At 45.3% G+C, this 57,671-nt stretch carries 42 protein-coding genes and 1 riboswitch (1 of these 43 running past the window's edge); of the genes, 10 read left to right on the top strand and 32 right to left on the bottom strand.

Features of this window, described 5'->3' with window-relative positions; genetic code table 11:
- Positions 1-488: the end of a magnesium transporter gene (mgtE, locus tag R7Q09_RS20415; RefSeq protein WP_005381121.1), read on the top strand. The gene continues 871 nt to the left of window position 1, outside the view; only the last 488 of its 1,359 coding nucleotides appear in the window; its start codon lies beyond the left edge, outside the window; it ends in the stop codon at positions 486-488.
- Positions 489-552: 64 nt separating this feature from the next.
- Here the strand turns inward: mgtE and pmbA are convergent, their stop codons facing one another.
- Positions 553-1,896 carry a metalloprotease PmbA gene (gene pmbA, locus R7Q09_RS20410; protein WP_238843935.1) on the bottom strand — a complete coding sequence of 448 codons (1,344 nt, stop codon included), beginning with the start codon at positions 1,894-1,896 and terminating at the stop codon, positions 553-555.
- Positions 1,897-2,006: 110 nt separating this feature from the next.
- Here pmbA and yjgA point away from each other — a divergent pair, with 110 nt between their 5' ends.
- Complete coding sequence (gene yjgA / locus R7Q09_RS20405; protein ID WP_005381124.1) at positions 2,007-2,534, top strand: ribosome biogenesis factor YjgA; 528 nt, start codon at positions 2,007-2,009, stop codon at positions 2,532-2,534.
- A gap of 89 nt (positions 2,535-2,623) precedes the next feature.
- Here yjgA and R7Q09_RS20400 read toward each other — a convergent pair whose 3' ends face one another.
- Together R7Q09_RS20400 and rluA are read right to left on the bottom strand one after the other, a co-directional pair.
- Complete coding sequence (locus R7Q09_RS20400; protein ID WP_151514342.1) at positions 2,624-3,586, bottom strand: D-2-hydroxyacid dehydrogenase; 963 nt, start codon at positions 3,584-3,586, stop codon at positions 2,624-2,626.
- Between the two features lie 103 nt (positions 3,587-3,689).
- Positions 3,690-4,442 carry a bifunctional tRNA pseudouridine(32) synthase/23S rRNA pseudouridine(746) synthase RluA gene (gene rluA / locus R7Q09_RS20395; protein WP_042523486.1) on the bottom strand — a complete coding sequence of 251 codons (753 nt, stop codon included), beginning with the start codon at positions 4,440-4,442 and terminating at the stop codon, positions 3,690-3,692.
- 342 nt (positions 4,443-4,784) lie between these two features.
- Here rluA and R7Q09_RS20390 point away from each other — a divergent pair, with 342 nt between their 5' ends.
- Complete coding sequence (locus R7Q09_RS20390; protein ID WP_005381130.1) at positions 4,785-6,050, top strand: NRAMP family divalent metal transporter; 1,266 nt, start codon at positions 4,785-4,787, stop codon at positions 6,048-6,050.
- A gap of 108 nt (positions 6,051-6,158) precedes the next feature.
- Here the strand turns inward: R7Q09_RS20390 and rapA are convergent, their stop codons facing one another.
- A complete protein-coding gene (gene rapA / locus R7Q09_RS20385; protein ID WP_005381132.1) occupies positions 6,159-9,068 on the bottom strand; it encodes an RNA polymerase-associated protein RapA in 2,910 nt (969 codons plus the stop codon).
- A gap of 561 nt (positions 9,069-9,629) precedes the next feature.
- Here rapA and R7Q09_RS20380 point away from each other — a divergent pair.
- Positions 9,630-11,006: a PhoH family protein gene (locus tag R7Q09_RS20380; protein WP_005381133.1), complete on the top strand. Its 1,377-nt coding sequence runs from the start codon at positions 9,630-9,632 to the stop codon at positions 11,004-11,006.
- 66 nt (positions 11,007-11,072) lie between these two features.
- Here R7Q09_RS20380 and tldD read toward each other — a convergent pair whose 3' ends face one another.
- The 26 genes from tldD to R7Q09_RS20250 form a co-directional block, all read right to left on the bottom strand.
- Positions 11,073-12,518, bottom strand: coding sequence for a metalloprotease TldD (gene tldD / locus R7Q09_RS20375; RefSeq protein ID WP_258473713.1), 1,446 nt, complete (start codon positions 12,516-12,518; stop codon positions 11,073-11,075).
- Positions 12,519-12,529: 11 nt separating this feature from the next.
- Positions 12,530-13,351, bottom strand: coding sequence for a carbon-nitrogen hydrolase family protein (locus tag R7Q09_RS20370; protein WP_318071111.1), 822 nt, complete (start codon positions 13,349-13,351; stop codon positions 12,530-12,532).
- A 34-nt stretch (positions 13,352-13,385) separates the two neighbouring features.
- Positions 13,386-17,267 carry a YhdP family protein gene (locus R7Q09_RS20365; RefSeq protein ID WP_318071112.1) on the bottom strand — a complete coding sequence of 1,294 codons (3,882 nt, stop codon included), beginning with the start codon at positions 17,265-17,267 and terminating at the stop codon, positions 13,386-13,388.
- Positions 17,268-17,279: 12 nt separating this feature from the next.
- Complete coding sequence (rng, locus tag R7Q09_RS20360; RefSeq protein WP_005381138.1) at positions 17,280-18,749, bottom strand: ribonuclease G; 1,470 nt, start codon at positions 18,747-18,749, stop codon at positions 17,280-17,282.
- Positions 18,750-18,767: 18 nt separating this feature from the next.
- Positions 18,768-19,337 (bottom strand): Maf family protein, encoded by a 570-nt coding sequence (locus R7Q09_RS20355; RefSeq protein WP_048626847.1) that lies wholly within the window; start codon positions 19,335-19,337, stop codon positions 18,768-18,770.
- Between the two features lie 4 nt (positions 19,338-19,341).
- Positions 19,342-19,830: a rod shape-determining protein MreD gene (mreD, locus tag R7Q09_RS20350; RefSeq protein ID WP_005381141.1), complete on the bottom strand. Its 489-nt coding sequence runs from the start codon at positions 19,828-19,830 to the stop codon at positions 19,342-19,344.
- Positions 19,820-20,716, bottom strand: a complete 897-nt coding sequence (gene mreC, locus R7Q09_RS20345) for a rod shape-determining protein MreC (protein ID WP_318071113.1) — start codon at positions 20,714-20,716, stop codon at positions 19,820-19,822. The genes mreD and mreC overlap by 11 nt, the downstream gene beginning before the upstream one ends.
- A 150-nt stretch (positions 20,717-20,866) precedes the next feature.
- Entirely contained in the window at positions 20,867-21,910 is a 1,044-nt protein-coding gene (locus tag R7Q09_RS20340) for a rod shape-determining protein (protein WP_005381144.1), read from the bottom strand.
- 151 nt (positions 21,911-22,061) lie between these two features.
- Entirely contained in the window at positions 22,062-25,955 is a 3,894-nt protein-coding gene (locus R7Q09_RS20335; protein WP_318071115.1) for a DUF6701 domain-containing protein, read from the bottom strand.
- Between the two features lie 6 nt (positions 25,956-25,961).
- The gene (locus R7Q09_RS20330) at positions 25,962-26,399 is read right to left on the bottom strand and encodes a hypothetical protein (RefSeq protein ID WP_017636194.1); all 438 of its coding nucleotides are present in this window, start codon (positions 26,397-26,399) and stop codon (positions 25,962-25,964) included.
- Positions 26,389-27,117, bottom strand: a complete 729-nt coding sequence (locus tag R7Q09_RS20325; protein WP_258624277.1) for a PilW family protein — start codon at positions 27,115-27,117, stop codon at positions 26,389-26,391. Before R7Q09_RS20325 ends, R7Q09_RS20330 begins: the two co-directional genes overlap by 11 nt.
- On the bottom strand, positions 27,117-27,713 hold the full coding sequence (locus R7Q09_RS20320) for a prepilin-type N-terminal cleavage/methylation domain-containing protein (RefSeq protein WP_318071116.1): 597 nt from the start codon (positions 27,711-27,713) through the stop codon (positions 27,117-27,119). Before R7Q09_RS20320 ends, R7Q09_RS20325 begins: the two co-directional genes overlap by 1 nt.
- Positions 27,710-28,258 carry a type II secretion system protein gene (locus tag R7Q09_RS20315; RefSeq protein ID WP_258654915.1) on the bottom strand — a complete coding sequence of 183 codons (549 nt, stop codon included), beginning with the start codon at positions 28,256-28,258 and terminating at the stop codon, positions 27,710-27,712. Before R7Q09_RS20315 ends, R7Q09_RS20320 begins: the two co-directional genes overlap by 4 nt.
- A 115-nt stretch (positions 28,259-28,373) precedes the next feature.
- Positions 28,374-28,607, bottom strand: a complete 234-nt coding sequence (locus R7Q09_RS20310) for a type II secretion system protein (RefSeq protein WP_005388453.1) — start codon at positions 28,605-28,607, stop codon at positions 28,374-28,376.
- 68 nt (positions 28,608-28,675) lie between these two features.
- Positions 28,676-29,173 (bottom strand): type II secretion system protein, encoded by a 498-nt coding sequence (locus tag R7Q09_RS20305; RefSeq protein ID WP_005481011.1) that lies wholly within the window; start codon positions 29,171-29,173, stop codon positions 28,676-28,678.
- Positions 29,174-29,464: 291 nt separating this feature from the next.
- Complete coding sequence (locus R7Q09_RS20300; RefSeq protein ID WP_054579426.1) at positions 29,465-29,926, bottom strand: hypothetical protein; 462 nt, start codon at positions 29,924-29,926, stop codon at positions 29,465-29,467.
- A 3-nt stretch (positions 29,927-29,929) separates the two neighbouring features.
- Complete coding sequence (locus R7Q09_RS20295) at positions 29,930-31,153, bottom strand: type II secretion system F family protein (protein ID WP_005381186.1); 1,224 nt, start codon at positions 31,151-31,153, stop codon at positions 29,930-29,932.
- Positions 31,154-31,161: 8 nt separating this feature from the next.
- Positions 31,162-32,886 (bottom strand): GspE/PulE family protein, encoded by a 1,725-nt coding sequence (locus R7Q09_RS20290; RefSeq protein ID WP_158159799.1) that lies wholly within the window; start codon positions 32,884-32,886, stop codon positions 31,162-31,164.
- Positions 32,883-33,977, bottom strand: coding sequence for a tetratricopeptide repeat protein (locus tag R7Q09_RS20285; RefSeq protein ID WP_213904078.1), 1,095 nt, complete (start codon positions 33,975-33,977; stop codon positions 32,883-32,885). Before R7Q09_RS20285 ends, R7Q09_RS20290 begins: the two co-directional genes overlap by 4 nt.
- A complete protein-coding gene (locus R7Q09_RS20280) occupies positions 33,974-34,819 on the bottom strand; it encodes an ExeA family protein (RefSeq protein ID WP_033907419.1) in 846 nt (281 codons plus the stop codon). Before R7Q09_RS20280 ends, R7Q09_RS20285 begins: the two co-directional genes overlap by 4 nt.
- 44 nt (positions 34,820-34,863) lie before the next feature.
- On the bottom strand, positions 34,864-36,504 hold the full coding sequence (mshL, locus tag R7Q09_RS20275) for a pilus (MSHA type) biogenesis protein MshL (protein WP_033907420.1): 1,641 nt from the start codon (positions 36,502-36,504) through the stop codon (positions 34,864-34,866).
- Positions 36,505-36,524: 20 nt separating this feature from the next.
- The gene (locus R7Q09_RS20270; RefSeq protein ID WP_005381196.1) at positions 36,525-36,857 is read right to left on the bottom strand and encodes a hypothetical protein; all 333 of its coding nucleotides are present in this window, start codon (positions 36,855-36,857) and stop codon (positions 36,525-36,527) included.
- Positions 36,850-37,500 carry a type II secretion system protein GspM gene (gene gspM, locus R7Q09_RS20265; RefSeq protein ID WP_005381197.1) on the bottom strand — a complete coding sequence of 217 codons (651 nt, stop codon included), beginning with the start codon at positions 37,498-37,500 and terminating at the stop codon, positions 36,850-36,852. The genes R7Q09_RS20270 and gspM overlap by 8 nt, the downstream gene beginning before the upstream one ends.
- On the bottom strand, positions 37,497-38,942 hold the full coding sequence (locus tag R7Q09_RS20260; protein ID WP_318071117.1) for an MSHA biogenesis protein MshI: 1,446 nt from the start codon (positions 38,940-38,942) through the stop codon (positions 37,497-37,499). Before R7Q09_RS20260 ends, gspM begins: the two co-directional genes overlap by 4 nt.
- Positions 38,943-38,953: 11 nt before the next feature.
- The gene (csrD, locus tag R7Q09_RS20255; protein ID WP_005381201.1) at positions 38,954-40,963 is read right to left on the bottom strand and encodes an RNase E specificity factor CsrD; all 2,010 of its coding nucleotides are present in this window, start codon (positions 40,961-40,963) and stop codon (positions 38,954-38,956) included.
- A 242-nt stretch (positions 40,964-41,205) separates the two neighbouring features.
- On the bottom strand, positions 41,206-41,751 hold the full coding sequence (locus tag R7Q09_RS20250) for a single-stranded DNA-binding protein (protein WP_054579428.1): 546 nt from the start codon (positions 41,749-41,751) through the stop codon (positions 41,206-41,208).
- 277 nt (positions 41,752-42,028) lie between these two features.
- On the opposite strand from R7Q09_RS20250, the gene R7Q09_RS20245 reads away from it, so the two are divergent.
- The 4 genes from R7Q09_RS20245 to R7Q09_RS20230 all read left to right on the top strand — a co-directional run bounded on the left by R7Q09_RS20245 (position 42,029) and on the right by R7Q09_RS20230 (position 48,526).
- The gene (locus R7Q09_RS20245) at positions 42,029-42,673 is read left to right on the top strand and encodes a LuxR C-terminal-related transcriptional regulator (RefSeq protein WP_005381237.1); all 645 of its coding nucleotides are present in this window, start codon (positions 42,029-42,031) and stop codon (positions 42,671-42,673) included.
- A 159-nt stretch (positions 42,674-42,832) separates the two neighbouring features.
- Complete coding sequence (gene galU / locus R7Q09_RS20240) at positions 42,833-43,705, top strand: UTP--glucose-1-phosphate uridylyltransferase GalU (protein WP_005381239.1); 873 nt, start codon at positions 42,833-42,835, stop codon at positions 43,703-43,705.
- 149 nt (positions 43,706-43,854) lie between these two features.
- On the top strand, positions 43,855-46,677 hold the full coding sequence (uvrA, locus tag R7Q09_RS20235) for an excinuclease ABC subunit UvrA (RefSeq protein ID WP_005381241.1): 2,823 nt from the start codon (positions 43,855-43,857) through the stop codon (positions 46,675-46,677).
- A 67-nt stretch (positions 46,678-46,744) separates the two neighbouring features.
- A complete protein-coding gene (locus R7Q09_RS20230) occupies positions 46,745-48,526 on the top strand; it encodes a PglL family O-oligosaccharyltransferase (RefSeq protein ID WP_047103670.1) in 1,782 nt (593 codons plus the stop codon).
- A 59-nt stretch (positions 48,527-48,585) separates the two neighbouring features.
- Here R7Q09_RS20230 and R7Q09_RS20225 read toward each other — a convergent pair whose 3' ends face one another.
- On the bottom strand, positions 48,586-49,707 hold the full coding sequence (locus tag R7Q09_RS20225; RefSeq protein ID WP_104975641.1) for a pyridoxal-phosphate-dependent aminotransferase family protein: 1,122 nt from the start codon (positions 49,705-49,707) through the stop codon (positions 48,586-48,588).
- 220 nt (positions 49,708-49,927) lie between these two features.
- Positions 49,928-50,106: riboswitch (Lysine riboswitch) on the top strand.
- A gap of 101 nt (positions 50,107-50,207) precedes the next feature.
- Between R7Q09_RS20225 and lysC the strand changes: the two genes are divergently transcribed.
- Positions 50,208-51,560 (top strand): lysine-sensitive aspartokinase 3, encoded by a 1,353-nt coding sequence (gene lysC, locus R7Q09_RS20220; RefSeq protein ID WP_318071118.1) that lies wholly within the window; start codon positions 50,208-50,210, stop codon positions 51,558-51,560.
- Positions 51,561-51,646: 86 nt separating this feature from the next.
- Here the strand turns inward: lysC and metH are convergent, their stop codons facing one another.
- Entirely contained in the window at positions 51,647-55,327 is a 3,681-nt protein-coding gene (gene metH / locus R7Q09_RS20215) for a methionine synthase (RefSeq protein ID WP_318071119.1), read from the bottom strand.
- Between the two features lie 191 nt (positions 55,328-55,518).
- On the opposite strand from metH, the gene R7Q09_RS20210 reads away from it, so the two are divergent.
- The gene (locus R7Q09_RS20210) at positions 55,519-56,850 is read left to right on the top strand and encodes a cation:proton antiporter (protein ID WP_053306797.1); all 1,332 of its coding nucleotides are present in this window, start codon (positions 55,519-55,521) and stop codon (positions 56,848-56,850) included.
- Positions 56,851-57,671 lie beyond the last annotated feature (821 nt).

The following is a 57,671-nucleotide window of genomic DNA, read 5'->3' as shown; positions in this document are numbered from 1 at the left end:
GGCTTGGCGCTAACGTATTAGCCGCCCTTGCTGCTGCTTCCGTTTCTAACATGTTTGAGGCCACATTAGATCAAATGGCGGCCATTGCGGTATTGATGACGATTGTTCCGTCCATGGGTGGTGTCGCTGGTAACCAAACCGTCGCACTAGTGATTCGTGGTCTTGCTCTTGGTCATATCGGTGACTCAAACAAACGCGAACTGTTAATGAAAGAAGCCTCGATCGGCTTACTCAACGGTATCATGTGGGCGCTGATTATTGGTGGTATTGTTGTTGCTTGGAAAGGTAACTGGATGCTCGGAGGAATCATTTCCGCCGCCATGCTGACCAACTTATTGGTCGCAGGTATTGCCGGAGTAACGATTCCAATCCTATTGAAAAAAATGAACATCGATCCCGCTTTAGCTGGTGGTATGGCATTAACAACGGTGACGGATGTGATTGGTTTATCTGTCTTCTTAGGGCTTGCCACAATACTGATTACCTAACAGAAAAAACGAAAAAGCCTGATGAACACATCAGGCTTTTTTGATTCTGAATTGCTAGAAAAGCTTATTCACCCGCCACTTTCATGCTATCCAGTAGGATAGAGCCCGTTTGGATTTGTGAGCGCGTTTCAATATCACTACCAACCGCCACAATCTTGGTGAACATGTCTTTTAGATTACCTGCGATGGTAATTTCTGATACTGGGTATTGGATTTCGCCATTCTCAACCCAGAAGCCTGCGGCACCGCGAGAGTAATCACCCGTTACCACGTTCACACCTTGTCCCATGACTTCTGTCACTAGAAGACCAGTACCGAGCTCTTTAAGCATTTGCTCGAAGTTTTGGCCTGTCGACTTCACGTACCAGTTATGAATCCCACCAGCGTGACCTGTCGGCGTCATCTTCATTTTACGTGCGGCATAACTGGTTAACAGATAAGTTGCTAGCACACCGTCGGTAATGATCTCACGGTCTTGAGTGTACACACCTTCACTATCGAATGGACTTGATGCCAAACCACGCAATACATGCGGACGTTCTGAGATATTGAACCATTCAGGAAGCACTTGTTTGCCTAGATGGTCAAGTAAGAAAGAAGATTTTCGGTACAGGTTACCACCGCTGATCGCCATAACGAGATGGCCAATCAAGCCTGTCGCAACATCAGCCGCAAACATGATTGGGTATTGACCTGTTTTTAGACGCTGCGCATCTAAGCGGTTAACCGTATTCTCTGCCGCCTTACGACCCACCGTTTCTGGGGTCCATAAGTCATCACGATGACGTGCCACGGTGTAGCTGTAATCACGTTCCATCTCGCCGTTTTGACCAACGCCAATTACACAACAGCTAGTACTATGGCGGCTAGACGCATAACTAGCTAATAAGCCATGGCTATTGCCATACACTTTCACGCCATAATGACTATCATAACTCGCGCCATCACTTTGCTTGATTGCTCTGTCATAACTTAGCGCTTCTTTCTCAGCGGCAATCGCCACATCGGCAGCATAGTCTGGATCGGGTGCGTCAGGGTGGAAAAGATCAAGCTCCGGGATCTCTTGCACCATGTATTCTTTTGCTGCAGGGCCTGCAAATGGGTCTTCAGATGTGTAATGTGCAATATCTAGCGCCGCTATAACGGTTTGCTCGATTGCCGCTTCACTTAAATCAGACGTGGAAGCACTGCCTTTGCGTTGACCTCGGTAAACGGTAATGCCCAGCGCACCATCGCTGTTGAACTCGACATTTTCTACTTCACCCATACGAGTTGAAACACTTAAACCAGTGCTTTTAGTAATTGCGACTTCGGCGGCGTCAGATTTTGCCGATGCAAGCTTTAAGGCTCTTGCGACGGCTTGCTCTAGCTCGGTACGTTGCTCAGCAACCTGCTGTTTAATATCCATTGTCTTTCACATCTTGTCTTTGATGAACAATAGGATAACAAGAATTTCGCTTTCTCCCCATGATTCTTGTTAAAATAGTCATAATATTAATCAAAACACAGGCAACTGAAATGGCACGTAAGAATCAAAAAGCGCCATGGGAACCAGAAGAAGAGATCATCTGGGTAAGTAAATCCGAGATGAAGCGAGACATGGAAGAACTGCAAAAGCTAGGTGAGGAGCTTGTCGGCCTCAAACCTTCAGTTCTAGAAAAGTTTCCATTGAGTGAAGATTTGCGAGAAGCAATTGCTGACGCGCAACGCTTTAAAAATGAAGCGCGTCGTCGCCAATTACAACGTATCGGTAAATTGATGCGTTACGAAGATCCAGAGCCAATCCAAGCCGCACTGGATAAAATTCGTAATAAGCACTCTCAATTAACGGCGGTATTCCACAAACTTGAAGCGTTGCGTGATCGCGTAGTGGAAGAAGGTGACAAAGCCATTGATGACGTAATGGAAATGTACCCAGAAGCGGATCGTCAGCGTCTACGCCAACTTGCTCGCCAAGCAGCGAAAGAGAAAAAAGCTGGGAAACCAGCAAAAGCGTACCGCGAAATCTTTCAGATCCTTAAAGGTCTAAACGAAGAAGAGTTTTAATTCGACGGCTCAAGCAATGAGCATTCGATTTAAACGCAAAAAGCAGACGTCAATGTCTGCTTTTTTTATCTTTGGTTTTACTGTCAGCGTTACACTAAGCGATTCACGCGGTCTCCGCGCTCGAAAGCGTTAATGTTCTCAATCAAGATTTCCGCTAAACGTTGGATAGATGAGTCGCTGCCCCATGCAACATGCGGTGTAAGTAACAAATTAGGTAAACTCATATTGGCAATCAGCGGATTGCTCTCATCAGCCGGTTCTTGTGTAAAAACATCAAAACCAGCCGCTGCAATTTCTTGCTGTTTTAAGGCATCCACCAGCGCGCTCTCATCCACCAAACCTCCACGCCCTGTATTAATCAAAATGGCGTTGGACTTCATTTGTTGCAACTCAGCTTGACCAATTAAATTCTGAGTACGATCGTTGAGCGGGCAATGCAAAGTCAGCGCATCGGAGCGTTTTAATACTTCCTCAAACGGCACATAACCTGGTCTACATTCTGCCGCCCCTTTACGCTCAGAAAACAACACGGTCATTCCTAACGCTTGAGCCAGATTCGCCGTCGCTTGCCCTAGTGCCCCACTACCAACAACACCTAACGTGCTACCACCAATATCCCCGATTGGGTGAGTAAAAAAACAAAACTGCTGGTTACGCTGCCACTCACCTGCGGCAATATCTTGGTGGTACCCAAATAAATTCCGTCTTAAAGCGAATAACATTGCCATCACGTGCTCGGGCACCGAACGCGTCGCGTAACCACGTACATTAGCAACCGCAATATCATGATTAGCACAGTAGTTCACATCGACGTTGTTAAAACCAGTTGCGGCAACCGCGATCATCCGTAATTTTGGTAGTTGCTCTAATACATGTTGGTCAAGCAGGACTTTATTGCTAATCACGATATCGGCATCTGCTAACCTTTCTATTACCTGCTCAGGCGCAGTTAGGTCGTACTCACGCCAGTGGTGCGGAAAGCCAGGTCGTGGGACCTCAATATGTTCTGGGATGGTCGCTCGGTCTAAAAATACGATGCTTGGCAAAGACATAACAACTCCTTGTTCACGGCTGAAAGACAGGATACATCAACCACAGTAACGAAATAGCCAAAAATAGCGAACTAGAAAGAACCGCTGTTGAGTGCAATTGGCATTAAGGGTGTGGCAACGTTTTATAATCAGGCAATGTACGCTCTGGCGAAAAATAGTTAAAGATCATCGCCTCGGCTTCAGAATAAAAGTCACAGGGTACAAAAATACTGCTCAGCTGATCCGTAGCTGGATGATAAAAACTTAGCTCCGCAGCGTGCAACTCTAAACGTTCTGAAAACTGATACGCCTCTTCGCTTGCATAAAACTCATCACCCACAATCGCATGACCAATCGCCATCAAATGCACGCGTAACTGATGCGATCGACCAGTAATGGGGAGTAACCGCACAACGGTTGTATGGGTGCCATCAGGGTGCACTTCACGCTTCACTACTTGGAATAAAGTTTGAGATGGTTTGCCGTCGTCAAAACATACTTTTTGTCGTGGACGATTTGGCCAATCACAAATTAATGGAAGATCAATATTCCCTTCTTGCGGCTCAACATGCCCCCAAACACGTGCGTAATACACCTTGTGAGTGAGGCGATATTGGAACTGCTTTTTTAATGCTCGCTCCGCGGGTTTGTTTTTCGCCAGCAACATCAACCCTGATGTCGACATATCCAAGCGATGCACAACTTGAATTTCTGGATGCAACTCTTTGAGGCGGCTCCACATGCTGTCGTAATGCTCTGCAAGGCGACCAGGGACAGACAGCAGCCCTGATGGCTTATTCACTGCCAGAATGTCGTCATCCTCAAAAACGATATCAACCCAAGGGTCGGTGGGAGGGGTATATTCAAGCATTGCCATGGGAGATCTCTACAAAATAAAAACGCCACGATTATATACCCAAATAGCACCCAGATGCAGGATTCTGAAGAAAAGTTCAACCCAATAAAACAAAGTCAATCCTTTAGCATAAAAACTAAAAATAGCACGTTGTAAATTTAGTTTGACAACAAGACGCATAACTGAATAGAGTGCTAGATGCACACAGCATGATATTCGCAAAGAATACTTAAAATAAATACACCAAAACACAGCATTTAAAAGACATTACCGTTGCGCAGTATAGGGCGTTCGCTCAGCTTGTCATGTACTGCGGTATGTATCTCTTTAGAAAGATACATAAGATAAAAAGGACAATAAGCAATGGACTCCGCCGTTATAGATAAACCCCAATCCAAACTTTCCTTATTTTTTCGTTCGCTAGGCCCCGGCATATTAATGGCATCTGCTGCGGTCGGTGGCTCTCACCTCGTGGCATCAACCAAGGCTGGTGCGATTTATGGTTGGCAATTGGCTGCACTGATTCTGCTCGTAAACCTGTTTAAATACCCTTTTTTCCGAGCGGGCGTACAGTACACCATGGGGACAGGGCTGACCTTGGTTGAGGGCTACGCGAAATTAGGTCGGCCTTATCTATGGCTATTTCTATTTCTGAGCGTGGTATCGGCCGTCATCAATACCGCCGCTTTGTTGATGTTTAGCGCTAGCTTGCTGGGCTACTTCATTCCGTTTTCACTATCAATGGCATCACTCAGCATCATTGTGATTGTCACCTGCCTGATCATATTATTTGCTGGCCATTACAAAGCGCTCGATACGCTATCTAAGGTGATCATGTCGGTGTTAACCATCGCGACTTTACTCGCTGTTTCTATCGCCTTTGGTAACCCTGTTGAGCAAGTAGCCAACTTCGAGCCGCCGTCACCTTGGTCTATTGCGGCTATTGGTTTTATCGTCGTGACAATGGGGTGGATGCCTGCACCGATAGAGATCTCCTGTTTAACCTCAGCGTGGCTAAAACGCCAATCAAGCCAGCAAGAAGTAACATACCGCTCTGCTCTATTTGACTTTAATGTCGGTTATATTGGCACGGCGTTTCTTGCCATTATCTTTGTATCGCTAGGCTCTTTGATGCTTTATGGTTCTGGCGTTGCGCTTGAAAGCTCTGGCGTTGGCTTCTCCCACCAATTGGTTGGCTTATATGCGGCAACGATTGGCGAATGGTCTCGTTACTTGATCGCGGTAATTGCGTTTTTCTGTATCTTTGGCAGCACGATTACCGTTATTGATGGCTATTCGCGCGTTATTTCGGATTCTCAACGCTTACTGCGCTCGCAACCAGACACTAACCCTAAAACCACTTCAGCGATCATGCTGGTAGTCTCCTTACTTGCATTGGGTATTGTGGTTTTCTGGGCTTCTGCGTTATTGCCTATGCTGAACTTTGCGATGATCCTCGCCTTTATGACCACGCCATTCTTTGCTCTGCTAAATTACACCTTAGTGAGCAAAACTGAGTTACCTGAGCCTTTGGCTGTTGGACCTAAACTAAAGTGGTTGTCGATTGCAGGCCTGATTTACTTGTTTGGCTTCTTGGCTGTATTTATCTGGTGGAAGTGGTTGATGTAAATGAGGTAGCTATCAGTGATTAATGCATTCCGCATAAAGAAACTAAACCGTAAATAAAGAAAAAGGTCTTCAACTGAAGACCTTTTTTAATGAGCAATAAATACTTACTTAGTTGTGGCTCACCACAATCAAACGCAGCGAGTCGAGCTGAACCTGAGCTTGGTTGATGTAACCAGTGAGCTCTTTAATTTGTGCGTCGATAGCTTCAATTTCTTCGTCACGAATATTTGGGTTCACCGCTTTCAGTGCTTGCAAACGCTCAAGTTCTGCATTCAAACTGTGCTGCATATCTTGATGAGCTTGTTTGCGTACTTCTTCAACCTTCTCTTCAATAAGAACATCACCGGCTTCAATTAAGCGGTGTACATCTTTCTGTACCGACGTAACCAACTTGCTACCTAAGTGACGGTTTACAGGGCTGAGCTGGCGGTTAAAGCTTTCAAACTCCACTTGAGCAGACAAATCATTACCACGCGAGTCCATCATTAAACGGATTGGCGTTTTCGGTAAGAAGCGCGCGATACCACTGCGTTTTGGCGCTTGCGCATCTACCGCGTAAATCAACTCAAGAAGAATAGTCCCGACTGGTAACGCTTTGTTTTTCAATAGAGATACCGCAGACGTCCCCACCCCTTCACTCATAAGAAGATCGATACCACCCTGGATCATTGGGTGTTCCCAACTGATAAAGTGCATATCTTCACGAGATAACGCTGTATCACGATCAAACGTGATCGTCGCTCCTTCGTATGGCAGACCTGGGTAGCTTGGCACCATCATGTGCTCAGATGGGGTCACAATCAGGGCGTTTTCACCTTTATCGTCTTGATTCAAGCCAATCGTGTCAAAAAGAGAAAGTGCGAAGGTGACCAGATTGGTATCGCCGTCGGTTGATTCAATTTTCTCAACGATTTGTTGTGCTTTTTCCCCGCCATTTGAATGCATTTCTAATAGGCGATCACGGCCTTGCTCCAATTGGGATTTCAGCTCTTTATTCATTTTTGCTGACGCTTCAATGATCTCATCTAGCGTGCTGGTATCACCAGAGGCAAGAATTTCAATCAGATCATCGGAGTACTTATCGTAAACAGCACGGCCTGTTGGGCAGGTTTCCGCAAAAGCGTTCAGGCCTTCATCGAACCAACGTGCTAGGATCGCTTGCGATGTGCCTTTCAGGTAAGGAACATGAATGTCGATATCGCGATTTTGACCGATACGGTCCAAACGACCAATACGTTGCTCAAGCAAGTCTGGGTTGAATGGCAAGTCGAACATGACAAGTTGGTTGGCAAACTGGAAGTTACGACCTTCAGAGCCGATTTCGCTACAGATAAGAACTTGTGCTCCACCTTCTTCTTGCGCAAAGTAAGCCGCCGCTTTGTCACGTTCAAGAATCGACATACCTTCGTGGAAAACGGTGGCGCGGATACCTTCACGCTCACGCAGTGCTTGTTCCAATTGCAGTGCGGTACTCGCACGAGAAGCAATCACGAGGATTTTCTCGCTGCGCTTCTCTTTTACTTTTTCAAGCAACCAATTCACACGCGAGTCAAACTGCCACCAGCTCGCGTCATCGCCTTCAAATTCTTGGAAAATTTCTTCCGGGTAAAGGTTCTTCATCGCACGTGCTTCAGAACTCATCTTACCGCCAATCATCCCAGCAACACGCATTGATGTAGTGTATTGCGGTGGAATATCCATTGGCATCAGATGCACGTTACGCTTAGGGAAGCCTTTGATGGCCGCGCGCGTGTTACGGAACAGAACACGCCCTGTACCATGACGATCCATCAAGTTATCGATCAGCTCTTGGCGTGCCGACGCTTTAGCTTCTTCGTCCGCTTCACTTTCGATAATGCGGAAAAGTGGTTCTACGTCTTGTTCAGACAATAACTCAGTGATCTGGTTTTTTGCTTCATTAGGTAGCTTTTCACCGGAAAAGAGTGAAGTAATCGCATCTGCTACGGGCGCGTATTGCTCTTCTTCCTCAACGAATGCTTCGTAATCATAGAAGCGGTCTGGGTCCAATAAACGCAGACGAGCAAAGTGACTCTCACGACCAAGCTGCTCTGGCGTTGCAGTCAGTAGCAACACACCTGGAGTACGTTCAGCCAAGCCTTCTACCACTTGGTATTCACGGCTCGGTTTATCTTGGCTCCATTCAAGGTGATGCGCTTCATCGACAACCAGTAGGTCCCATTCACCTTCCAGTGCTTGTTCAAAACGCTTGCGGCTCTTGCGTAGGAAATCCAAAGAACACAGCACATATTGCTGAGTATCAAATGGGTTTTCTGCATCCGCAAAAGCTTCGATACAGCGCTCTTCGTCAAAGATAGAGAAATGCAGATTGAAACGACGCATCATCTCAACCAGCCATTGATGCTGCAGTGTTTCAGGCACCACAATCAAAATGCGTTCGGCACGACCAGACAGAACTTGTTGGTGGATGATCATGCCCGCTTCGATGGTTTTACCCAAACCTACCTCATCCGCCAACAAGACGCGTGGCGCGTGACGACGGCCAACTTCGTGCGCGATGTAAAGCTGATGAGGGATCAAACCTGCACGCATACCACATAGGCCACGCATTGGGCTCTTATGCTGCTCAAACTGGTTGGTTAGCGCACGGTAACGCAGAACAAAGTTGTCCATACGGTCGATTTGACCGGCGTACAACTTATCTTGAGGTTTGTTAAAACGAATTTGGTTGCTAAGGAAAATCTCACGCAGAACAACAGCGGTTTCTTGCGTGTCTTCACGAGTACCGAAATAGGTGTAAAGACCTTCATCTTCCAGTACTTCTTCTACTTTTAGAGACCAACCTTCTTGGCAATCGATGACATCCCCAACATTAAAGGTGACTCGGGTAACAGGTGCATCGTTACGTGCGTAAACTCGGTTTTCCTCTGACGCTGCAAACATCAATGTCACAGTACGAGCATCCATTGCTACAACGGTACCTAAACCTAAATCGCTTTCCGTATCGCTAATCCAGCGCTGCCCCAAAGCAAATGTCATGAATTGACTACCTCGTTATTAGTTCTTGATTCGTATTTCTTGTTGGTCTACTCATGCCCGTGGGCATGGATAATAGTTTAGATCTGATTCTGGCTTCTGCTATGCCGATAGCATTCGTCATTTCAGTATGAACTGAGTATTTTTTAAGCCAGCTCAACATGATAAATCGGACGTAGCCTATACGCAGAAAAAGGTCGCTAATCTTACTTGAAGCTGTGATTTAGGTCACGCCGAAACCGCACCAAGCAGAAACTTTTTTTCCCAAACTCTAAATGCAATCAAATTGTAAAATACTCATGCCAATTATTAAGTTGTAGAACGTAAATATTACGTATACTTCTAATGAGGGGCGTTTAAAACCATTGCATATGATTTAAGCGCGTTAGTACACGATTAGGATCAACACGGGTTTGCAGTAAGTTGTCTTGCTACTCGGTTGCACACTAGCCGACATCAGCCCGACAACCTCTATTGCAAGCAATCAGAGTTAGGTCACTTCACACCTATTTGGAAACGACCTAACAACTCGCATGCAGAGCCGTACTACGGCAAGGAGACGCTATGGGCGATACCGATCGGAAACTGTTTGTACTCGATACCAACATTCTTCTTCATGAACCCTTTGCCATCTTCTCTTTCCAAGAACACGATGTCGTTATCCCCATGACCGTGTTGGAAGAACTCGACCGAATCAAAGACAGTAAGCGCGACGTTGCAAGAGATGCGCGCGTGGCTATTCGCACCTTGGAAGATTTGTTTAAAGAAGCAACGCCAGATGAAATCTCTGAAGGCATTCCTGTTTCTAAAGACAACCCCGACCAAGGTACCATTTCCATTTTGGCGGATTTTGAACTGCAGGAAACCGTCAAAGCCTTCGCCGACAAAGCCGGTGACAACCGTATTCTCAACGCGGTGCTTTATCTGCAAAATAAACGTGCACCACGTGAAGTGGTACTGATCACGAAAGACATCAACATGCGTCTGCGAGCCAAAGGGGCTGGTGTACGCTTTGTTGAGGACTATAGAACCGACCAACTGATTGACGACATTCAATACCTAACCAAAGGCTTTCAATTGCGTGAAGGTGATTTCTGGAGCGGTATTGAGGAAGTAGAAAGCTATGCACTGGGCGGAAAAACTTACCACAAACTCAGTCGCGAACCCTTCGACCCAACCTTTATCAACCAATACGTTATTGATGAAGACAGTGACTTTGCTGGTCGCGTAGAAACCATCAATGAAGACAAGCTAACGCTTCTCGACCTGAGCCGCGAACGTCTAATGCATCGTAAGGCTTGGGACATCACACCTAAAAATATCTACCAGGGAATGGCGTTAGATGCCTTACTCGATCCAGAAATTGACTTGGTGATTCTAACGGGTGCGGCGGGTAGTGGTAAGACATTACTGGCAATGGCAGCAGCATTGGAGCAAACCATTGAAAAAAGCATGTTCGATAAAATTATCGTAACACGTAACACGCCAGATATCGGTGAATCCATCGGCTTCTTACCCGGCTCCGAAGAGGAGAAAATGATGCCGTGGTTAGCGGCGGTGACCGATACCTTGGAAGCGCTACATAAACACGATCACTGCACTGAAGGCTCATTGAAGTACATCTGCGATAAAGCCAACATTCAATTTAAATCGATCAACTTTATGCGTGGCCGTTCAATTCAAAATGCGTTTGTACTGCTTGATGAGTGTCAAAACCTCACTGCATCACAAATCAAAACCATCATTACCCGCTGTGGTGAAGGAACCAAAATCGTCTGCTCCGGTAACTTGGCGCAGATTGACTCCCATTACCTCACCCCAGTGACCTCTGGTTTGACCTACATGGTTGAACGCTTCAAGAACTTTGAAGGCAGCGCGAATATTCACCTCAACGGCGTGGTTCGTAGCCGCTTGGCGGAATTTGCTGAAGAAAACCTGTAATTGACACCGACTCACAAAGCAAAAGAGCGCTCTAATGAGCGCTCTTTTTATAACGATTCAACTGAGTTACTCAGTGCCACCTACTGTCAGTGAGTCCAGTTTCAAGGTCGGCTGACCAACCCCAACTGGCACACTTTGACCTGCTTTACCACATACGCCAACGCCCTTGTCGATACTTAGGTCGTTACCGACCATAGAGACTTGCTGCATTGCTTCGATACCTGATCCAATCAACGTCGCACCTTTAACAGGGCGCGTAATTTTACCGTTTTCAATCAAGTATGCTTCGGATGCAGAGAACACAAACTTACCCGAAGTAATGTCCACCTGACCGCCACCAAAGTTTGGCGCATACAACCCTTTCTCGACCGTCGAGATTATTTCTTCTGGCGTATGTTCACCTGGTAGCATGTAGGTGTTGGTCATACGCGGCATTGGTAAATGTGCATAAGACTCACGACGACCGTTACCTGTTGGGTTCACACCCATTAACCGCGCGTTTAGCTTGTCTTGCATGTAACCTTTCAGCACACCATTTTCGATAAGCGTGTTGTACTGGCCGTTTACCCCTTCATCATCCACATTCAGTGAACCACGAAGGTCTTTTAACGTGCCATCATCGACGATGGTACACAGCGAAGACGTCACTTGTTGACCCATTCTGCCAGAGAAAACCGAAGATTCCTTCCGGTTAAAATCACCTTCTAGGCCATGACCTACCGCTTCGTGTAGCAACACGCCAGGCCAGCCAGAACCCAATACCACTGGCATCATGCCAGCTGGTGCTGCTTCTGCTTCAAGGTTGATTAACGCCATGCGAATCGCTTCGTCTGCGTAATGAAAAGCTTGTTTCACACCATTGCTTTCCGTTAAAAAGAAATCGTAACCGAAACGGCCGCCGCCACCAGCGCTACCGCGTTCACGTCGTTCACCTTTTTGTGCGAGCACGCTAATAGACAAACGCACCAAAGGACGAATATCGCCTGCATAAGTACCGTCTGTTGCCGCAACAAGCATCTGCTCATGCACACCGCTGATGCTGATCGAGACCTCTTTAATCAATGGTTCTTTAGTGCGGATGTAAGCATCTAGAGATTTGAGCAATTCTGTTTTTTGCTGCTTTTCCCATTCAGCTAGTGGATTCACAGCGGCGTAGTACGCTTGGTTTTCGGTGCGTTTAAACGCTTGGACTTTACCATTCTGCCCTTGCTGAGCAATACCGCGCGCCGCCATTGCACTCTGCTTCAGGCCTTCAGGCTGGATTTGATCAGAGTAGGCAAAGCCGGTTTTCTCGCCAGTTACTGCACGGACACCAACACCACAATCAATGTTAAAAGAGCCATCTTTGATGATGCTGTCTTCTAGAACCAGAGACTCATGCCAGCTGGACTGAAAGTAAATGTCCGCATAATCGATCTGGCGCGTCGCAATGCTGGCAAGCGTGTCAGCAATGTCTTGTTCTGTCAGACCATTTGGGGCAAGGAGTGCCTGTTCTATTTGGTTTGTGCTCATAGTTAGCTCTTTTATTTCCGTCTCAATTCATTTTGAAAGCGACTGTGTTGAGTCAGCGGCATATTCTGCCTTACTTGCTGGGTTTGTGACAAATCTATCTCTGCCACCAGCAACCCCATTTGGTCTTGAAGTTGTTTGTGAATGCGTCCCCAAGGGTCAATCACCATGGAATGCCCCCACGTTTTACGACCGCAAGGGTGTGTTCCCGTTTGTCCACTGGCTAAAATCCAACATTGCGTTTCAATTGCTCGAGCTCGCAGCAACACTTCCCAGTGAGCTTGCCCAGTAACCGCAGTAAACGCGGCGGGAACAACAATGACATCCGCCCCCGCTAAACGCAGTGCTTTGTACAATTCGGGGAAACGAACGTCGTAACAAATGCTCAATCCGACGCTGCCGATATCCGTTTCTGCCACCACAATTTGGTTGCCCGCGGTGAAAGTATCTGACTCTCGGTAGCTGCCATGGCCATCTTCTACATCGACATCAAACATATGCAGCTTGTCATAATGGGCAATGCATTTTCCGTGAGGAGGTAAAACGAGCGTCGTCGTTGTCACACCACGCGCGGTTTGAATCGGCATGCTACCAACGACAAGCGTCAGTTGATGACTCTTCGCGATATTGGCTAAACGCTCTTGAATAACACCGCTACCTAACGGCTCTGCATGTTGATGGTACTCTTCTCGACTGGCAAACAACACCGCATTTTCCGGTGTGAGCACCAGCTTCACTCCTTGATTGGCCGCCAAAGTACATTGCTGGTCAATAAAGTCCAAATTCGCCTGAATATCAGGCCCCGAAGTCATTTGAATGATGCCAACACGTTCCATGTGTTCTCTTCCTTCTACCACTTAGTCGGGCGATCTATTTAGCCTGCTCACGCAGTTTTTCTGGCAGCTTGTATTCGCCTTTACTACGTGAAATCTCTTTTACGGTTGGTGAATCTAACGGGCCTTTGACCTCGTAATTCACTTGGGTGAACACCTCTACAACAGGAGAAATCACCGTGGAAATCGCCAGCACGTACAGAGCGGTTTGAGGGGCTACCGCAAACGCCGTCAACATTGGTAACCCTGACGTAATATCCGGCGTAAACTTCACTTCCGCATCCACCATTCTGCTGGTCATGTTTGCAATACCACGAATTTGCATTTCCCCTGCTAACGCATCCATTACGATATCATTGGTGATAAACACACCGTCTTGGATTTTGCCCGTTCCCGTGATCGAGTTGAATGCCATGCCTTTATCGAATACATCGGTAAAGTCGAGCTGCATCTTACGGATGATAGAATCCAAGCTGAACAACCCTAACAAGCGTGCCGCACCACTAACTTCACTGATCACGCCTTTACCAAATTCCGTTGAGACGTTTCCTTGCAAGGTTTGTGTCTTCATTGACCAAGGTGCGCCGTCCCATTCCATATTGGCATTGATCTCAAATGGTGCTTGTTGAATGCCTGATGTAATACCAAAGCGCTCCATAAGATCGGTGTTGTTATCACCTTTCATTTTCATGGTTAAGTTGGAATGGCTACTCTCTTTCGTCAGGTCCCACCAACCACTCATATCAATGCGGTTTTTGCCGCTACTAAAGGTGATATTTTTCCACTCCAAGCGGTTCTCGCGACGCTGCAAATCAACATTCACTTTGCCCACTTTGTAGCCTTGCAGCCAAAAATCATCAATATTCAAAGTTAAGTTTGGCATCTCAGCGTGAAACTTGCGGTCAAAATTGGTAATCAAAGGTGCGTTTTGATCTTCACTCGCAAAGATTGAACTGCGCTCTTTGGTCATCTCTTCAAACCCTGGGATATACAGATGCAAGTGCTCTAAAGAGACCGATAGATCATAGGGTTTCAGATAGTTAGCTTTCCCTTTAACCTCTTGACTGTCCACATCGAGTTGCCAACTCAAATTTTTCTTGCTTGCTGAAAAATCCACATCATGAAACTCAATCCCACCGAGCTGTAAGTTTGGCGTTTCAACTTCAATGCGTGTCGGCAATGGAATGGTCGGCGTTTTCATGCTTGCCAAAACAGACGATGAAGGCTTGCTCTCAGAGACCTGCGCAAGCTCCGCCCATTGGTCTAAATTCAGTTCTTCGACACGCACCGAAGCATCGTACCCGACAATAGGACTAATCCGGAAGCCACCTTTGCCAACCATTAAATGAGTCGCAGTCAGAACCGGGACATCGCCAGCGATATCTATCTCAGTTTGATACTTCACATTTGGGATCTGTAGTCGTGCTGAAATACTCTCTTGGTTGCCGGATGCTTGCAGTTTCGCTTGCCCAGACTCACCAATTTTTTTCGCTAAAGGATAAGGATATTGACTAGCCAGACGATTTAGCTGCGCCAGCACTTCAAGCTGATAAGTGAAACCAACATCATTGAGTTGCAAGTCAATATCCATTTGCCACGGCGCATGGCCAGAAACAAGGTTTAACCAACGCTCACCGACATAGGGTTTGAGCGGCTCGACATCCCAATCTCCTAGTGTATTAATTGTCACGTTGTAGCCTTGCTCCGCACTCTCTCCATGGAAATCAAGAGAGATAGGCTGTTGTAATAATTCGGCCGACAAACCCGATGTGGTAACCACATCATTGTCGAAGGTGATACGTCCTGTGGCGTTTTCAAGCGTCATTGGCGGCGCTTCAATATCAACACGATTTTCTGTTAAATCGGCATAACCCCAAGCGCGAGAGTCTTTCTCAAAATCAAACGGTATGTTGAGTTGAAACTCAGAGTAAACGGGCCCACTCACTTGCAGCGCTGTCAATGCGGCACCGACTGAATCCACTAATGGCGTCGCCATCATGTAGTCACGGACTTCATTACCCGGCGCGCTTGCTTTCGCTTCAATCTCGATGTGTCCACCTTCTGCCAACTCAGGGATTCGCCCAGTGATACGCTTGGCATGAACGCCATTTAGTGTGGCTGATTTTGAATCCAAATACATGGCATCATTTTCAAACAGCAAGTCTAGCTGCAAATCCGTGATGGTTGGCCATGCCGTATCAAAGCTAAATTTCGCGTCTTTTAATCCAACCCAAGCTTGGAACATGCCATTATGTTCTTTGTAAGGAAAATCACCTAACTCGCCATACCACAACAATTTCGCTGTGTTCACTTTACCGCCCTGAATCGCGGTCGAAAGATAGTCGGTCAAGTCTTGTCCAAGTGCCAGAGTCGGTAGATAGCGCCATGTCTCACCCGCGTTGTAGAGATCCGCTTCGGCATAGAACGATAAAAATGGGCTTTGTTCTTTTGGAAAATCAAGACGGAATGCCCCCAAGACTTGAAGATCAGGCGTTGCTGCCGTCACTTTATCCGCCCACAAACGCCAACCCGCATCATCTTGCTGCCAGATAATATCGACTTCACCTTGTTTGATATTCAGCGGAGCTTGGAATACATCGCCGTACGGAAAGACATCATCAATGACGGTGACTTTTGCTTTAGCTTGATTCACATCCCCCGATACGCTGCCCTGTACGTGATGAAACCCGGGTAGGAGCTCCCATTGTGTCATCGCGAGTTCATCCAGTTCAGCCGAGTAGCGTAAGGTGTCTAAACCACCGTTCATTGACAATCGGACATCTTCGACCCGACCTTTCGGTGCTAGTTTGTTAATAAGGTCACTGGTCGACTCTGACTCTGGAGCCAGCTTGATGAGCGGAATGAGTGCTTCTATGTCGAGTTGAGAGAGATTAAGCATCCAGCCGTTTGGTTGCCAATCAAACGCGACGTCTAGCTCTGGCCAAGGGGTATTATCGGTTCTGATCTGAAGTGAGTGACCATTTACTTTCCAGCCTTGTTTATCTGGTCGAAGATTGAAAATTCCAGACTCAATAAACAGCTCATGATGTCCATCTTCATTCCACACCAACTCGGAAGGCAGTAATTCAACATAAGCATCATGCGGTTGGCTATGTTTGAGCGTTAGCCAAGTATTTAAGCTGACTTTACCCGACTCTGCTCCTGACTCTTCTTGCATGTAAGTGGTCAGCCAAGGTGTGACCGAGACATCTTGAGCACTCACATAAAACTCACCAGATACATCACGCAACGAGCCATGATCTTTAAAGTTAGCGCTTACCAACAATGAATTCAGACGAACATCGGCAATGCTAACCGTGCCTTCGGCTACGTGACGTTTCCCTTGATTGCTCCAACGAAGCTGCTCAATATCTAAACGGCGAGTTTCACCTGACACAGACTTATACCAAATCCGTGAATCGCTAATAGTGAAGTCTTCGAACTGACGTAAAAGAAGTGAGTCGAGTTGGTCAATGAGTTTCACTTCGCTCTTATCCACTTCAGGCTTCGGTTCTTGACGATGAGAAGTCGGCAGAATGTCTACCGTGTGAATGTCTAAAGCGAGGTTATGAATGGTAAGGTCTGCAACTACAGGTTTAAGTTGAAAAAGAGATTGAATAAGGTCGAACTCAATTTGGACTTCTTCAACAGCGAAGCGTGCATCTTGCACGTTTGGTAGATTTGCCTCTAAACCCAGTAACGCAATTGAGGGATGATTATTGCGCCACGTCCCTGCGACATTAGCAATAGAAACGTCAAAACCTGTGCCTTGTTTGACCCAGGTTTTGATCTCATCTTGGAAATGGTTAAGTTGCGGCAGTGTGACGCGAAGCGTGGTTACTAATATGGCTAATAACACCAATACAGTAACTAAACTCCACGCACAAAAACGCCCAAAACGGTTAACACCAGAATTCACAAATGTTCCAAATTACATCATTACGACGTCAAACTGTTCCTGAATGTACAGGGGTTCAGCCTGAACTCGCACTTGCTTGCCAATAAATACTTCGAGCTCTGCCAACGCATGAGACTCATCGCCCAATAGCGCTTCAGCAACAAACGGCGATGCGTACACGACAAAATTATCGGCGTCGTAAGCACGGTTCACACGAGTAATCTCGCGTAATATCTCAAAGCATACGGTTTCGACCGTTTTCACGCTGCCACGGCCTTCACAAGTAGGACAGCCAGAACACAAGATATGTTCAATACTTTCTCGTGTGCGCTTGCGCGTCATTTCAACTAAGCCAAGCTGGGTAAAGCCGTTGATGTTGGTTTTTACTCGGTCTTTCGCCAGCGCCGTTTCCAGTGAGGTAAGTACTCGCTGACGATGCTCTTCGGATGCCATATCGATAAAATCAATAATGATGATACCGCCGAGGTTACGTAAACGTAGCTGACGCGCAATAGCTTGCGTTGCCTCTATATTGGTATTGAAGATAGTCTCTTCGAGATTACGACGACCAACAAATGCACCCGTGTTGATGTCGATGGTGGTCATGGCTTCGGTTTGATCGATGATCAAATAGCCGCCCGATTTTAGCTCGACCTTGCGCTCTAAAGAACGCTGAATTTCGTTTTCGGTGTCGTACATGTCAAAGATTGGCTTGTCACCTTCGTAAAGCTCAAGCTTATCTGTTAACTCCGGTACATACTCAGAAGTGAATTCTTTCAGGTTCTCGTATTCAAGGCGGGAGTCGACCATGATCTTATCGAGCTCTGTGCCAACAAAGTCACGCAGAATGCGTTGAGCTAAGCCGAGTTCACCGTAAAGTGTTGAACGCGTTTTGTATTTTGAGCGACGCTCCATGACTTTTAGCCACAAACGCTTTAGAAATGCCGCATCTTGAGATAGCTCTTTTTCATCAGCGCCTTCTGCCGCGGTACGAATGATAAAACCACCGTGCTCATCACAGTAATGGTTCACCACTTTTTTCAGACGCTCGCGCTCTTTCTCACTCTCAATACGCTGCGAGACACCAACATGGCTGGCCCCCGGCATAAAGACAAGATAACGTGAAGGTAATGTGATGTCAGTCGTTAAACGCGCGCCTTTCGTGCCGAGCGGATCTTTGACCACTTGTACAACAATGTCTTGTCCCTGTCGTACCAGCTCAGAGATATCACGGACTTGAAACTGCTGTTTTTCGTTCTCTGCCACACATTCGGTATGCGGGACAATATCTGACGCATGTAAAAACGCCGCTTTATCTAAACCGATATCGACGAAAGCCGCTTGCATACCTGGCAGTACTCGGCTGACTTTGCCTTTGTATATATTGCCCACAATGCCGCGACGCGATTCGCGCTCGATATGTATTTCTTGTAGTACTCCACCTTCAATCATGGCCACACGAGTTTCACTCGGGGTCACGTTAAGCAGCAATTCTGCACTCATGTGCACACCTCAAAACAATTATAAAAATTCTTGAATTAGCTGATCGGTTTCGAACAAAGGTAAGCCTACTACAGCGTGATAACTGCCTTCGATTCGGGTGACAAATCGCCCTCCGAGTCCCTGAATACCATAACTTCCAGCTTTATCGCATGGCTCTCCTGACTGCCAATATTGTTCGATTTCTTCGTGAGTCAGTTGCTTGAACCACACGTCAGTGGTGACGACCACTGAATGTTGTTGTTCCGATGATACGACGCTCACCGCAGTCATCACTTGATGACGACGACCGGATAAGTCAGTAAGCATACGCTTTGAATCTTCAAAACTTTTTGGTTTTTCTAGCACACGGTCATCACATACTACGACCGTATCAGAGCCCAATACAACGGAATCAGGCTTAGCTAATGCTAAGCCTGCCTGAGCTTTTTCCAAAGAAAGACGCAGCACGTACTCTCGTGCCTGCTCATGAGCCTGTTTAGCTTCCTCAATATCAGGCAATACGATCTCAAAATCATAACCTAGTTGAGCAAGCAGCTCTTTTCTTCTCGGAGAACCCGAAGCGAGAACGAGAGATAAGCTTTTCTTCACCGCTTTACCTTACGTGCCATGCACGACGAACTCGTCGCATTAATAAAAACATCCATGGCCAAAGTATACAGTTTATTGCCGCCGTCCACAGAGATAATGGATTAAATACTACGTCCTGGTTCAAATATTCCCCACAGAATATCAAAACTTCCAATAACGCAGTAAAAAAGGCAATTAAAATCGACTGTTGCCACAATGCCATGTTGCGAATCAACAGGAAATTCAGCGCCACAAGGTAGATAACGATCGACATCATCATGCCACGAATTCCAAGCGTTGAGCCGATCAAGATATCCCACAATAAGCCCAACACTAGCGCAGTTCCGACGTTCACTCGGTGCGGTAGTGCCAACACCCAATAACACGTGACAAGGAACAACCATGACGGACGTAACACATCTAACACACCTGGCCATGGAATGGTTTGCAGTACCAGCGCAACGAAGAAACTGACGCCAATCACCATTCGGCTACTCAATACATTATTGGCCATCGGTTACCTCTTGTTCTTGCTCTAACCCTTCATCTACATTGGACCGCAGTACTTTGTGTTGACGGTCTTCATTCGGCCAAATCAGCAGTAGGTAGCGTAAGCGATCAAACTCCACAACCGGCTCAGCCTTGATTGAAGCGAACTCTTGACGCGTATCGTGATCCACATTGGTAACCGTCGCGACTGGATATCCCTCAGGGTAAATGCCACCTAAACCGGATGTCACCAATAAATCACCAACCTGAATATCTGTGCTGGTTGGAATGTGCTCCAGTTGGATTTCATCCATTTCACCATTGCCCGATGCGATCACTCGGATATCATTGCGGATCACCTGGACAGGAATTGCATTTTTCGCGTCCGTTAGCAGCAGAACACGTGCGTTGTGCGCTGCGACAAACGTAACCTGACCGACGATGCCTTTCTCGTTGATAACAGGCTGACCAACGTAAACACCATCAATACGGCCTTTATCGATCACCACTTGATGACGATAAGGTGAAGTATCCACCGCCATTACTTCTGTCACGACTTTCTTTTCATCACGGACAAATGAAGATCCTAGCAACTTACGTAGGCGTTGGTTTTCTTCTTTATATTGGTCGAGCAAGATAAGCTCGCTTTTCAGGCGTAGCACTTCTCGCTTTAAGCTGCGATTGCCTTCAACCAATGCCTGATGAGAATTAAAACGTTCAAATACGCCATCGAACATACTACGAGGCAAATTCGCTGTGTACTGAATCGGTGCAACCATACTGTTTAGTAGGTATCGAACGTTGGAAAACGTATCTAGACGACTATCGGCCAGCATTAAGCTCGCCGACACGATGACAGCAAAAAACAGACGTAATTGCAGAGACGGACCTCTGCCGAAAATCGGTTTCATCTTGTTTTTGACCTGATTGCTTCCATGATTATTGAGCCTTACTTGGCAACCTAAAAATACTTAACTAAATACTTTTAGGTATGGAGCATGTTTGAATTACAGAGAGAGCAGAAATGAAGGTGAAGCCCGACATGAGCTTCACCTAAACCTTTATTCTTCAGAGAACAGATCGCCACCGTGCATGTCGATCATTTCTAGAGCTTTACCGCCACCACGCGCAACACACGTTAGTGGATCTTCCGCGATAACCACAGGAATACCAGTTTCTTCCATTAGTAGACGGTCTAGGTCTTTAAGTAGTGCACCACCACCTGTTAGTACCATACCGTTTTCAGAAATGTCTGAAGCAAGCTCTGGTGGACACTGTTCTAGTGCAACCATGACTGCTGATACGATGCCAGATAGCGGCTCTTGAAGCGCTTCTAGGATCTCGTTTGAGTTCAAACTAAAGCTTCGTGGCACACCCTCTGCAAGGTTACGACCGCGAACTTCAATCTCTTGAACTTCATCACCAGGGTAAGCAGAACCGATTTCGTGTTTGATCTTTTCAGCCGTTGCTTCACCAATCAAGCTGCCGTAGTTACGACGTACGTAGTTGATCACAGCTTCATCAAAGCGGTCACCACCGATACGTACAGACGATGAGTAAACCACACCGTTTAGAGAGATAACGGCAACTTCAGTTGTACCACCACCGATATCGACCACCATTGAACCTGTCGGCTCAGATACGCGTAAACCAGCACCAATTGCCGCCGCCATTGGCTCGTCGATTAGGTAAACTTCACGCGCACCAGCACCAAGTGCTGATTCACGAATTGCGCGACGCTCAACTTGGGTAGAACCACAAGGAACACAAACAAGAACACGTGGGCTTGGCTTTAGGATGCTGTTATCGTGCACTTGCTTGATAAAGTGCTGAAGCATTTTTTCGGTTACGTAGAAGTCAGCGATTACGCCGTCTTTCATTGGGCGAATAGCGGAAATGTTGCCAGGTGTACGACCAAGCATCTGTTTTGCTGCGTGACCGACTGCAGCAACGCTTTTTGCAGAACCTACACGATCTTGACGAATAGCAACTACAGAAGGTTCATCAAGGACAATTCCTTGCCCTTTTACGTAAATTAGAGTGTTGGCTGTACCTAAATCGATAGATAGATCGTTAGAAAACATGCCACGAAGTTTCTTAAACATACTCTTCGCTCATCCTGCAAAAATATAGAAGACAAAAATTGCTCTAAATGTACCAATGCCTCGCTGTCACAGCAAGGTATTGGTACACAAACATGAGCAGAAAGCCTCAATTTCTTGCAGTTTCCTAACTTAAGGGCAAAAACCTAAGTTGTTACTGTCCGGTTAACCCTGGCTCACCACGGTAAATCACGCGATCGTTACCTCGATGGATACCAAAGGTGACGACGGAGGATGGGTTTTCTTCGGAGCCATCATTGTCCCAATCATATTTGAGCCATGGTAAACCATTTTCAGAGTCATCAAGATCTAACCAAACGCGTGTTTTCTGACGGTATGGTTCTGCTTGAGTTGCGGTGACAGAACGAGAAGAACCAGAAGCAACTTCTCCACCAGCTCCTAACGTGACTGCTTTGGGAGTGGCTCCAGCACCTGTTGGCCAAATATGCGTTTCAGCGGCAGTGACACCTTTCACATCGGTTTGATTGTCATTAGGGTTGGCGATAAAGCGGCTACCATTCCAGTACTCAACTCGAAGTGGCACATGCAATGTCGAACCTTGGTTACCACCTACATCATCTAGGTCAACACGACCAAAGCGGATGTCGGGTTGCCTAACTAAGCGGGAGTTGAAATCTCCGTCAGTAATGTACTCAACAGGGTCAGCATTGTTGGTATATATCAAACCTATCTCTGATTTGGCAGTACCAGTCACAGAGTTAAATGGTCCATCAGGGTAGCTACCACCAAGATCTTTGTTCCAACAAGCACTGCCGATACACTGACCACTATTACCGACTGAGAAGTCTCCGATACTTTTATCAGATTCGTTACTCCAGTCTCCTGCGCCAAAATCAGGCGCATCGAATCGATCAGAGTAATGGTCAATATCGTCTAGGTTGAACTCCGCTTTTGTAACAAAGTCTGCATAGTTCTTAATCGCAGATTTGTTAGCATTCAATGCCTCCACGCTAAACTCGACCCCATCAAAAGGCTGATTCATATAAGCAAAACTTTGTGAACCAGGGTAATTCCAATCGCTGGCGATGACTTGGAAGTATTTAGGATAGAAACGACCAACGGTGACGTCATATTCATCTAATTTCTCTCCCAAATACGTTGCTTTAGTTTTAAGGTTTAAAGCGCCAACTTCATCCCAAACGTATTCAACTGTTTTACCCGATTTAGCTTCTTCAGAGCTAAAGTCTAAACTTGAACCTTTACTTGGATCTAAGTTGGCGATATCACCACCCGATGGGTACAAGACAGAAAACTCAGCATCAAGTGGCGCAGCCGTATTTGAATCAGAGAAATAGTTTTGTGTCAGAGTGTATTCACAAACATTGGTAGCATTACCACGTGAGTCGCTATGAACGACTGGTTTGTAAGTCACATTAAAGCTTTCAGCAGAGGCAATAAAGCCATCGCCAGTAGCTTGTGTCGTAGGGTTAGTTTTTCCACCATTTTTAGCCACAATATTACATGCGGCAATTTTCCAAGGTCGAGACTTAACGCTGAATGAGCCATTGAGAGTCACTGACTCTTGCTCACCTTTCTCTTCATCCGGAGCTATTGGACACTCATCTGAGTACTGAGGGTCACACGTGAAATTCGCATCTTCGAGTTTGATTGTGTACAAGCCCGAATCCATTAGCTTAAAGGTATCTGATGTCTTACCTTGCTCTGAGCCAATAAATTTAGGCTCATATGTTAATAAGCTCTTGTCACTACGCCCGTCAGCTGGTGTTTCGATTTCCAGTTGAACACTTGGTGAGCCCATGTAACTTTTCACTACCGTTTGCTGGCCATCGCTACAAGCTAATACTCTTGTGTCTATTTGATAATTTTTACCAGCTACGACTGTTTGGTCATCTACATCAAACTTGAATGGTACAAATTTAAAGGTAGATGTCTGCGTTTTTGATGGGTCATTGTCCACCGTAACCTTTAACGTATATTCGTCATTAAGCTCAAGACCATTTTGATCTGTAACGGTAACCTGCAGCTTCAACTTACCGAGTTTCGAAAACACATTGCTTGTAGTAAAGCTTGGGTAAGTGCCTGTACCAGTGCTATCAGCGACTTCTACAGAGAACTTATCGGCATCAGGATAAACCTGCACAGTAACCCCTGTACTTTCCGCATAGCCATCATTCTTGGTTTCTATTTCAAAGCTAGGTTGCTCTGTCCCGCACATCAGCGCATATTGTGTTGCTGGTGATAGCGTTACTTCATAGTTGTCAGAAGGCTTAAAACAGTGGTTATCGGTCGCTATAATTTGTGAGCTGTTGTTCATCTGAATTCGTCTTGCAGTGATCGCACCATTTACAATCGTTGAGTTGCTCAGGTAAACATCTTTTTCACTATACAGTAGACCTGTAAAAACTGCGTTTTGACTAAGTACAACCTGCCCATCACTTGAACCATGTACAAGCACAACTAACTCAGCGTCTCCCACTTCACCAAAGTGGCTATCGTTATTACTTATCGATAGGCTTTTTGTATGGATAGTAACTTTCTCTCCATCAGGTATTTCAATGACTCCTGAATTGTTTAAGTTGATACTCCCCACCCAATAAGTACCTGTTTTAAAAGTTACCTTGCCTTTACCTACAGTTAGGGTGCCAATCACCTCATTATTCCTAAACTCACGCTCATCTTGCCATATATTCACATTAGTTAAGTTCGGGTCATCAGGAGACCGAAAACTTTCAAGCTCCTGTTTTTTCACTCTCAAACCTGAGTCACCCAGACAGCTTTGGCCATCACAGTTAGCTTGGTTATGCATCGTAATATCTGCTGGGCGAAAACCAACGTAACGCTTACCGTTACTTAATTGCGCGCCAGAAATTTTGGCAGTATTACTCATCTCAAGCTTGGCATTATTATTTGAATCCCATGTTTGAGCTGGCGAAGGGAAAAGTTCACAAACCCCATCAACTGGAGGTTTATCGAAAAGGAAGTAGGAGAATGGTTCGACAACATGACCACGTTCCGAGTCTCTCTGCATATCTTCTTCATTGATAAGGGCTACACCTGTCTTTGTCACTGAGCAGCGACGTAGCCAACCACCATTGTTACCATTACGCGTTCTTTTAGACGCAAGTAATACAGGTGCAGACTTAAAGCCAGAAACAGGAAAATTACTCACTTGTAAGCAACCCTCTGTAATTGGTTTAATGACGTTGTCGTCCAATGCTCCCAACGTATTTCGTGTAGAGCCATCCCCTAACCAGAACTTACGACCATTCACAAAGCCTTGCCCGAGACCAGCAACAAAAGCTACGTCCTCAGATTTAGCTAGCACAGCATTCTTCGTAACTTCTGAACGATCTAAAATCAATGAGAAGCCTTGCACTGTAGGATTAAGTGCAATTGAACTCAGCCACAAAGGTTGCCCATTAATGTAGTTATTCTTAGTTTGTAATTGAACTAAGACGCCAGGGGCAGACGCAAAAGAAGTATTTAGACCAAAGTCCCTAAATAGCACATTTTTACTTTTGTAGGTTGTACCGCCAATATTCGAATAAGTAAGGTCGGAGCTTACCTTACCCGCAACAATCATGGCATCCCCATCAAACTTGATAACACCAGGTTCGATAACGAGGTAGTCTATGTCTTCCATGGGAGCATCAACGAAAGTCACCCTCTCACCTTGATTATTGTTGTCCGTGCATCGCCACTTCCCGTTATTGTTTTGCTTCAATCGCTTACATGCCGCGCTATGTGGCGGAAACAACTGCTTTACTGTGGCCTGAGTTTTGGACTTTGACCATATACGTAAATTTGAAGGATACTCCGTCCTCTTATCCGCGAAGTTAGACATTGACGCATCAATCGTCGACATCACAAAGACAAGCGGCTCTTCATCGTAGGTGTTCTGAAACTCGATATCACATGTAACACCACGCTCATTATTCAATACCTTACAATTTTCAGCAGGGATGGTGCCAAATTCAAACTGAGGGTTGTTATTTACTGCAGCAAAACTGATTGACGAAAAAAGGAAAAGAGCTACCGTAAGTAACAATGTTATTATTTTTTTCATTGTATTTTACTCCCTTACCCAAACTTCTTGCTGACGTTGAACTTTAGACACTCCAGAACCACAAACAGCCACACTTTTAACCACATATAGCTCCACTTCTTTACCAGGAAAGTCACCTGGTAGCTTACCTGCCTTCTGACATTCAATCGTTGTCACTTTGCATGCCTGATCGAACAAGCCGCTGTCGGGCTTAACGCTTTTAGCCTTAATATCATCGCAACGAGTTTCAACAGCAGCGGAACCACCTAAAGGGAAAAACTGAGTTAACACCCAGTCATTACTCGATTGGGCAGTAAACCATGCCTTTGCACCCAAAAACTCACGCGTTAAACCACTTTGATTAGACCAAGTCACTTTCATTAGTGATGCAGCCAAATAACCCATTACGATAATGACAAAGAGCGTCACAATTAACACATGGCCTTTTTGCTTATTATGGAACATTCAGCACCTGCACATCTTGTTGGTACACACTACTTTCACCGGACTGTTCAAACGCGAACCTCAGATGCACAAGCCCGCCTCGGTGAAGCGATGTATCATCATATTTGAAATAGCTCTGAGATTGGTCATCAACATAAATAAGATTGTCGGCAATTATTTCGCCGTTACGCTGTATCTGTGTGCCTACAAAGCAATATTTCACTGACTTAGATGGATCATAGAGATAGTGTCGATTAGAAACGGAGCGACTGGTTACTAAACTAGCGCCATCAATAATCTTATATGCTTTATCCGAATCTGGAGAAAGCGCTCCAACATCAACACTATGAGTGGATGAGGTTAAATCACTTAGCCGTGTTGGGTTAATCACCATTTTCAAGCCATTATCAAATTCGGGAGCATTAGTACCAAAAAAACCAACCACAAACTGTATATCATTTCCAGAAATCGCATAAAAACCAGAATGCTCTATCGGCATAAACATCAGGCAGTTTTTTTCACTCTCATCAATAAAAAAGCTATTCGGCACCGCATGACGAATTTCTCGAGATATTTTCTCAATAACGAACTGAGCCTGAGTTTGTAGTCTCTGCCTATCAATAGTATCAGCATAGCCCTTTGCTCCTAACTGCAAATAACCAGCAATTCCGAGCATGATAAAACTACCAACCACAATAGTGATGACCATTTCTATTAAAGTGAAACCACGATTTTTCATTAGTAGTTTCCCCTTATCGCAGACAGTGTTAAAGGCTGTGTTTGTCCGGCGTAAATAGTCATAGTGACTCGTTTATACGCCGTGATATCTTCCAGTGAAGGATTATTTACACCCGTACCGTCTGATTCAACGTATTGCACTTTCACTTCTACTCGAAAGTTCTTGTAATCATTTGCCATAGACGTACCAAGAACGTTACTCAGCTCATATAAGGGCGAAGAGTTACATTTAGCCTTTGTGCTTTTCGTATACCAGCAACCGATATAGTCATCGACATCATTGAAATCACTAGGCGTTGTTTCCAAGGAACCGTCTAGTTTTTTATCCGCACCTAATTTATTTACGTCAGTGCAGCTCACTCCATTCTCACCACACCGAACAGTGCCACCATCAAAGTCGCTGTTTTCATCGAAGCCTCGCGCCAATATCTGAGACATGAAACCTTGGCCTAATGCGGCCGCGCGGGTTTGATAATGAGGGATGGCGGAATCTCGAATTTGAGGGACAAGAAAAGAAGTAAACGCCACCATCGCAATGCCCATTAAAACAATCGCGATGATCATTTCTATTAACGTCATGCCACTAGATTTCTTCATGAGCATGTGCCTTTTGAAACATAACCTTGAGTATTAATTTCAACTTGGCAGCGGCTTCGACCATGCTTATCTTCAATCAGGATTGAAACCCCACCACTCGCGGAGTTTATTGGATTACCCAATAAATCAAACTCGATTGGATTAGTTGCAGCATTGGTCAGTGAAAACTTTGCGGATTTATCAACAACCATGTCACTACGAGTGTCTCTTTCCTTACTAGCCAGGCCGCATGCAGCACTAGACCCTATGCAAGAGCTTGTAATCGACAAACAAAAGTTAGTGTAGCTAGAGTCCTCTCCAGCTTTATAGCTACTAGGTAGGCACCTTTCAGGATAAGACTTATTTGGGATGCTGATATTCGACTGCATACGATTCACCTGCACTTGGCGAATCACAGAAATCACACGTTCTTGTAATGCATATGCAGAGAAACTGCCAGAGCCCATAAAACGGCTGGCTGCAAAAAGTGAAAGGATAGAGAGGAGAACAATCACGAGGATTAACTCCATTAACGTGAACCCTAATGCAGAGCTGCGAATTTTCATAACCCAACCTTAGGCTTAGAACAAGCGAGATAAGTATACGATGAAATTATGAGATTAATGATAGGTTTATAATTTTTCGATTCGAAGTGTGAACAGACAAACAAATCACCAATGTCTAGTTATTTTGCCCCTTTGAACGACCAATTTCTTCTTCAATTCGATCGTAAGTTTCTTTATTGCTCAGCGTTTCAGAAACGTGCTCAGCGGTTTGCTTGGTTTGCTCCCACTTGGCTTCATAAGTTTCTGGTTCAAAGCTGATAAATCTTGGTAATACCACATAACCGATCACACCCAAGATAATCAGCACAACCACAAACTCTATTGCACTAAGACCCGATGATTTACGCATATGAACTATTCCAAGATTAATCAAAATAAAGAGATAAAGGCCAGACTAGCTGGCCTTTATAACACCGATTAACAACCAGTATCTGTTACAGCAGTTGTAGAAACTGCTGCAGAAGTTGCTTCAGTATAAGTCACGTAACAGTTACCTGCTTTTACCTTAGCTGCAGTGTTGCCTGCGTCTAAACCTTTTTTAAGGTCACCACTAATAAACGTAGCAACAAGTTTATTAGGAGTCGTACCCTCTAAAGCTAGAGCCCAATCTTCATCCAAACCAGTTACTGCATTGTTAAGACCGTTATCTGCTGCTACTGGGTAACCGTAACCAACTAAAACATCCTCAACTTTAACGTCACTTGCTGGAGCTTTCGTCTCGATACCCTCAATTGCTGATTTACCGAAAACAATACCAGAAGCACCATCAATCGCACCTTTTAGGCCTTGAAGCGCAGATTCACGAGCATCTGATTGTAGGTTAAGGAAACGTGGTGCTGCAGTTACCGCTAGAATACCTAGGATTACAATTACCACTACCAATTCGATAAGGGTGAAACCACCTTGTCTTTTCATTGTTTACTCTCTCTATGTAAGCATGCAGTACAACTGCAAAGTTTCGTTTAGGTCACGCGACCATTTTGGATATTGTCAAAACGGTTTGGGGCAGCAACCTTCACTAAAACTGACCGTGAAGTGGATACTGTATCTACCGCTTGAGCAGAATGACGATTCGCCATTATTCAGTTCATGCTGCAATGAGAAAAACACATTATTGTTTACCCACTATTACAGCCTGTTACTTATGGTTATGATTGCATTATACCGACTTTCATTACCAATTATAGTGCTTAGGTGTCAAAAAAATCACTCCGCCGATATTTCGACGTCTATTTTCAGTTGATTAGCAGTTGAGATAACTACAATCGACTGACCATTTTCATAAGTGTATTGACAGACATAACGATCAGTTTTGATGGCTCCACTGATATCTATTAACTTGTTGGTCATTATTTTACGTTGGGGGTAATGCACCGCTAGCCAATAACCACAATCTAATACACCTTGCTGAGTAAAGGGAGACACTAACCCGCCCTCAGTCATAGTAAGGTTTAAGCCATCCATCAGCATATGTTCTGGCTCGCCTTGTACTAGCCAAGCTTGACGATAACGCTGAACACTATCTTGCATCCAAACTCTCGCTAACTTCGCTCCAGTTACTTGTGCTTGCTCGGTCACAGGACGTAATTTGACCGCCAAACCCACCGCCATAATCGTAGCAATAACCCCAAATACAATAAGCGTTGCTCGGCTTTGATTTTCAACCACCTATTAGCCGCCTTTGATGATGTCGAGCATTCCCCACATTGGTAGGAAGATACCCAATGCCAGCACCATGACCATGCCTGCTACAATCACCAAAAGTAATGGTTCTATTCTTGCGGTCAGTGTTTTTAGATCGTAATCAACTTCTCGATCGTAAAAATCCGACACTTCCAGCAGCAACTCATCAATACGACCAGTTTCTTCCCCTACTGCAATCATCTGAATCACCAATGGGGTGAATATTTTACTGTTGATGGCCGTCACTGAAATGGTGCTACCCGCTTCAATCGCGGACTTCATCTCAAGAATTCGGTTTTCTAAAAAACGGTTCCCTAAGGCTTCCCCGGCCAAAGCCAAAGACTGGTTAAGTGGCACCCCTGATTTCAGCATCAACGAAAAGGTTCTGGCAAAACGAGAAAGCTGCGCACGATTAACGATATCGCCTACAATTGGCAGCCGAAGCCGAAACTTATCGAACTTCTCCCGACCATCAGCCGTCGCCACCCACGCTCTGAACACCGTAAACGCGCCAATCATTGCCACAACCAGCAACACCCAATAATTAACAAAGAAATTAGAAGTCGCGATCAAAATACGCGTCGGCAATGGTAGCTCAACACCAAAGCGCGTAAACATCGATGCAAACTCAGGGATCACCAAGATATTCAATACAAACATGGCGATGGTGATAAAGATAATGACAAACGTTGGATAACGCATCGCCGCTTTAATGCGTTTGCGAGTCTCAAGTTCCTGTTCGTAGTAATTCGCCAGTTGCAATAGCGCTTGGTCAAGCCGACCCGTATTCTCACCGACGTTGATCATAGAAACGAACAGTGGGCTGAATACTTTACTGTGTTGCTGCATCGCAGAAGACAAACCTCGGCCATTACTCAGTTCAGAAACGACATCTTCTAGCGCCTCTTTGAGCTGTTTGTTTTCGCAATTTTGCAACAAGCCACGCATAGAGCGCAGCAAAGGTACGCCAGCTTTAGTCAAACTAAACAACTGGCGAGAGAAAAGAATAATTACTTCCAACGGAATAGCAGGCACAAACAGCTTAGATAAGCTCACTTGGCTTTTTGCCGACTCTTTCTCTAAACGTACATTGAGCGGGATGACCCCTTTGTTCATCAATGCTTCCGCCGCAGCTTCTGAGTTCACTGCTTCGATTTTGCCGTTAGTGGATGAGCCGTCTAGCGTGCGGCCTTGATAACGAAAAGTTGGCATTCACTTACCTATATGAAAATGGGATCAGTCTTACCAGAAGCATCACCCTCACCTAGGGTCATCACTTCGTCCAAACTGACGGTGCCTTGTAGCGCCAGTTCCATTGCAGAAGCAAGCAGTGGCTTATAGTTTTCTGAGCGGCGCGCGGCTTGCGCAAAGCCAACCGCATCATTGGCGCGCAATTTATCCATCATCTCTTGCTCAAGTTCGAGCATTTCAAACACACCGATTCGGCCTCGATAACCAGTCAAGTTACAGTTTTGGCAACCTGCGCCTTTATAAAAAATGGTGCTAACTTGATTTGGGAAACGCCCAGCTAACCACTGCTGGCGAGACTCATCTAAGTGGTCTTCTGTTTTACAATCTGGGCAAACTCGGCGCACAAGACGCTGCGCCACCACGGCTCTGACTGCACTAGCAACCAAGTAACCCGGCGCACCCATATCGATCATACGTAACGCACTGTCGACAGCATCGTTGGTGTGAAGAGTGCTCAATACTAAGTGACCCGTTAGTGCAGCTCGCAGACCAATTTCTACCGTCTCTTGATCACGCATCTCACCAACAAGAATGATGTCTGGGTCTTGACGTAAAAAGGTTCTCAGAACACGCGAGAAAGTTAGATCGATCTTACTGTTAACCTGTACCTGAGTGATGCGAGGCAGACGATATTCAACCGGGTCCTCTGCTGTAATGATCTTTTTCCCAGGTTCGTTGAGCTCACTCAATGCGCCGTAAAGCGTGGTGGTTTTACCGGAACCTGTCGGCCCGGTAACCAAAATCATGCCATGCGGACGCGCCAACTGTCGACGTAAGCGAGCAAGCAAGTCTGGCGGCAAGCCCGACTCTTCTAACGGACGCAAACCAGCGGACTGGTTAAGCAGACGCATTACTACAGATTCTCCGTACTGCGTTGGTAACGTCGACATACGAATATCAATTGATTGGCCACGAACTTTGATATTGAATCGGCCATCTTGTGGCAAGCGCTTTTCAGAAATATCTAGGTGTGCCATCAACTTCAGTCGAAGAACCAAAGCCGATGCAATGTTCACTTCATTTAAGAGCGTTTCATGCAATACGCCATCAATACGCTGGCGCAAACGCAATACTTGATCGTCTGGCTCAATATGAATATCCGAAGCTCCAACCTGTACCGCATCTTCAAACATGGAATTAACCAGCTTTACAACGGTAACCTCTTCACTGTCGGCCTCATCAATACCGTAATCAAAGCTTTGTACATCTTTATGCTCTTCATGCAGCTGTTCAGCAAAGGAGGCGATCTCTTTAGTACGGCGGTAATAACGGTCAAAGCTTGAAATAAGCTGACGCTCTGAAGCAACAATGAACTCAAGGTTGTATTGACCTAACAAGTTCATCAATGATTCTTGAGTGAACAAGTCCGCAGGGTCGCTCATAGCAACGCGCAGGGTGTCCCCATTTCGAGCAACGACCATCGCACGTAAGCGACGTGCGTGTACCTCAGGTAGAATCTGCACGGCTTCGGCATCCACAGGCGCACGACCAAGATCGATCAGTGGCAAACCAAGCTGCTGAGACAAGAAGTCCAACATTTGCTTTTCGGTAATAAAGCCAAGGTCAATTAACGCATCCCCTAGCTTCTGCCCGGTACTGCGTTGTGCGTTTAGTGCTTGCTGGATTTGTTCTTCAGAGACGATACCTTCCTCAACCAGAAGATCGCCCAAGCGTTTTCTCAACTGAATTTTCATTGTGCGCTCTCCAACTCTTTCAAGATGCTCAAACGGTCACGGATAAATGCTTGCGATTGATTCGAAATGCCAACTTTACCCAGAGCTTGGTTGTAAGAGTGAATCGCGGCAGTAAAAGCCAGGGCGCGCTCTTGTTGAATAGCCAAACCTAACCACCAGCGCGCGTTTTCCGGCTCACGCTGAGTTAGGAGTTGATAGCTCTCAAGCGCAATGTCATTTTGCTTGTGTTTTTGTGCCAATGCCGCACGCATCGCCAAGTAATCTCGACTTGGTACTGGAGGCAAATGAACAAGCGGGCTCAGCGCCGCTTCAGGTTGATTAGCTTTCACTAACAACTTAGACAAGGCCAAGCGGAGTACTTGGTTGTTCGTATCTAGGTTGATGCCTTCTTGAATAATCTCATATGCTTTACGCGTGTCACCTTTACCAAAGTACAACGCTGATAACTTTTGACGCGTGTCTGCATTCATTGGCTCATAACGCAACGCCTCGGCATAAGCCGACAACGCTGTTTGCATATCGTTAGCATCGAGTGCCTTTTCCGCTCGGCTAACCGCTTTAAGAGATAATTGGCGGTGAGTAAGCTCAACCTGCTCAATACGCATTGAGCTGTTTTCTGATGTCGTGCGGGTTACGTGATCGTATTGCTCCTCGCTCGGCATCGTTGCTAACTGCGCGAGTAAAACTTCATCTTCAGAGGCGATATTTATCTCAGATCTTAGCGTGAACCTATCAGTCTCTTGCATGTGAGGCTGTTGCGCTACCGGCTGTGTGGCTGGTTTGGTGTAAACCACTTGAGTTGTATCGGGCGTCATTTTACTCGTTGGCGAGTGAGTGCGCTCCGATGAAACAATTGGTGAGACATTCACAGACGACAGTGGCATAGCGTCGGTTTGAAACTGTGATAGCTCGCCTGAAGGGACAGGACCGCGAGAGACCGCCCAACTGCCAACCGCAAGGCTTAACGAAAAACCGGCGACAAGCCAAAGCCAAGGTTTACTGCGTGAGACACTTGGAATCTCCGCACGAGTAAGCTCTGACGGCGATGTTTTTTCAGCAAGTTCTGATAATGCTTTATTGATGGCACTCAAGGTTGACTCCATCCCCAAAATACGGGTGTTTTAAACTTAGGTTTACGGGCATCAAACGTATCGTGCATAGCGGCGTAAACGTGATGATTTTTCAATAGTGTGCAACGCTCATTAAATGCAGCAAGCAACGACTTGTGGCTAATTTGGTTTATCAAGCGCGGAATCCCCATGGATGAACGCCAAATCGCTTTTTTCTGTTCAATAGAAAAAATGTGCGCCCCATTGCCTGCTTTATCTAAACGATTATTGATGTAAGCTACGCCTTCATCGATAGAGAGAGGACGTAACTGGCAGCTAAACGTAATGCGTTGACGAAACTGCCTTAGCTCATGGTTAGCCAATCTTTCATCCAACTCAGGTTGTCCGAATAACACCAATTGAATGAGCTTATCTTGTTCCGTTTCTAGGTTGCCAAATAGACGCAATGTTTCTAAAGCTTGTGGGGAAAGAGCTTGCGCTTCATCAACGATCAAGACGGTTTTCTTTCCCAAGGCATGTACTTGAATCAAGTGCTCTTGAATGAGGGAAACGATGCGCAGCGGATCATCGTTCTCGATACCTAACTCTCTGGCGACAGCAAACTGCAACTGTTCCCCATTCAACACTGGATTGGGTAAGTAAATAAGCTCAACTTCAGATTCAATCTGCTCGATCAGCTTACGGCATACCATGGTTTTTCCAGTGCCGACTTCTCCCGTCACCTTAATCACCCCTTCTCCCATTTGCACGGCAGCTAGGATGGTTTGGATCGCCTCATAGTGAGGGACTAACCCCAAGAACATTTCGGTATTTGGGGTTAACGAAAAAGGCTGAACTCGGAACCCAAAGTGTGACAAGTACATACTCGAATCACAAACCTATTGAAAAACAGAACCTTTCCCAGCGCTTATTGCGCATCTGGGAACCACTCTTGCAGCAGATCACGAGAGCGCTCTAGCTCTTTCTGCCAAGAGTTCACGCCAACTACGGTCGGTTTTAGCAAGATGACCAATTCTGTTTTCTCAGTTACGTTATTCACGTTGCGGAACAAGTGCCCCAGTGCTGGTACATCGCCCAAAAATGGGACTTTAGAAACAAGCTCACGATTTTGCTGTTTCATCAACCCGCCGATAACCACAACATCGCCATCTTTAGCACGAATAACCGAGTCTGATTCACGAATAGAGCTTTTCGCTAATGGCAGTTGGATGTTTTGGAAATCTCCGCCCAAGTTCAATTGCTTCACTTCTTCCGTGACTTCAATAACTGCGGGGTGAACATGCAGGAACACATTGCCTTTGTTATCAATTTGCGGAGTCACATCGAGGGAAATACCCGAGAAGAATGGCGTCAGTTCCACTTCAGGAACTGCATTTGAGTTTTCACCGTTGCCTGCATTACTCGATAGCTCGGTAACAAAGTACTCATCGGTACCGACCTTGATGACAGATTTTTGGTTGTTGGCAGCGGTAATACGAGGGCTCGAAAGGACGTTCAAGTCACCTTGCGTAGACATAAAGCTCAACACGGCATTGAAGTTACCATCCGAAATAGTCACGTTGGTTTGACCGCCCAAGAGCGTGCCAATCGCATCCAATGGTGGTAATGCCGATGCAGGGCGGTTGACTACGATACTACCCGAGTTACCAATTGACGCCGATAAGTTTGACCAGTTGATGCCTTGTTGGTAGCCATCATTCAACGTCACTTCTAGGATTTTAGCTTCAAGAATGACCTGGCGCTGCATGCGCTCCTGCGATACACCTAAGAACTCGCGTACTTCGCGAATATCATCTGGAAATGCTCGAACCGTAATAACTCCCGCTTGTGGCGTTACAACCACACTTTGCCCTTTGCCTGAACCAATTAGATTCGCAACAGCTTGCTGCAGCATAGGCCAGAAGTCACTTTCAGTGATGGTTTCAATGCGTGTACCACCCGTAGATGTGGTCGAGCTATCGTTGTTGTTTCCATTGTTAGAGTCTGACGAGTCAGAACTGTCTGAGCTACCACCAGAATTAGACGTACCAGCCGAGGTTACAGAGCCCGTAACAATGCTGGTTAATGAGCGACCAGAACGCTTGAACTGCAGGTAATCGACTGGAATGGTCACCGTACGCATACCTGCTGGGTAGATTTGAATAACTTTGCCAGACTTCACCACGTCATAGCCATACATATTCTGTACGACATTCAGAACTTCATCCAATGTCACATCAGACAAGTTGACAGTGATATTACCTTGTACCGATGGGTGAATCGCCACGCTGTACTCTGTGCCTTTCACCAACGAAGCGAAAAAGCTTCTTGCATCGACCGCATTCGCTTGAATACGAAAACGCTTCGAGGTGCCTTGCTCTGATGCAACGTTCGAGTCTAAATTTGGCATCAAGTCTGCCTCAACAGAAGAAGGGATTTCTTCCAATGTGCGGCTGTTCGCTTGATTGATCGATTCATTGAGCGCTTCTTTAACTTCCACTGGATTCCGATGACCCATTGAACATCCCATTAAAGAAGCAATCGTTATTCCTACAACTAATTTGCGCATATCTGATCGGGCTCTGGTTATTATTGTTTTACGTTTAAATCAAAAAGCTCTAGGTCCCACTGACGGTTACCACGCTTTAAAGTTACAAATTCACTATTAATGCTCGCGACGCGATAACCCTTAAATAGCTCGCCTTTTTCGACAAGTTTGTTATCCATAATCGCGATACAATCAGTACTTGGCTTACACACAATACTGTTGAGCTTAGGCAGTCGGTACCGTTTAACTTTTGGTTTCGCTGACGTTTCAACCGCTGGTTTTTCCCAACCAAGTGGGGCCGTTGGGTCTTGGTTTGCCCAAGCGGTTCCTGCCGCTGCCATAACAAGCAATGAGATGATGAGTTTGTTAACCACCAATAAACTCCTCTCTAGATCCTAGTGTGTAGACTTCTAACACAAGCTTCGCTTTCGGGTACTCTTCGACTTTATAACTAAAGCTGCGCCAGTAATAACTCGCAGGAAGACTCTCCAATTTATTCAGATAATTAGCAATAGAAAAATAGTCACCAGTCAGTTCCATACGAACAGGATGCACGTAGTAACCAGAGTATTGCGATGCTTCTTTATCTTCCGTTATTGGCTCAGATGGCAAGGTTTGCAGAGACAAAAGGTGAATGCCACTTTGCTGCTCCAACACATTTTCAAGCAGCTCAGCCATTTGCGAAGGTGTAATAAGATGCTCGATGATCTCCGCTAATTGCATCGAAAGATGCTGACTCTCAGCTAACAGATTAGATATCGCGCGATCAATCTCAGCATTTGGATCTTTCTTAAGTTGCGCCTGAATACGTAGCGTATCGATTTCAATCTTTTGATTGGCTTGCTTTAAATTACTTAGTTGCCTCTCATTACTGATGATCTCGTTAAGCTTTGGCTCCAATACCAGCGTAAAGAGCAACATGATCACGACAACTAAACCGCACAATGCAGTGAGCACTTTTTCACGCGTACTCATTTCGCCAAAGCGCCCTTCTAATGAGAGCCAGAATTCGTTCATTTCTCTTTATCCTCGCGCGTTTTTAGTTCAAACGTCACAATATCCTTATCATTTCGACCTATTTTGACGCCGTCAAACGTTCGACCAACCAAGCTAATTTCGTTTTTAAATTGGCTGACCCAATTTGGCACTGAGCTCGGTTTTTTCGCTAGCCCCTTCAGGTCTAAGGTATGGGTATTGATTCGAATTTCGGACAAAGAAATTTCTTGGTTTCCTAGCTTCGCTAATGATTGCATCACGCCAGAGTAACCCGTGCGTTGCGAGTCATCGTATTTCCCGACAGCTTTAAGCGAGTCTCGCTTCGCCTTGACTTCACGCTCTAAGCGGGCTTTAGCTGCCAGCTTATTATTGTCAGGTTGATGTTTACGTAGCTTGACTTGATAACGTTCAAGCTCTGACTTCATGATATCGCCTTTACTTTTTACAATAGCAATCTCATCTTCCAAACCGCTGCTCTGCCAAGTGACATAACCGTAAGAAAATAGAATTGCAGCCGCCGCAACGCCCCAAGATAACGCGATATTTTTTAGCGTCAGGAGCTCTTTTTTCGGCTTTAAGTAATCGGGATATAAGTTGACGCGTCGAGTATTTGAAGTAGCCGCAGTGTCAGCCAAAACATGTCCTGATAGCTCATGTTCTGGTGGTAATAACGGTGAAACCTTAGTACTTAAACGGTAGTTCAGAGCCTGAACAAGCTCGCTCTCATCCTCTTCATCACAGCACACTTTCAATTGATGTAATTGCACGTGGCGTAACTGAGATGAAAGATAGTCAATCGAACGTTGCAGTTCTAACGACAGACTGTCCATCTGTAAATCGCTAGACGGAACCCCCGTTAACGGTGGCGTCACACTGCGAATAGAGCGGTGGAACGCAATAGTATTTTCGACAAAAGCGCTTATACGGAAATGACCACGCACACTGCGTTGTAATAATAGGAAGTTTCCTAGTTCACCAGCAGTCTCTCCCCAAATATCGTCTTCAGGAAGAATGGCTTCTAATGGTAACTGGGCTCGACTGGCCAGTAACACAATCTTATCCAATATTTTTCGCGATAAGACGTATGCTTGCACTTTGGTTGAATTCGGTAACTCGACCGCATCGGCAATAATGTCGATAGCACGCTCAGAGATCAGTTCTTTCAACAAAAACGGTAATGCGGCTGGCCATTCTTGACGCGGCATGACCGGTTTGTCGATTTGGTACATCTGGTAATAGTTATGAGAAAGAACAACCGTTAATGAATCATACGCACTCGCTGCAACGCTCAATGCTTGCTCAACGGCTTTTTCCCAATTGGACTCAGAAATATCAAATTGGTATGGACGACTACTTTTGATTGAAGATGATAAATAAACGGCGTCTGGCTGAATAACCAAAAAGCAGGAGCGACCACCACTAGATGATCGCTTAAGCTTGTCGAATAGTGCTTTGAAATCCATGATTATTATCTTTATTTTTTCCGCCAGCGATTTCGTCTTCCCAATTTAACTTGGGATTCTGATTGAGAATTCGGCAACGCTTGGGGACGAGGAAGAAACTGCTGCTCCGCAGAAAAGTAACGCCCTTGCCCACCATAAACCCCGAGCTCAATTAATGTGTTGAGCTCGTTCTGATTCTCAATTCCCACTGCTATAATTTTAGTTTTACTGTTTGCCGCCGCACCTAGCATACTGCGGACAAATAGCTGGTTTTCATGTCGTTGGTCGATTTTTGCTACTAAACTGCGATGAAGTTTAAGGTAACGAATGTCCACTTCTTTTAAATAGTGAGTGCTAACGATGGTACGCCCAGCCTGCCCAACCATTAAGTGGCACCCTAAACCGGCCAGCATTTTAGCGACTGGTCGCATAAAGTCTAAGTGTCTTACAAATTGTGCTTCAACAAACTCAAAACTGAGACACTTTCTCTGCTCACGTGACAACTGTAAGAGTTCATCACGAAACCATTTAAAGTACTCTCGGTTAGAAAATGGCGTTACATTCAAATTGAGCGCATACGATCTTGAGTTATCAAAATTATCCTTAAACTCTCTTAAGAATTTATTAATAACCGACTTATCCATTTGCGCTTCATAACCAACCTGTCTGATCGCAGAAATGAACCGAGACGCTTTAACAATCCCATTCTCAGGATCGCGAATCCGACATGTTAACTCTTCATATAATGATTTTTTATGCGTCGCGTCACTTATTGGGTGCACAGATTGTGCGTAGAGTATCACACTTTCAGGTGTAAGTGCTGTGTCAAATAACGTTCTCCACCTCACACTTCCGCGAGCTTCTTCATCGTGGTTCCATTTTTTGAAGCGACTCCAATTATTGTTATTTTGTAGTTGCGCACTACGCAAAGCAGTCTCGGCTTCATCAATGATTTGGCTGTGTCGCTCACCTTCTTTATAAGTGGTGATGCCAATATGGCACCAGTTGTCTGGATCAAGTGGCTCTGGCGGCATTAACTTTTCTAACTGGCGAATGCATTGCGAGGCGAGGTTAGCCACATCTTTCGCACTTTGGTGCGGTAGAAAAAGCGCAAAATCAGCATCGTAATAACGGGAAAATACAACATCTGGGTATCGTTGAACTAAATTGGACAATAAACTCCCAACTTCAACAATAAACTCATCCGTAATTTGCTTATCTTGCTCTTCTTCAACCAGTTTCCAGTCTTGAATACGCACTAGCAACACGGCGCCGCGAGCCCCACTTTCTAGTAACGCCGATTCCAACTTGCTATCAAATAACACTCGGTTAGCGGTACCGGTTAGCTTATCAAGGAAGGTTTGAGTTCGAATAAAGGTATCAAATCGGCTTCGCTCTTGACGCGCATCTTGTAACTCTTCGATTAATACATCGAGCGCTTCACTGGCGGTGTAAGGCCATTCTTTTTTGTCACCTTTGGCATACTGCTCTACCCTACCAGCCAGGATCATTCTGCCTCGCTCTTCGAGCATTTCGGAGCCTTCTAATTGTTCCTTAAGCCATGCCACGCCGCGCATTAAGCAGAAGATGATCAATATAACGGCAAGCGTGATCGACCAAAGCGCCTGCATTGAGTAGCTGTAACCTAAGTAAGGGGGAATTGCTTTAAAGTGAATCGTGTAATCTTGATTGTGAGTCAGCTGGTACTCAGCCTCAAACAAGACTGACGCTTCCATTTGATGAGAAGTATCTTTGAAGCGATAAACAACGGCGTTGTTGGTCGACAACGTCATTTCGACAATATTGGAAGCCTGCAGCATCTTCGGCATCCAGCGCTGCATAGAATAAGCGGCGTCAGGATCTTCCATCTCCTTGTCGACCACCTCTACGATCCCTTCTAAATAATGGGTGAGATATTCCTGCCCAAGACGTTTAAAAGAGAGGGTGCCACCGACAAACAAGATAAACATGGCGCAGATAACGATCATGGTGACAAAGGCCACCAGCCGTGTGCTTAACTTAAGAGTTGGGGTATACCTCATGAATACCAAATTCCTTTTTTATTCATCATATACCTTATTGAAATATTTATACTTGATAAGAGTTCATCAAACAATCGGATTAGTCTGATAGTGAGAGGCTGGAGCATAAAGAAAATCACACTCATTGATAAGTTTTATTGTTACGCCTAACCTTGCCAAGATAAGCCTGTGAGATCATTAGATTGCGACAATAAAAAAGGCCGCGATATTCGCGGCCTTTTCGATTCAAGCATAAGCAGAATTTAGAACGGGATATCGTCGTCAAAATCCATTGGTGGCTCATTGTACTGCTGCTGTGATTGCTGCGGAGCCTGTTGTTGTGGTTGCTGTTGCTGTTGCTGAGGCGCATTGTACTGCTGCTGAGCTGGCTGTTGAGGCTGACCCCATCCACCTTGCTGCTGCTGTTGACCGCCCATAGGTGCGCCGCCACCTTGAGCACGACCGCCAAGCATTTGCATCACACCATTGAAGCCTTGAACAACGACTTCAGTTGAGTAGCGATCTTGACCACTTTGATCTTGCCATTTGCGAGTTTGCAGTTGCCCTTCAATGTAAACTTGAGAGCCTTTACGCAAATACTCACCTGCTACTTCCGCAAGTTTGCCGAACAACACAACACGGTGCCATTCCGTTTTTTCGCGCTGTTCGCCAGTCGCTTTATCACGCCATGAATCAGAAGTCGCAATAGTAATGTTTGCTACTGCACCGCCATTCGGCATGTAACGAATTTCAGGGTCGTTACCTAGATTCCCCACCAAAATAACTTTGTTAATTCCACGGCTGGCCATGATGTGCTCCGTTTCACTCTGGATATATAAAATTTTAGCGCATTAGAATAGCACGCTTTAATGTTTTGATTAAAGTCTAATACCATTGTGATCTATTGAGTCATCCTCTAGAACCCAAATCGTATTTCAACTTACGTGTGTAGCATTTTTGATTCGCGTTGCAGACATCGTTTCGTGAAGCTTTGAATTCGAACGCATTTATTCAGTAAAGCGATGGTTATGGCCTCTCTTTAATGCCAGTTTATGGCTTCTATTGAACCCAGGGAGATTGGAACACGTGAGAAAGTCGGCTTACGCAAGAAAGCTATTTCTGATCAGTATGGAAGATAATGCGCAAAAAAAAGTGGCGGCACTCGAAAAGTACGTTGATATGAGCATCCCGGTGATTTCAACCGCAGCACTCATGGAAGCCAAGCCACAACACCGTAATAAAATTCTACTGATCGACTTCAGTGAACATAAATCACTTGTTCAATCGATCAAAAACTTGCCTCTTGTATGGAAAAACTTTGAAACCGTTGTCTTCAACGTGCCTAAAAGACTAACCACAGATGAACTTCTTTCATTTGGTCAATTAAAAGGTGTGTTTTATTCTGAAGATACGCTAGAGCAAATTGGAGAAGGGTTAAAAGGCATTGTTAACGGTCAAAACTGGCTGCCGCGTAATGTAACCAGTCAACTTTTACACTATTACCGCAATGTCATTAATACTCATACTGCACCAGCTACGGTAGACCTAACCATTCGTGAGCTACAAGTACTGCGTTGCCTACAAGCTGGCGCCTCGAACAGTCAGATGGCCGAGGAGTTATTCGTCAGTGAATTCACCATCAAATCGCACTTATATCAGATATTCAAAAAGCTATCCGTAAAGAACCGAGTACAGGCAATCGCCTGGGCAGACCAAAACTTAATGTCATGATGCAATGTGAGCGGCTCTGATAACTGAAATGACAAGTCGCTCATCTTTTTTCCGCACCGAGTCTCACATTTTTTCCTACTTTATTCATGATTCATTGATACCTCTCGTGTTAAAGTTATACGTAGATTCTTGATAAAAACGAGATAGGATATTCCCCCAATGATAAAAAAATGTCTGTTCCCTGCTGCAGGCTATGGCACACGCTTCCTACCGGCAACGAAATCTATGCCAAAAGAGATGATGCCAGTCGTGAACAAACCGCTTATTGAATACGGTGTCGAAGAAGCAATCCAAGCTGGTATGAACGGCATGTGTATTGTGACAGGTCGTGGCAAGCACTCGATCATGGACCACTTTGATAAGAACTACGAACTGGAACATCAGATTAGCGGTACCAACAAAGAAGAGCTGTTGGTAGATATCCGTGAAATCATTGAATCTGCAAACTTCACTTATATACGTCAACGCGAAATGAAAGGCTTGGGCCACGCGATTCTAACTGGACGAGAATTGGTAGGCGATGAGCCATTTGCTGTTGTTCTTGCTGATGACCTTTGTGTGAACGAGCAAGAGGGCGTACTGGCTCAGATGGTGGCACTATTTAAGCAGTTCCGCTGTTCTATCGTTGCAGTACAAGAAGTACCAGCCGAAGAAACACACAAATACGGCGTTATCTCTGGTGAAATGATCAAAGACGACATCTACCGCGTAGACGACATGGTAGAAAAACCAGAGAAAGGCACGGCGCCTAGCAACCTTGCTATCATTGGCCGCTACATCCTGACTCCCGATATTTTTGAACTGATTGAAAACACCGAACCTGGTAAAGGTGGTGAAATTCAAATCACTGACGCGCTGCTAAAACAAGCAAAAGCGGGCTGTGTATTGGCTTACAAATTCAAGGGCAAACGCTTTGACTGTGGTAGCGTTGAAGGTTACATCGAAGCAACTAACTATTGTTTTGAAAACCTGTATCTAAAAGATGAAAAAACCTCTGAGCTAGGTAAGCACGCAACACAAAAAGCAGTATAAAGCATCGTCTTAGTACGAAATTACTGTATCGAAAGCCCAGCACAACGCTGGGCTTTTTACTTTACTGTTTTTTTATCCAGTAATTTTCTTTGCACATTTCTCACACTATGTAATACTTGCCCCACTTGGTTATACATAGAGCAAAAACGATGGATAAAATAGAAGTTCGCGGTGCCCGAACCCATAACCTTAAAGACATTAATCTTACAATCCCTCGCGATAAACTGATTGTCATTACTGGACTAAGTGGCTCCGGTAAATCCTCTCTCGCTTTCGATACATTGTATGCAGAAGGCCAACGACGCTACGTAGAGTCTCTCTCTGCCTACGCTCGTCAGTTTTTGTCTCTGATGGAAAAACCCGATGTCGACCACATTGAAGGGTTATCACCCGCGATTTCTATTGAACAGAAATCTACTTCTCATAACCCGCGTTCAACCGTCGGTACAATTACCGAAGTCTACGACTACTTACGTCTATTGTATGCTCGTGTGGGCGAACCCCGCTGTCCAACGCACCATGCCCCTCTTGCTGCGCAAACCATCAGTCAAATGGTGGACAAAGTCCTAGAGATGCCGGAAGGCAGCAAAATGATGCTATTAGCGCCTATTGTCAAAGAACGTAAAGGTGAGCATGTTAAAACGCTTGAGAACTTAGCGGCTCAAGGCTTTATTCGTGCGCGTATTGATGGAGAAACTTGCGATCTTTCCGATCCTCCAACCCTTGAGCTACATAAAAAGCACACCATTGAAGTCGTGGTAGACCGCTTTAAAGTTCGTCCAGACTTACAACAGCGCTTGGCCGAATCTTTCGAGACCACGCTCGAATTATCAGGCGGAATTGCGGTTGTCGCGCCAATGGATGGCGACGGTGAAGAGATTATTTTCTCCGCCAACTTCGCTTGTCCACAATGTGGTTACAGCATGCAAGAGTTAGAGCCGCGACTTTTCTCATTCAACAATCCTGCTGGTGCATGTGGCACTTGTGATGGCTTGGGTGTTCAACAATACTTCGATCCAAGCCGAGTCATTCAAGATGATTCATTAAGCTTGGCACAAGGTGCGATTCGCGGTTGGGATCAAAAGAACTACTACTACTTCCAAATGCTCACCTCATTGGCCGATCATTATGGTTTTGACCTCCATGCCCCTTTTAATTCTCTGCCAAAGAAAACGCAAGATGTCATTCTAAAGGGCTCAGGTCGTACTGAGATTGAGTTTAAATACATCAACGATCGTGGCGATATTCGCGTTAAACGCCATCCATTCGAAGGTATTCTGAATACCCTAGAACGTCGCTATCGTGATACAGAATCCAACTCTGTCCGTGAAGAGCTTGCAAAATACATCTCCACTAAATCTTGTTCAAGCTGTGGCGGTACTCGTCTACGCCTCGAAGCACGTAACGTGTTTATTGCTGATACGACACTACCTGAGATTGTTGAACTCAGCATTGCTGATGCATTGGAGTTCTTCCATTCCTTGAAACTGGAAGGTCAACGAGCCCAAATCGCTGAAAAAGTGATGAAGGAAATCAACGACCGCCTGCAATTCTTAGTTAACGTCGGTTTGAACTACCTAAACTTATCACGCAGTGCGGAAACCTTATCAGGCGGTGAAGCTCAACGTATTCGTTTAGCAAGCCAAATTGGTGCAGGTCTTGTTGGTGTCATGTACGTCTTAGATGAACCGTCGATTGGCCTCCACCAGCGTGATAATGAACGCTTATTAAAAACGCTCACTCATTTGCGCGATTTAGGTAATACCGTACTTGTGGTAGAACACGATGAAGATGCGATTCGCTGTGCAGATCATGTCATAGATATTGGTCCTGGTGCTGGCGTACATGGTGGTAATGTTGTTGCGGAAGGCACCATGGAAGAGATAGTCGCGAATCCGAATTCTCTGACAGGTCAGTACTTAAGTGGTGTTAAAGAAATCGCAGTACCGAAAGATCGCACGCCGCGAGATCCGAAAAAAACGGTTGAGCTATTAGGCGCTACAGGTAATAACCTTAAAAACGTTAACCTTTCAATTCCTGTTGGGTTATTCAGCTGTATTACAGGAGTATCTGGCTCAGGTAAATCAACGCTGATTAATGATACTTTCTTTAAAATTGCGCATACCCAACTTAACGGAGCGACAACGGCTCAGCCTTCACCTTATAAATCGATTAAAGGTCTAGAGCACTTCGATAAAGTCATCGATATCGATCAAAGCCCAATTGGCCGTACACCTCGCTCTAACCCTGCAACCTATACGGGGATCTTTACACCAATCCGTGAACTGTTTGCAGGCACACAGGAGTCGCGTTCTCGCGGTTACAAACCGGGCCGTTTTAGTTTTAACGTGCGCGGTGGTCGTTGTGAGGCCTGTCAGGGTGACGGTGTTATCAAAGTAGAAATGCACTTCCTACCAGATGTTTATGTGCCATGTGATGTGTGTAAAGGTAAACGCTACAACCGTGAAACGCTCGAAGTACGTTACAAAGGTAAAACTATTGATGAAGTGCTAGAAATGACGGTCGAAGATGCACGCACCTTCTTCGATCCAGTTCCTGCCATCGCTCGCAAACTACAAACACTGATGGATGTGGGTTTGTCGTACATACGATTGGGTCAAGCGGCAACAACACTCTCCGGTGGTGAAGCACAGCGTGTGAAACTGGCGCGAGAGCTATCCAAACGTGATACAGGAAAAACCTTGTATATTTTGGATGAACCAACAACCGGCTTGCACTTCCATGATATCCAGCAGTTGCTCACTGTACTGCACAGACTTCGCGACCACGGAAACACTGTCGTGGTGATCGAGCATAACCTGGACGTCATTAAGACTGCGGACTGGATTATCGATCTTGGTCCTGAAGGGGGTCAAGGTGGCGGCGAGATAATCGCTCAAGGCACTCCGGAAGATGTGTCGCAAATCGAGGGTTCGCACACAGCTCACTTCCTCAAGCCTATGTTGAAGTAGAAAAAACAGGTAAAGTATCGAGACCAGCAAGTGCTGGTCTTTTTTCATTCAAAACAACGCAATAACTATGGCTACTATACATGTAAGTGGAACAAAGCTTTCTCCCGAAAAAGTACAGGTTCCCCTCAATCGCAAGTTTCTCATTGCCTTGGCAACACTATTTGTGTTGGCAATGCACTTTTTCATGCCCAACCCCGGCGGTTCGGGGCTTTCGCTTTCGTTCAATGCGACAACTTGGATTGCTTTTAGCTTTGCATTAGGCATTGGGTGTTACCAACTAGCGAATAATCGAGTGCTACGTTACTCAAAACTAACCATCGGCTTGTTCATTAGTGCTCTTATCATGACAGTGCCCATTCTGTACCCAAATGCGAATAGCAGCTTGGCAGCCAATAAGCTCATAGGCCTGTGGTGTGGTGTCCTGTTCTTTATTGTTTTACAACAATTTCATTTCAGTAATAAACATCGCCAACGCCTATTATGGTTCATTGTCCTTGCGGTTGTTATCGAAGCCATTTTTGGTTTGACACAATATCTGTATCTCAAACCAGGCAATCCGTTTGGTTACGACACGGTGGCCAATCGTCCTTATGGTATTTTCCAACAGCCCAATGTAATGGCCAGTTTTCTTGCGACAGGGTTGGTGATTGCCAGCTATTTACTTGCACGTCAGCCCTACAAATACGATCGTAAGTTAAGCGATGTTTACCTTCTCTATGCCGTACCAGTTTTAACTTTACCACTAATTGTGGCATTGGCTTCACGCACTGGTTGGTTAGCCTCGGTCATCGCCGTGTTGTTGGTCATTCCATACATGTACCGCTTTGCAACCAAAGGGCGCTTTATCCGCTGGGTTGTGTCACTTGTAAGTGGGCTCTTACTCTCAGTCGTTGTCATGCATCTTGCCTTTCCTGATGGAGGTGGGTTAGCCGCAGAAAAAGTAAATATGGAGTCTCCTCGAGCGTATACTTTTCCGCAAACATTAGACATGGTGATTGAAAAGCCTTTTACTGGTTATGGATATGGCAAGTTTGAATCTGAGTACATGCTGTATACGGCTCGTCAACATGCCCTAAATGAGAATTACCCAGCTGGTTTGCCAGCCATGGATCATCCGCATAATGAGCTACTTTACTGGGGAGTCGAAGGTGGCTTGCTGCCAATACTCGGCATCTTCTTAGCGATGGCACTGGTACTGTATCGAATCTATCAAGCCAAACGCGGAACTCGTCTTGCGTTGCTGGCCTTGTTTATACCTATCGTATTGCACTCGCAACTGGAATACCCTTTCTACCACTCTCTCGTGCATTGGTTGATCTTCGTTATCCTGCTGTACTGGGTCGATCAGCGCGTCTCTCGTTATCGACAAGTCGGCTTTAGTAATGTGACCAAAAGCTTGCTGCGTGTTTTTAGTTTGGTACTTCCCGTTGCGTTTACGTTTTACATGGTAAGCGCATTGCATACGAACTATGTATTGACGAAGTTTGAGACCACTAGGCCAACTAACCCTGATATTCTGAATCAAGTCAGTAACCCTGTGGTTTGGAAAGACAGATTTGATTGGGATGTTTATAGCACGTTTTTAAACCTTGGGCTGTACCAACAAGACGCAACCTTGATTCAGCCTTATATCGATTGGTCGCTAAAAATCATCAAAGATAAGCCTCGCCCTGCATTTTATAATAATTTGATTTTGGCCTACCAAGGCTTAGATGACTCAAGTAAAGCGGAGCAAATTAGAGCTGAAGCGCAGTTTTTGTTCCCGAAGATTGATTTCAGTGACGTCAATTACCAACCACCTTCTCAAGCAATCTCTGCCTCACCAGCCCCCACTTCAGGAGCTGAGTAATAAATACAAAAAAGCGAAGGGATGACCTTCGCTTTTCTTTATCTCATTGCTGTATGATTTTATTCAGTGAGTGACTCTTCTAACGCTTTTAAGCACAGCGCAACGTTTTCAGATCGAGCGCCGTAACCCATTAAGCCAATACGCCACGCTTTACCAGCTAATGCCCCAAGGCCTGCACCAATTTCTAGGTTATAGGTTTCTAGCAAGTGAGCACGAACTTTTGCTTCATCAATTCCTTCAGGCACGTAAATCGCATTTAATTGTGGCAACCGATGGGCTTCGTCCACAACAAATTCAAAGCCTAACTTTTGTAAGCCATTTTTGAGTTTTTCATGCATCAGTTGGTGACGAGCCCAAGCGTTTTCTAATCCTTCATTTTTCAGTATCAATAAAGCTTCATGAAGCGCATACAAGCTATTAACTGGCGCCGTATGATGGTAACTACGCTTACCTTCTCCACTCCAATACCCCAAAACTAAACTCTGATCGAGGAACCAACTCTGTACTGGTGTTGTTCTTGCTTGAATCTTTTCAATCGCGGCAGGAGAAAACGTCACTGGTGAGAGCCCAGGTACACATGACAAACATTTTTGACTACCAGAGTAAACCGCATCCAGTTGCCATTCATCCACTTTTAACGGCACACCACCAAGCGATGTCACCGCATCAACAATAGATAATGCATTATGCTGTTTCGCCAGCTTACCCAATGCTTGAGCATCACTGACTGCACCAGTTGAGGTTTCCGCATGCACAAAAGCAAGAACTTTTGTATCTGGGTGCTGTTCGAATGCTTGCTCGACTTTATCAATGGAAACAGGCGTCCCCCATTCATCATCGACGATAACAACTTCACCACCAGCACGGACGACATTTTCGCGCATGCGTTCACCAAATACACCATTACGGCAGACGATCACTTTATCGCCTTTCTCGATCAAGTTTACAAAGCAGGTTTCCATCCCTGCACTACCTGGCGCTGAAACCGCAATAGTGAACTCATTGTCAGTTTGAAAGGCATACTTCAATAGCTGCTTGAGCTCATCCATCATACCGATAAACAGAGGATCAAGGTGACCTACAGTAGGACGGCTTAGTGCTTGTAACACTTGAGGATAAATATCAGAAGGACCAGGTCCCATTAAAATACGGTGAGGTGGAATAAAGCTTTGGATCGACATGTCAGCTCCTTGATTATCTTTTATCCTGAGCATTCTAAAAGTTCTATTCAATAACATGGCTCAGGTGTAGGGTTCTTCACCCTAATAGATTTTTCCTCTATCAGCAATTAGCCGTAAGTATGGAGGTCAAACCAGTGTCACAAAATCGTTAATAAAAAACACCATAAAGGTTGAAATATTGATTGACATTAAGGCCTCAAAACCGTTCAATGTTTGAGCTTTATGTAGAAGAGGAGCGCTACCCAGGTAGATGATTTGTGGAACCGCAATTCCAACACCAATCATTGAGGGGGAGTAGTGCCGAGGTAAGTCAAAGTTGCAGGATTTGACTTGTCGGTTGAATTGGGCTGAATCCCATCAACTGTCATCAGCGCAGTCTGATGAAGGGCTTCTGAGGGTAAATTTTTCAAATAGCATTCTAAATACCTCTCTTTTTGCTCTGTTCCTTTTCTCACTAAACATTGGATGTACAATTTTTTAGGAAGTCGTGGGAGAACGCAGTGAGCGCATTTAACGTAGCTAAATTCGGTGGAACCAGTGTTGCCAACTTTGAGGCAATGAGTCGTTGCGCCACCATTATCGAAAACAATCCAAATACTCGCCTGGTCGTGAGCAGCGCTTGCTCTGGCGTCACCAACCTATTGGTAGAACTCGCCAACGGTGTTCAGGATCAAACGCACCGTACTGAGCTGCTGCAAAATCTGGCCAACATTCATGACGCCATTTTAACTCAGCTCGAAGACAGCACGAAAACTGCTGCCGAGGTGTATGGCATATTAGATACCGTAACCAGCCTGGCCGAGGCTGCATCTATCCAAGCTAGTGCGAAGTTAACCGATCATTTAGTCGCATGTGGCGAACTCATGTCGACGCATATTCTAACTCAGTTAATGTGTGAGCGAGGCATTCAAGCTGTGCGCTTTGATATCCGCGATGTGCTGCGTACTGATGACAACTTTGGTCGCGCGGAGCCAAACATTGAAGCAATTTCGACGCTTGCGCAAGATAAACTCGTACCACTTTGCCAACAATCCGTTGTTGTTACTCAAGGCTTCATAGGATCTGACGAAGCCGGTAATACAACAACATTAGGTCGAGGGGGCAGCGATTACAGCGCCGCCTTAATTGCTGAGAGCGTTAAAGCGGCAGGGCTAGAAATCTGGACTGATGTTCCGGGTATCTACACAACAGACCCGCGAATTGCACCAAAAGCCTCACCAATTCCCGAGATCAGCTTTAGTGAAGCTTCAGAAATGGCTAACTTTGGCGCTAAAATCCTTCACCCTTCTACGCTAGTACCCGCATTACGCCACGACATTCCGGTATTTGTAGGGTCATCGAAAGAGCCAGAAAAAGGGGGAACTTGGATTCGCCACCAAGTCGAAAGCTCACCGTTATTCCGTGCGCTAGCTTTGCGTTGTAACCAAACCATGGTAACGCTACGCAGCGCCAATATGTTCCACGCATACGGATTCTTAGCGAAGGTTTTTGAGATCCTTGCAAAGCATAAGATCTCTGTCGATTTGATCACGACATCTGAAATCAGTGTATCGTTAACACTTGATCAAACTGATACATCTGGCGGAGCACCACAGCTGCCGCAAGCTGCACGAGAAGAGTTAGAAGAGTTATGTAAGGTAGAAGTTGAACATGACCTATGCCTCGTTGCTCTCATTGGTAACAACATGAGTGAGAGTAAAGGCTACGCGAAACAGGTTTTTGGCACGCTAGAAGATTTTAACCTACGCATGATTTGTTATGGCGCTAGCCCTCACAACTTATGCTTCTTGCTCCATGAATCGGTATCGAAACAAGCCATACAAAAACTCCACACTAAGTTGTTTGAGAAGTAAGTTCAACTCAATAAAACAAAGGGCTGCGTATCTGCAGCCCTTTGTCGTTTCATTAGTTGTTACATTTTGACGAGGTAAACATCAATTTAACCGTTAATGTTTGGCCCTAACCATTTTTCAGCCTCGACCCTATCCCACCCCTTACGATCGGCGTAACTCTCTAGCTGATCTTCTTGGATCTGTGCGATCGCAAAGTAACGTGAGTCAGGATGAGAGAAATACCAACCAGAGACTGACGCGCCCGGATACATTGCATAGCTGGAGGTTAGAGTCATGCCAATATTCTCTTCCACATTAAGTAGCTCCCAAAGCGGTCCTTTTTCAGTATGCTCAGGGCACGCTGGATAACCTGGTGCAGGGCGAATACCTTGGTATTTTTCACGAATGAGATCATCGTTAGATAAATCTTCATCCGCAGCATAACCCCAAATTTCTTTACGGACACGCTCATGCAAATACTCAGCAAACGCTTCGGCTAGGCGATCCGCCACCGCTTGAATCATAATTGCGTTGTAATCATCTCCCTGTGCTTTGTATTCATCAGCAAGCTCTCGTTCACCAATACCACCAGTGACAGCAAATGCCCCTATCCAATCATGCTTACCCGACTCTTTAGGTGCGATGTAGTCGGATAAACAATAGTTGAATCCTTTTGGTTTCTCGGTCTGTTGTCGCAAGTTACGTAATACTTTCACAACGTCGGTACGAGTTTCATCAGCATAAACTTCAATGTCGTCCCCCACGCTCGCAGCAGGGAATAAGCCACACATTCCACGCGCTTTTAACAGGCCTTCTCGCTCAACTCGATCAAGTATCTCGTTGGCATCTTCGAATAAACGTTTTGCTTCTTCACCAACTTCTTCATGTTGGAAAATTGTTGGATACTTACCCACAAGTGACCAAGTCATAAAGAATGGTGTCCAATCAATGTATTGACGTAATATAGCCACATCAAAATCATCGAAGATATGAATGCCAGGCTTAACAGGCACTGGAGGTGTATAAGCTTCCCAATCGATCGCAACTTTATTCGCTCGAGCCGCTTCTAATGTCACTGGTTTGGTTCTCGGTTTCTTTCGATTATGTTGATCACGTACTCGTTCGTAATCAGCTTCAAGTTTTTCAACAAATTCAGGGCGACGTTCATCTGACAGAAGAGAAGTACATACGCCCACTGCACGTGAGGCGTTGTTCACGTAAACCACTGGATGCTTGTAATTTTGCTCAATCTTAACTGCTGTATGGGCTTTTGACGTTGTTGCGCCACCGATGAGAAGAGGTAAGTTAAAGTCGAGACGCTCCATCTCTTTTGCAACATGCACCATTTCGTCTAATGAAGGCGTGATCAACCCTGATAAACCAATAATATCGACGTTTTCTTCTTGCGCTACTTTTAAGATCTTTTCGCAAGGAACCATGACACCAAGATCGATAATTTCGTAGTTATTGCACTGCAATACAACGCCAACGATATTTTTCCCGATATCATGTACATCACCTTTGACCGTCGCTAGCAAAATCTTACCGTTTGTTTGTCCCACCTGCTTTTCTGCATTGATGTAGGGCTCCAGATGCGCGACTGCTTGCTTCATCACTCGGGCAGATTTTACGACCTGAGGAAGGAACATTTTACCTTCACCAAACAAGTCTCCGACGACGTTCATCCCATCCATTAGTGGGCCTTCAATCACCTCTAATGGCTTTGAAGCGTTGACACGAGCCTCTTCGGTATCATCAACGATGAACTCAGTTATTCCTTTCACTAACGCGTGCTCTAAGCGCTTTTCAACAGGCCAAGTTCTCCACTCAAGTGCAGAGGCATCCTCCTCTTTACCTACCCCTTTGCCTGCATATTCCGCCGCGATATCTAACAATCTCTCAGTGGCATCATCGCGACGGTTAAGAACGACATCTTCCACAGCCTCACGCAGCGTTTCAGGCACGTTATCGTAGATTTCTAACTGACCCGCATTCACGATCCCCATATCCATACCATTCTTAAAACAGTGGTAGAGGAATACCGCATGAATCGCCTCGCGAACATAGTTATTGCCACGGAAAGAGAATGAGACGTTAGAAACCCCACCCGAGATCATCGCATGTGGTAAATCACGTTTGATATCTCCAACGGCTTGAATGAAATCCACCGCGTAGTTATTATGCTCCTCGATCCCCGTAGCAATGGCAAAAATGTTTGGGTCAAAAATGATGTCTTCTGGTGGAAAGCCTACTTCATCAACAAGAATTCGGTAAGCGTTGGTACAAATTTCTACTTTGCGCTCACGTGTATCTGCTTGCCCAATCTCATCAAACGCCATCACAATCACAGCCGCACCGTAACGGCGGATCAACTTAGCTTGTTCAACGAATTTCTCTTTGCCTTCTTTGAGAGAGATCGAGTTAACAATGCCTTTGCCTTGGATGCACTTAAGACCGGCTTCAATAACCTCCCACTTGGAAGAGTCAACCATGATTGGTACTTTTGAGATTTCAGGTTCTGACGCACAAAGGTTTAAAAAGCGAACCATACAAGCTTGTGCATCCAACATGCCTTCATCCATGTTGATATCGATAATTTGAGCGCCATTTTCAACTTGTTGACGAGCCACATCGAGCGCTTCATCGTACAGCTCTTCTTTAATTAAGCGCTTAAAACGCGCAGAACCGGTTACATTCGTACGCTCACCGACATTGATAAATAAAGAGTCTTTATCAATAGCGAGTGGCTCCAGGCCAGACAAGCGACAAGCAACGGGAAGTTCAGGTAATTGACGAGGGGCGATATTTTCAACCGCGAGTGCCATTTGGCGAATGTGCTCAGGAGTTGTACCACAACACCCACCAATCAAGTTTAAAAAGCCACTTTGAGCCCACTCTTTAACATGCTTAGCCATATCTTCTGGCGACAAATCGTATTCGCCGAATGCATTCGGAAGCCCAGCATTTGGGTGAGCGGAAACAAAAGATTCTGATATACGAGAGAGCTCTTCAACATAAGGACGCAGCTCATCTGGACCAAGTGCACAGTTCAAACCAAACGAAATCGGTTTAACATGACGTAATGAGTTGTAAAACGCTTCTGTGGTTTGACCGGATAATGTCCGACCGGAAGCATCAGTAATAGTCCCCGAGATCATCACAGGTAACTCAATACCCATCTCTTCAAACACACTTTCAACAGCAAATGAACAAGCCTTAGCGTTAAGCGTATCGAAGATGGTCTCGATAAGAATAAGGTCAGAACCACCTTTAATTAGAGCACGAGTCGATTCAGAGTAAGCCTCAACTAACTCGTCGAAAGAAACATTTCGATATCCGGGGTCATTTACATCAGGAGAAATAGAACAAGTTCGGTTCGTCGGCCCTAAAACCCCTGCGACATAACGCGGCTTATCGGGTGTTTTTGCGGTCCATTCATCTGCAACTTCACGTGCAAGATTGGCTGCTGCAAAGTTAATTTCTTCACTCAGGCTTTCCATCTCGTAGTCAGCCATCGCAATGGTTGTTGCGTTAAACGTGTTGGTTTCGAGAATATCTGCACCCGCTTCTAAATATGCAGCGTGAATTTCCTTGATAAGTTGAGGCTGACTTAGAACCAACAGGTCGTTGTTACCTTTTAGATCACAATGCCAATCCGCAAAGCGCGTTCCTCGATAGTCTTGCTCTTCAAGTTTGTATCCCTGAATCATGGTCCCCATACCACCATCAATCAAAAGAATACGTTGCTTCAATTGAGCTTCAATCTGTTGTCTTACGTTACTTCCCACAGTACAGCCTCATTCCTTTAGTTATCTTTCCATCCTATCACACAAACTTCAGGAGTCTAGACGTCTAAACGTAGAATTAATGATTATTTTATCTCCTTTTTAACTTGCAAAATAATCACGAAAAAATGTTTGCTATTTAAGCAGCATCAGCCGAGAATTCCATTCATAAAATGTTACAAATAGAGAGCTCTATGTCGGTCTATCATACTTTATGTTTTCTATCCGCAGCTGCGATGCTAATTGCTTTTGTAAACAGCAAGATAGGAAAGATGCAAACCACCATTGCGATTACCGCAGGTTCAATGGTGCTTTCACTTCTAATCTTAATTGCGGGTCAAAACAACTGGTTCCATCTCACCGAAATTGCGACGGAGACGGTCACAAGGATTAACTTCGAAGATTTCTTGCTCAAAGGCATTCTTGGCTTCTTACTATTTGCTGGTGGACTAGGCATCAAACTCCCGAACCTTAAAGATCAAAAGTGGGAGATCACTGTTTTAGCCCTTGGAGCCACACTGTTTTCCACGTTCTTTATTGGATTTGCGCTGTATGGGTTTTGTCAGTTAATTGGCATCCAATTTGATTTGGTCTACTGCTTACTATTTGGTGCTCTAATATCGCCAACTGACCCAATCGCTGTATTGGCTATTGTTAAAAAACTCGATGCTCCCAAACGTATCTCCACTCAGATTGAAGGAGAATCGCTCTTCAATGATGGCTTCGGTTTGGTTATCTTCGTCACTCTATTTACGATTGCATTTGGCACTGAGGCACCAACTGTAGGTAGTGTCACCTTACTCTTCATCCAAGAAGCTATCGGTGGTATCACATATGGTTTCGTCCTCGGTTTGCTATTCCACTACTTGATCAGTGCCACCGATGATCACTCAATGGAATTGTTACTTACCATTGGTGTCCCAACAGCAGGTTACGCATTTGCTGAATACATCCATGTATCAGGCCCACTCGCGATGGTTGTATCCGGTATTATGATTGGCAACTGGACACGCTTTATTGGCTTTTCAAAAGAGAGTGAAGATCACCTTGACCATTTTTGGGAGCTTGTTGATGAGTTCTTGAATGGCGTGTTATTCCTACTGATCGGCATGTCGATGCTGCTATTTGAATTCCACAAAGAAGACTGGATTATGATGGCTATTTCAGTCCCTCTTGTACTAGCAGCTCGCTATTTAAGCGTATTTCTCTCGTACATTGGCTTTAAGCGTTACAGAAAATATAACCCGTGGTCAGTACGTATTTTGACGTGGGGCGGCTTACGCGGGGGCCTTGCATTGGCAATGGCACTTTCCATTCCATCTGGTATTTGGGTGATTCAAGATAAGTTAATCGATGTAAAAGAGATTATTCTTGTAATGACCTACTCCGTCGTTGTTTTCTCTATCCTCATTCAAGGCTCAACAATCACCCCAATGATTGAAAAAGCAAAAGCAGAAGAGAAGAAGATGGAAGAGAACAACCAAGCAATAACCACTCCGGAACATACGGAGCCAGTGGACTCTTAAAGACACGTAACTTAATAAATAAAAAGCAGCTACCTAGCTGCTTTTTTCATAACTAATTTTCAGACTCCCCTTCAAGGACGAATGCTCCTTATTCTTTGATATACCTTCAAATATACGAAGAATCGCTACGCTGCATTTTCATAGATACTAACTATTGCCGATAGATAGTATTCATAGACGTGCCTTTTAATTTACCCATTTATCACTTCTCTTCTCTTGGCAATATAGGCTCCTCGCAAATATCAAAGCTAAACTTCCACAATACTTAGCAATGAGCGAGTTTGTATTTTTATGAGAAAGAGACATTTAGGGTGATTGCGTTCAGAACCCAAACAGGTTAGCAATCTCACCAAGATAAAACTGAGCTAGCATTCAGGTAGATCAAAGCCTTAACAGAAATTTAGTCCCCCTCTCTCTTGATCTCAGTGAGACTAAACTTGTATTCAAAGTCGTCCTGTTTTCAAAATTGGAACAAGTGACACCTCAAACAATTAAACTCTGTCACATAACTAGATTTTCTAATATCGAATAAAAGGAGCTTTGGTGAATGAAGAGGCTCAAAACTAGCGCTCGAGACTGCAGGAACCACACAAAACTGCGTTCCACTTCACTCATGACAGGGCTTAGAAAGCATAACCAGAGGGAAGCCTACCTCTCGATGCAAGGTTTCAATATGAAAGTGGGTTTAAGGTAAGTCGGTTAACCAAAACGAAAAAAGCCTCAGTCTTTCGACTGAGGCTTAATATAAGTGGCGGAGTGGACGGGACTCGAACCCGCGACCCCCGGCGTGACAGGCCGGTATTCTAACCAACTGAACTACC

The sequence above is a fragment of the Vibrio sp. 2130-1 genome (assembly GCF_033339515.1).
The sequence above is the reverse complement of the archived record's forward strand: the minus strand, read 5'-3'. Positions and strand labels throughout refer to the sequence as shown.

What these genes read in the sequence shown, in the direction of transcription:
- pmbA (WP_238843935.1), bottom strand. Translation starts at nt 1,896, where the DNA reads ATGGATATTAAACAGCAGGTTGCTGAGCAACGTACCGAGCTAGAGCAA.
- yjgA (WP_005381124.1), top strand. Translation starts at nt 2,007, where the DNA reads ATGGCACGTAAGAATCAAAAAGCGCCATGGGAACCAGAAGAAGAGATC.
- R7Q09_RS20400 (WP_151514342.1), bottom strand. Translation starts at nt 3,586, where the DNA reads ATGTCTTTGCCAAGCATCGTATTTTTAGACCGAGCGACCATCCCAGAA.
- rluA (WP_042523486.1), bottom strand. Translation starts at nt 4,442, where the DNA reads ATGGCAATGCTTGAATATACCCCTCCCACCGACCCTTGGGTTGATATC.
- R7Q09_RS20390 (WP_005381130.1), top strand. Translation starts at nt 4,785, where the DNA reads ATGGACTCCGCCGTTATAGATAAACCCCAATCCAAACTTTCCTTATTT.
- rapA (WP_005381132.1), bottom strand. Translation starts at nt 9,068, where the DNA reads ATGACATTTGCTTTGGGGCAGCGCTGGATTAGCGATACGGAAAGCGAT.
- R7Q09_RS20380 (WP_005381133.1), top strand. Translation starts at nt 9,630, where the DNA reads ATGGGCGATACCGATCGGAAACTGTTTGTACTCGATACCAACATTCTT.
- tldD (WP_258473713.1), bottom strand. Translation starts at nt 12,518, where the DNA reads ATGAGCACAAACCAAATAGAACAGGCACTCCTTGCCCCAAATGGTCTG.
- R7Q09_RS20370 (WP_318071111.1), bottom strand. Translation starts at nt 13,351, where the DNA reads ATGGAACGTGTTGGCATCATTCAAATGACTTCGGGGCCTGATATTCAG.
- rng (WP_005381138.1), bottom strand. Translation starts at nt 18,749, where the DNA reads ATGAGTGCAGAATTGCTGCTTAACGTGACCCCGAGTGAAACTCGTGTG.
- mreD (WP_005381141.1), bottom strand. Translation starts at nt 19,830, where the DNA reads ATGGCCAATAATGTATTGAGTAGCCGAATGGTGATTGGCGTCAGTTTC.
- mreC (WP_318071113.1), bottom strand. Translation starts at nt 20,716, where the DNA reads ATGAAACCGATTTTCGGCAGAGGTCCGTCTCTGCAATTACGTCTGTTT.
- R7Q09_RS20340 (WP_005381144.1), bottom strand. Translation starts at nt 21,910, where the DNA reads ATGTTTAAGAAACTTCGTGGCATGTTTTCTAACGATCTATCTATCGAT.
- R7Q09_RS20335 (WP_318071115.1), bottom strand. Translation starts at nt 25,955, where the DNA reads ATGAAAAAAATAATAACATTGTTACTTACGGTAGCTCTTTTCCTTTTT.
- R7Q09_RS20330 (WP_017636194.1), bottom strand. Translation starts at nt 26,399, where the DNA reads ATGTTCCATAATAAGCAAAAAGGCCATGTGTTAATTGTGACGCTCTTT.
- R7Q09_RS20325 (WP_258624277.1), bottom strand. Translation starts at nt 27,117, where the DNA reads ATGAAAAATCGTGGTTTCACTTTAATAGAAATGGTCATCACTATTGTG.
- R7Q09_RS20320 (WP_318071116.1), bottom strand. Translation starts at nt 27,713, where the DNA reads ATGAAGAAATCTAGTGGCATGACGTTAATAGAAATGATCATCGCGATT.
- R7Q09_RS20315 (WP_258654915.1), bottom strand. Translation starts at nt 28,258, where the DNA reads ATGAAAATTCGCAGCTCTGCATTAGGGTTCACGTTAATGGAGTTAATC.
- R7Q09_RS20310 (WP_005388453.1), bottom strand. Translation starts at nt 28,607, where the DNA reads ATGCGTAAATCATCGGGTCTTAGTGCAATAGAGTTTGTGGTTGTGCTG.
- R7Q09_RS20305 (WP_005481011.1), bottom strand. Translation starts at nt 29,173, where the DNA reads ATGAAAAGACAAGGTGGTTTCACCCTTATCGAATTGGTAGTGGTAATT.
- R7Q09_RS20295 (WP_005381186.1), bottom strand. Translation starts at nt 31,153, where the DNA reads ATGCCAACTTTTCGTTATCAAGGCCGCACGCTAGACGGCTCATCCACT.
- R7Q09_RS20290 (WP_158159799.1), bottom strand. Translation starts at nt 32,886, where the DNA reads ATGAAAATTCAGTTGAGAAAACGCTTGGGCGATCTTCTGGTTGAGGAA.
- R7Q09_RS20280 (WP_033907419.1), bottom strand. Translation starts at nt 34,819, where the DNA reads ATGTACTTGTCACACTTTGGGTTCCGAGTTCAGCCTTTTTCGTTAACC.
- mshL (WP_033907420.1), bottom strand. Translation starts at nt 36,504, where the DNA reads ATGCGCAAATTAGTTGTAGGAATAACGATTGCTTCTTTAATGGGATGT.
- gspM (WP_005381197.1), bottom strand. Translation starts at nt 37,500, where the DNA reads ATGAACGAATTCTGGCTCTCATTAGAAGGGCGCTTTGGCGAAATGAGT.
- R7Q09_RS20260 (WP_318071117.1), bottom strand. Translation starts at nt 38,942, where the DNA reads ATGGATTTCAAAGCACTATTCGACAAGCTTAAGCGATCATCTAGTGGT.
- csrD (WP_005381201.1), bottom strand. Translation starts at nt 40,963, where the DNA reads ATGAGGTATACCCCAACTCTTAAGTTAAGCACACGGCTGGTGGCCTTT.
- R7Q09_RS20250 (WP_054579428.1), bottom strand. Translation starts at nt 41,751, where the DNA reads ATGGCCAGCCGTGGAATTAACAAAGTTATTTTGGTGGGGAATCTAGGT.
- galU (WP_005381239.1), top strand. Translation starts at nt 42,833, where the DNA reads ATGATAAAAAAATGTCTGTTCCCTGCTGCAGGCTATGGCACACGCTTC.
- uvrA (WP_005381241.1), top strand. Translation starts at nt 43,855, where the DNA reads ATGGATAAAATAGAAGTTCGCGGTGCCCGAACCCATAACCTTAAAGAC.
- R7Q09_RS20230 (WP_047103670.1), top strand. Translation starts at nt 46,745, where the DNA reads ATGGCTACTATACATGTAAGTGGAACAAAGCTTTCTCCCGAAAAAGTA.
- R7Q09_RS20225 (WP_104975641.1), bottom strand. Translation starts at nt 49,707, where the DNA reads ATGTCGATCCAAAGCTTTATTCCACCTCACCGTATTTTAATGGGACCT.
- R7Q09_RS20210 (WP_053306797.1), top strand. Translation starts at nt 55,519, where the DNA reads ATGTCGGTCTATCATACTTTATGTTTTCTATCCGCAGCTGCGATGCTA.